Consider the following 57,671-nt stretch of genomic DNA (forward strand, 5'->3'; position numbering starts at 1 on the left):
TACCCGATCCAGCTTTTTCCTGATGGAAAATGGCTTGCCTTTATCCGGTGCTGCAACTCATTTTTGGCCATTCTTTTTCTCTCCTTGCTTACGAGTTTATCTATATCAACCTCGTGTGGATGAATCGGTCCATTCCAATCCAATCTCCGATTTTATCGTGTAAGAAAAGGCTACAGGATTCCCCATAGCCTTGCTGCACAGCAGATCCTTACCCCCACAGCTCCACGCGTCTGCGGACTTCCTCCGTTAATGCATCTTCATATGCTTTGATATCCGCACTCTCCTTGAGAGTGGCCTGATACTCTTCCCAGGCCTGGTCAAACTCGGCTGGTGACGTCATGATCACTTTAGGCAGCCATTTTCGTTTTACGTCGTCCATTTTCTGTCTAGCAATCGTCTCAGGTTTGTTGGGTTCAAAGTTATAGGTATAGATCGGGAACCATGGTTCGTTGTCCTCCGCAGGCTCCAGGAAATCCGTAAACTTCGTATATCCGTAAGCCTTCAACACTTTTTTGTCGATGTCATTCAGTGTGGCCAGATATTCCTCCGGTTGCTCCTTAGGGTCGAGTGCGTTTTTTCCGTCAGCAGTCATGCCTTCATGATGCGGAAAATATACCAGGGGACTTCCCGTGTTCGCCAGCACCCAGTCTGGATCTTTGGAATTGGAACGCTGCTCTTCATTCCGGGAGAATACGCCTTTTTCATCGACCTGGTAATCCACGCCTTCCTGTCCCCATGTTCTCAATACTTCCATCTCAGGGTCCAGCAAATCATTAATATACTGAAGCGCTCCCTCTACATCCTTGCAACTCGTTGTAATGGCCAAGCCGCCATTCACGTTTAGGATTGGCTTGTGCTGATAGCGTCCCTTTACATCCTCGGAAAGCGTGATGGACAATGGCACATAGGTTTTGTCGTACAATTTTTGCTTCACGAGCGATGCCTCGGCGTCAAGGAACTGCCACCCCTGGTCCACCATGCCCAGCACACGTCCGGTTGAAAGTTTGGAAATATATTGATCAAAGTTTGCCGTAAATGTCTCGTTATCGACCAAACCTTTATGGTACACTTCATTGATCTTTTTGAAATACGCCTTCGCTTCAGGAATCGTATTGTAGTTTTTGGCCGTCAGCGTTTCTTTGTCTATGATAGCTGCCCCTTCATTGGGGTAACCAGCCAGGAAGAGCGGAGGGTTTTCCAGTGCAAAATATCGCCAGTCATACGAGATAATTTCAAATCCAATCGTCGGCTGACCGTCAACTGTCGGATGAGCTGCTTTATACCGTTCAATCAAGTCAAAGTATTGATCAAGTGTTTTGATTGTCGGATAATTATCCCATTCCAGCACAGCCTTCTGAATCCAGAATGCTTCTCCGTCATGAGTTACCTTCATGGACTCGCCTTGTACATTGCCAAACTGAGGGATGAAGTAGATATGTCCATCCGTTGTGTTTTTCATTTTTTTCCAATCTTCGCCTAGATAATTTTTGATGTTCGGATATTTATCGATGTAATCCTCAAGCGGGACCAGCGCCCCTGCCGATACCAATTGCTGAGTACCATCACTTCCATCGATAAAGTCGGGATATTCGCCGCCTGCAATCAGCACGCCAATCCGTTCCTTGGCCGTTTGGCCGGTGAGCCAATCCATGGTCACGCGGACACCCGTTTTTTCTTCAATCGCTTTCAGCACCCGATTATCGTCTGGTGCAATTTTCCCCGGCACGGCAAAAAATGCGGAAAATTGCTTCAAATCCTTGCCATCCGCTGTCTTCTCACCAGACGAGGATGATCCTGGCGTACATCCGGCAAGTGCAACAACCAGTATTAAAGCCAGCAAAACGCAATGCCTGATTTTTTTTCTAACATCCTTTTTCATCATGACCCCTCCATCGATTATTTGGACAGAAGCTTTGTGGAAAGCGCTTTCCAAAGGCTATGTTAAAATTACCATGTTCCCCTGTCCCCCTCAACGGGAGAAATTATAGGCGAAATCCCAATAATTCCAGTTCAATGGCAATAAAAATCCTGCCCCTCCATCAAGGAGTGCAGGATGTAGAATCGGCAGCGTACGCTGCCTGGGCTCTTTTGCGATATTGCGCAGGCGTCTCATCCATGAGTTTCTCGAACCGGTTAATAAAGTAATCGGAATCGCGATATCCGACAGCTGTTGCAATTTCATATACCCTTTGATCGGTTCTGCGCAGCAGCCGGGCGGCTTCCTCCACACGCAATTGATTCAAATAATCATTGAAGGACAGAGCATAATGCTTTTTGAAAATCTGACCCAAATACGCACTGTTCATGTAAAATTGCTCTCCCAGCAATTTCAGGCTGATGTTCTCCCTGTAATGTTCATGAATGAATGCCTCGATTCTGGCCAATACACCCATTGCGTTCCATTTCTGCTGCTCCTTCAGCTTCTCTGCGCACAGTCGCGAGAACTCCCATAAATTTTCAATGTTAGCCTCCATAGACAGCATCGCGTAATTCATCTGGAGGAACGCTGACTGCATCAACCCGGAATCCGGGGGACCCGTCTCACCTTTTACAAGTTCCAACAGATTGTACGCCAAATAATGCAACTGAATGCGGACGATGCCCGGCTCGATTCGTTCATTGAGAAAAAATTGAAAGATCGCCTCTGCATGACTGCGAAGCTCATCCATTTGCTGTTGCTCAATCGACTTGATCAGGCCATCAAACAATTGTTTCTCTCGTTGTCCTGGCTGTTTCGTAAATATTTCAGTATTCATATGCTCGAAGTAATACATGGGGCCACTCGTGGTAAAAAAACGCAAGCTCTTCATTTTGCCGCAGGATTGGTAGGACTCATACAGTTCCTCCACCCTCTGTACTTCCTTTCCGATATAGAAGGCAACTGCCGACTCCTGACCCTGATTCAGCTCGCCATGTAATCGGCCGATATATTCCTCCAACGCGATAGCCTCCTCCTTCAGCATCAGATCCGTGAGAATGAGCAAAACCGCATTCTTTTCCCCCGTGAACGGCTTCAGCACTTGTCCCTTGAAGGGCTCGCCAACCGATGCTTCAACCCGGGAGTACCAATCCGTTTCGCATTCTGCTCTCCCTGCGGTCTCCCCTGTCGCCTCGATCAGCATGCAGCGCAGGAAGTTGGCACTCTGATAGCTGGACTGCACATTTGCAACAGATTCTTTATCGGCTGACCCAAGCAAGATGGACTGCATATGCTGAGCCAAGATGATCCGGTCCTTTTCTTGCTGGTGTCGCTTCTCTTCTGTCCGCGCATCGAATGAGATTCTGAATTCCTCAAGCACTTGAACCAGTTCCGTCTTCACGATGGGCTTGAGAATATAGTCATTCACCTGGTATTTAATCGCCTGCTTGGCATACTCGAACTCGTAGAATCCGCTTAGCAGGATCAGCTTGATCTCGCCGCCATACTGTTCGTACAAGGTTCTCGCAAGCTCCATGCCGTCCATCTCCGGCATCTTGATGTCGGCGATGACCAGGTCAGGGTGCACGGCCCGAATGCACTCCAGCGCCTGCAAACCGTTTGATGCCTGACCGCAAATCTGATATCCGCATGACTCCCAATCGATAAGTAACTGAAGTCCCTGGCGAATAAATGGCTCATCATCCACAATCAGCACGTTGATCATATCCTCGCTCCTTATCCCTGAGATGCTTGCAAAAGGGGAATATGGATGGCAACCGTTGTCCCCTTGCCCTTTTCGCTGAAGATGTCCATCTGCACGCAATCATCGAAATACATCCGCAGCCGAATATAGGCATTCATCATGCCGATGCTGCTAAGCTCGCTCATCCGATCGATGTTTGGATCACGCATCATCGCTCGAAGCAGCGCCAGCTTGTCAGGATCGATGCCGACTCCGGTGTCCCGAATGGTTATGGAGAGCTGCTCGCTTCGAATTTCGAACAAAACCTCCACGATCCCGTCACTCGACGTGCTCTCGATGCCATGGATGCAAGCATTCTCGACAAAGGTGAGCACGGTCAGCTTGGGGATCATCAGGTCTGGAATAGAAGGATCTGTGACCCTGATTGCGAATTGCAGCTTGTCACCAAAGCGATATTGCTGAATGTTCAAATAACTCTCCACGAACTTGATTTCCTCTGCAATGGTAATCAGGTCATCCCCCCAATTAATCGTCTGGCGCAGCAGCAATGCCAGCTTATGAATAATATCCGAGGTTTCAAGCTCATCCTTGATCAAGCTCCGCATACGGATCGTTTCCAGCGTATTGAACATGAAATGCGGATTCACCTGGCTTTGAAGGGCCTTCAGTTCCGCTTGCTTCCTGGAGAGTTCAAGGGCTTGCCGCTCCACCTGACCCTTAAATACAATCTCGATCAGGTTCCTGATCTTGATCACCATCATATTGTAGCTGTGGGTCAGGCTACCAATCTCGTCCTTGCCCACAGGTCCTGAAATGACCTCAAATTGCTCATGCTTCACTTGATCCAGATGCTTCGAAATCCGGTCAATCCTCGTTACCAGCGATCTGGATATCATCCAGATCAGCAGGGTCGGCATCAGCAGATTGAGGATCATCAGGACGGTCACATTGAGCCTGGAATCCATGACCTCGGACAAAAAGTCCAATTTGGCGGCGCTGACGATAATCTGCCAGTTCTCTGATACCACGGGAATCAATTCCGTGGATTGAACAGACGAAATTGGACTGTTCGCCAACAGGTGAAATGGCTGGCGCGTCTGGTTCATTTTTGAATCGTTCGAGAAAATGACCTTGTCATCCGATACCACATATACATTTCCGTTCGTTCCCTCGTTCTTGAGCGACTTGTTGATGAAGGCATAATCCAGATCGACCTTCAAAACCTTCTCCACCTGCTGCTCCCCAAAGTAATCCAGCCTCCGAATGATGCTTACTTTGCGTCCTCCCTGACTTTGTGACATCTCCGCCTGCTGCTTGTCGAAATACGAATAGATCATGATATGGTCGCTCGTATTCATCAACGCTTGGTACCACTCACTTGCTCGAACCGCATCATCCAGCTTAATGAAGTTTCCGCCATTCACAAAGGTATCGTTGCCGACATAAAACGTTACTTGATTCACCTGCTGATAACTGTAATAGTATCTGACCAGATTATTGTTGCTAAGCATGTCATAGTAAGCAAGATAATAGTCTTCGTCATCGCGGTATCTGGACTCCATAAATCGGTTCAGCGTTGCATCCGTATACAGAAAATTGGACACATACAGGCTGTTGTCGATGCTGTTCCGCAGGTTGAACCTGATCCTTTGCTGCATTTCATTGAAACGGTTGTTTTCCTTTTCCTCGATGTTGCCTTTGATGCTTTGATAAAAGACCGTATTGGTTGCCAGTACCGGAACTAGCACACAAAAAATGAACAATATGTACAGCTTCGTTTTGAGACTCCAATCATCTAAAAATTGTTTGCGCTTACAGAACTGCTTTTGGCTCATCTCTTATCATTATCTCCTCTAACAATTACATCGCATCAACGTTATTATATCGTTTTTTGAATCGGAGTTGGTACAAATGATGCCGCCTATCCGTCGTGCTCCGGAAGATCATAGCACCTGGGGTTGAACAACATCATGCATTCCTTGCCCACGTGCCAGAAAAAGTTTGGTCATGAAGGAATTGAAGCAAAAATAAACACTCGGCGCAACAATCGGCCGAGCGTTCGCTTCTCATTTACATTGGCTCCCCTGAGTAAAAACGGTCATGAGGATGCGTTAACTCATCAGTTGGTTGAATACCTTTTCCCAGCGGCTGCTGTGCCCATCCTCCATGAATAAAGGAACAAATCCCAATCGGAGATAGATTGCAATTGCAGGAAGCCTGAAGTCATCCGTCTCAAGCAGGGCCGCTTGCTTCCCCTCATCTCTCATTCGGTGCAAGGCAGCCAGTGCAATGGTATACCCAAGCCCTTTCCCGGAGTGCCCCGGCAGAGCACCCACCATATGCAGATATCCACAGTTGATATCCCTGTCCTCTTTCTCCCATGCTACAGCAGTGGCAACAGCAAGTCCCTGATAACAGAGAAACAGAATCTTCTCCGGCAAAAACGGTGGCTGAAATCCGATCTTGTCGCCGAAGGCAATCTCCCTGGCAAAAGAAATTCGGATCACATGCTCCCACTCCGTTACATCACCAGATTGAAACGATCTCAAGCTGTAACCTTCCGGTATGTTCAGCTGCGGCAGATCTGCCAAAGTATCCTTTTTCATGACCAGCTTGGAGCGTTCATCCCTCATCCTGTAAAGCCTGCCTTTACTCTAAAGTCTGGAAATGGAACCGTGTTCCCGCCCTGCTTCACGGATTGCATCGAGAGGAAAAAGACCGCGCTCCAGGTCACGGCATCATACACATCAACCAGCGGGCTGCGGTTTTCCTGAATCGCCGAGATGAATTCCTCCAGCACCAGAAAATCACCCCCGCCATGCTTCGTTCCCGCCGCTAAGTGCCCCCACTGCTTCCATTTGGGATGATCATATTCGGGCTGATAACAGGACATTTTCTCCCATACATCCGAGCCATCCTCTCCGTTTACCGGAGAGCGGTTCTGCAGCCATACGAGATCTTCCTCATAGGGATGACGCGCGGACAAGTAAGCTCCCTTGGTTCCCTGCAGCATATAATGAGTTTTATTATGCGGCCGGACGGAGACCCAGTCGATACGCAGCGTAATCAGAACGCCGTTCTCGGTCACCAGCGCGGCGACGGCTGAATCCCCTTGACTCCAGTAGCCTTCACGGGCAGCCGGATGATCCTTGCCAAACTGCTCGCTGAAATAATTCTGCAGCGCCCTCGGTTTGGAGACTTGCGCCGAGATGCTTTTAAGCCGATCTCCTCCCGGTTGATTCAGCCCGATCCACTGCGCGGCTGGCCCAATCGAATGCGTCGGATAGTTGACGCCGTTATAATTCTGGTGGAGCTGTCCTCGCCACGTAAGTGAGCCGTCCGGATGATGAATCAGATGGCGTAAATCATGAATATAGCCACCCTCAACATGGGTAATCTCCCCGAATAAACCTTGCTGCGCCATATAATTAACCGTAAGATTGGACCTGGAGAAGCAATAGTTTTCTGACATCATATATTTCAAACCTGTGCGCTCCACCGTCTCGACCAATTCCCAGGCTTCCTCAAGCGACTGCACAGCAATCACCTCACTTAACACATGTTTGCCTGCGTTCAGTGCATCAATGGAATGCCTGGCATGCATATGCATGGGGCTAATTACAAAGACGGCATCAATGGAAGCGTCCTGCAGCATTTCCGAATAGTCGCTATACGTCCTGATCCCCGGGAAAATCCCTTTCCACTGCTCCAGAACCAGTTCATTCAAATCACAAGTAGCCGTCAGATCAATACGGTCAGCCAGAGAATGCAAGGCATTCAGAAAGCTTGCCCCCCGGTTACCTCCCACTATAGCCAGCCTTACTCGCTTGCGGGTCATCGCGTCATCCCTTTCTTCGGAGAGGATAGTGACACAATCAGTTCTGTGGAATGACCATCGCCTTTGGCATCTGGATGCGGTTCATAATCATATATGCCTTTGACAAAAATGTTCGCCAGCTCCTGATACGGTGTCCCCTGCAGCAAAATAGTATTGATGCTCAACTGCTGCTCCTGAAGGTTTACGAGCAGCACCGCTGGGATATCCGGTACAGCCGCCAATTGTACAAAATGCCAATGATCACGTTGGAAGACAGACTGAACATGGTTATGTCCGTTAAAGAAAATGCCCGGTCCCTGATGTTCATTCAGTATCGACCAGATATCGAGTGCAGCATCAAGAGACATCATCGGCTCCGTGGATCTGGCCGTTGTAGCGTATACCGGATGATGGGCGAACACGAGCAGCGGCTTCTGTCCGTACCTGTTCATCTGTCCCCGCAGCCAGTTCAGCTGCTCTTCATCGATCATACCGCCCCAATGGTCGGGATTCTCACGCGCAGTGTCCAGTACCAGCAGCACCGCCTCCTCTTCTTCAATCGCCAGATAGCGATCTTGCCCCGTCATTGCCTGAAGATCGCCCTTGGAACAGGTATGCGTGTCATGATTACCCAGCGCATATAAAAATTCACCTTGCAATAGCTCACTTTTAACCTTACTCATAATAAAATCGAACTCCGAGGGTTCACCGGCATGTGTCAAGTCACCAATAGACAGATGGTAGTCAGCGGAGAATGCCAAAAACTCCGACAGATAACCGGTATAGAAAGCCTCCCTGGCCTCAATCATCGGATCATCCGCCTCTATCAGCTCGCTAGAATAGTGCAAATCGCCCATTACAATCAGTCTCATTATCATAATCTCCCTTATCCTTTGATGCCCGAATGCATAAAGCTGCTGATAAACTGCCGTTGGAACAACATAAAGCCAATCAGCATCGGCGCCGTTACAATCAGGGTTGCTGCGCTGACATCCGTCCACTGTGCACCTGCTTCGGTTGATTTGGCAAACATCGCTAGCCCTACAGTGAGCAGACGATTTTCCGGGGAATTCGTCACAATAAGGGGCCAAAGAAAATCATTCCAATGAAAGCTGATGGAAACGATCGCAAAAGAAAGATAGACGGGCTTCGACAGCGGTATATAAATACGCAGCAAAATGCCGAGCGAAGAACAGCCCTCTACACGCGCAGCCTCATCCAGTTCGTAAGGAAGCTGTTTAAAGGCCTGCCTTAAGAGGAACACGCCAAACGCAGAAGCAAAATAAGGCAGCATAATACCGATCTTTGTATCCAGCAGTCCCAACTCGTTAATGATTTGGTAGTTAGAGAAAATGAGTACATCCGATGGGACCATAATCTGGACGAGAAAGAGCATAAAGACAATATGGCGCCCAACAAAAGCAACGCGGGCAAACGCATATGCGGCCAGGGTTAATGTAACAATCTGAACTGCAAATATTCCTGAGGTTACAAGTAGCGTATTCCACATGTATTGTCCGAATGGTGCCCCCTGCCACACCCGACTGAAATTATCCAGCGTAAAATTCCAGGACCAACCTGCACCAATGGATGCATCCTTTGGAAGAAAGGCATTGCGCAGCATCCACAATAGCGGAATCAGCCAAGCGGCAGCAAACAACAGCATAATTGCATGCCACAACGCTTGTCCGGCCATCCGGCGGCGCCTTGCGGATCGAAACTTCCCGTTCAGCGACTGCTTGGCCTTTTCTGGCCGCAATGTAGCGGACAAGGACAGCTCGGCAGCATTTTTCATGATTCCTATCCCCTTTCACCTTCCACCTTCTACTGGTAATGAATTTGGCGTTCCCATCCCGCAAACTGGAAGCAGGATATTACAAGAAGCAGAACGATCATCACCACGGTCATAGCCGCCGCCATCCCCTGGTCATTGAAACTAAAAGTTGTCTCATAGATATAATATAGAAGCAGGCTGCTGGCATGATCCGGCCCTCCCTTGGTCATCATCCACAGATGATCCACCCATTTGAAGGCATTCGTAATCGCGACGACGGTGACAAACAGCGTTGTGGGCATCGTCAATGGTATGGTGATCCGCAGCTGCTGCGTCCACACGCCGATCCCGTCTACCGAGGCCGACTCGTAAAGATCTTTCGGAATTTGCTGCAAGCCAGCCAGATAAAAGATCATGAAATATCCGGCTTCCTTCCAGACAGTCATCACAATCAGCGAGCCAAGCACCGTATCCGGATTGCCAAGCAGATTAACCTCGCTTCCTGTGAACCAGGAAGCAAACCGGGCAAACAAACCAAACTGAGGCATATAAAGAAACAGCCAAATGCTCGCAGCGGCGATCATTGGAATCATATTCGGGTAGAAAAAAGCAATACGGACCAGACCTTTGCCCCGGATCGCTTTATCTGCGAACAACGCCATTACAAAGGCCAGCGCCATCGAGACGGGAACCGTACCGACGGCAAACCAGATGTTATTTCGGAACACTTCAATAAAAACAGGATCATGCAGCAATGCCTTATAGTTGTCCATTCCTACGAATACGGGCGTGCGTACGGCCAAATTCTGCTCAAACAGACTGAGCCATGCCGATTTAAGCATCGGATAATAGGTGAACATGCCAAGAAACAGAAGGGATGGTAACACAAGTCCCCACCCAAACCCGTTCCGCCTAAGCTTTTCGTTCCAGCGGGTATTCATGCCCGATTCTCCTCCTTGTACTATCTGCGCCTTACATCCCTGCAACTCCGTGAAAAGAAATATCGGCGGGAAGCACTGTCTTGGCTTCCCGCCAGGATCATAACTGAGGAAGGTTCTAATTCAGCAGTTTTATTTGTTAAAAGGAGCGAGCACACGATCCGCTTCTTCTTGTGCGGCCTTCAGTGCACCGGCGGCATCGATTTTGCCAGCCAGCGCGGATTGAATCTGGTTGGTCAGTGCGGAGGACACCTTGCCGTGATTATGCGTGGATAACTCCCTGAATGCATACTGCAGCTGGTCGCGGGCCACGAGTGCCTGCGGAAATTCATCGGTGTACGCCTTCATGGCTTCCGTATCGTAGGCGGATTTGCGAACCCCGACATAACCGGATGAAGAACTGAACAGTGCGGCCTGTTCCGGAGCAGTCATATACTTGGCGAATTCCCAAGCCGCCGCCTGTTTCTCCGGTGTGGTATCTTTGAAAATGTACAGGTTTCCCCCGCCCGTAGGCGATCCGTATTGCTTATTGGCTGGTGCGAAGGCTACACCAAAGTCGAATTTGGCGTTGGTTTTTACGTTCGTCAAGTTGCCGCTGGTGTGCATCATCATAGCCGTTTTGCCTTCAATAAAATCGGTTGGCGTAGCCGCCCAATCAATAACCCCTTCCGGCATTACCTTGTACTTACGGGACAAATCAAGCCAGAATTGCAGAGCTTCGACGTTCTCCGGCGTATTAAAATTGGCCTTTCTGCCGTCGTCCCCCATAATGCTTTGCTTGGGATCGCTCGCATTTTGGCGGGCTAGCATCTGGAACATCCAGTAGGAATCATCATTCCCCGGAATCTCCATCCCTGTATGTCCATCACGATTCAGCTTCCCGGCATATTCCACCAGCTCATCCCAGTTTGTTGGCGGCTTGTTCGGGTCCAGACCAGCAGCTTTGAACATCTCTTTGTTGTAATACAAAATAATTGTGCTTCGCTGGAACGGTACACTGTACGTATGTCCATCCGCTTGGGTATCCTCCACAAATGCCGGATAGAAATCATCCTTGTTATAGTCCGCATCCTTGGCGATAAAATCATCCAGAGGAATTATGGCGTCGGTGTCCATCATGCTGTACAGCTCAGTCGACATCATAACAGCCACATCCGGCGGCTGCTTGGCCTGTACACCTGCCTGAATTTTGATCGTATTATCTCCGTAGTTTCCGGTATAGACCGGTTTAACCTTAATATCCGGGAATTTCTCCATAAAAGATGCACTCATCCCGTCAATAACCTTTGTAAGCGGCCCGCCTACGTTCACCGGGTAATAGAATGAAATTTCAACCGGCTCCTTGGGAGTCTGATCCAAAGCGGTGTTTGGATTAGCTGTTGAAGCCGTTGTACCTGTACCCGCCTTGGTATCAGCTGCATTCCCCCCTCCCTGACTGCACCCGACCAGCATTAACGTTAACCCCAGCGCAATCAGCGCCATTTTCCCCTGCTTCAGCATTTGTTTTCTCCCCTCATATGTGCCGAGCGTTCCAATTGGCTCTGTTTAAAATGCATAATGTCTGAAATTCATGCTTACACGGTTGGAGTCTACATCAAGGATATGCAGGACAGCACCTTCGGCTGTTGGAAGTACAGTGATGCCTTGTGCTTCATTACTACTTCCGAGGTTCCGGTCAAAGGCCAGCGTGACAGCTCCGGTATCCGGATCAATCCGGTAGACGGATTTCTTGGAATTATTATCGGAGGAAGCATAAAGCGCACCATTATACATCTCTGCGCCTTGAATGCGATCAATCGTTTGACTAAGCGGTACGGTTTTGATTAAGGACATGTCACTGAGTCGAAACACATTCAGCACCGGGGCATTGTTCCACTGGGCCGTATAGACCTGACCGCGATCGGCATCTACGGCTACCCATGGCACACCACCGGGATGAAGGTTCAGCGGAAGCGCATAGGAGGTTCCGGTATATTGAAGTGTGGAGGCATTATAGACGGCAATGTAGGGATGCTCGTATTTCTTGCTGTCTTCAATAGGAGCATAAATCAACCCGTTGTAATAGGAAATGTCACCAATGTGGTCACCGCCCTGCACTGCTATCTCAGCCGGGATCGCTACCGCATTTCGTTTCTGAACCGTCTTACCGTCCAGTGCCGTCTTTAATAAACCAAGCTGGGAGTTAAAAATCCATGAGTTTCCATCTGTTGTGACGCCTTGTCCACGCTCAAAGGCATCCGTCAGCCAAAAGGTTTGCTTGGACACCTCATGCCAGGATTCAGCCGCCTGTGCAGCATATACCGCATTTTCCGCAGCTTCGGCCGATACGGGCACCGCCCATGCTCCTGATGTAAGAGAACCTGCAATTAACACTCCCGCACAGACCCAGCCTGACACTCTTCTCAGTTTCATGATATTAACGCCTCCTGAATTGTGGGTCTGCTCCAAATAATGGATCGTCCATTATAGAAGCAGTGACCTCCATTTTAGCCAGCGGGATTCACTTCCCGATCGGCTTAAACTAATTGTAGCTTTCAGGATAAGGACGTCTGTTGGACAAAATGCGGTTTTTATTGAACAAAACAATCATTTTAGAATGATCCGGTTCGAAGAAACCTCGTTCATATACTGTTTGGGCGTCGTTCCAGCAATCCGCTTGAACATTCTTGTGAAGTGACCCTGATCAGAGAAACCGGCACGGTCGGCAATTTCCTTCAGCCCGTACTCTCCCTTGCTGATCAGCAGCTTGGAATGTTCAATCCGCAGGCGAATCAGATAATGATGCGGTGTATGCCCCGTCTGCTGTTTGAACAGCCGAATATAATGGGACAGGCTCAGGGCAGCCTTGTCTGCCAGCTCCTGAATGGAGAGCTCCGCCTCCAAATTTTCCTTCATATATTCTATGGACTGATAAATTTCCTGATTGGCCGTCATTCTGGAGGGAGTGCTGTTCGTGCATACCTGAGAATAATGGTTCAGGAGATGCAGGATGAGCATATTGGAGAGTGAATCACTATATATCTTTCCTTGTCTGCCGCCATTCTGCAGCTCTTCAAGCAACCAGAGTCCTAATTGCAGCAGCTTGGGGTCCTTGACATAATACTTCATTTCCAACTGAATATACCCTTCCTTTAGCAGTCCCGATTCACGTGCGATGTGCTCCAGATAGGAAGGCGGGATTTCGATCTGCAGGAAATACAGGGAGGCCTTTCCCCAGGAACAGAGAACGGGTTCTCCGGCAGGCAGGATATGAATGGTGTAATAGTTCTCATAGTAAGCCGAACAATGTATGGCAATCTGATGCTTCGTTCCGGTAAGCCACCCGGCAGCATGCTGAGGACTCGGCCACCGGGACACCTGCAGATGATCCCATCCAAGGGTATGGCTCGTGAGTACAGGCTGGTTGTCAGCAGGGTATGCTCTTTCGGTTGTTCTCATCCTTATCACCCCTTTTCATCACGTTAGCAATCTACTATGCGGGATGTATAAACTGTGGGTAAAAGAGTTTCTCTTTTTCGAAGGTGGAGCCAGCTGACTGCTTTGTTGTTTGATCTAAAGCTTCAGCAAAAATAAAAAAACACGCCAACCGTGGCGCGTTTGAAGTGACTATGCTAAAGGCAGATGAACCAGCACCGTCGTACCCTCACCCTCCTGGCTTTGAATTTCAACCGTTCCGTGATGGATCATTACAATTTTTTTGACGATCGCAAGGCCCAGACCGTTACCGCTGATGCTGCGATTTCGCGACAGATCTGTTTTATAAAACCGATCAAACACATAATCCAGCTGCTCTGGCGCTATTCCAATGCCCGTATCCGTTATCGTGATGAGAATTTTGTTCTCTACCTGATGCGTCCGTATATGAATATGCCCACCTGCTGGCGTAAACTTGATGCTGTTCCCCAGCAGATTCATCCAAACCTGATTGAGCTGATCCCGATCTGCTGTAACTTGAATCGGTTCTGCCAACTCCAGATGAACCTGAATATTTTTGGTGGACCACTGCGGCTCGCAAGTAACGATAATTTGCCGGATTTGCTCATCAAGATTATAGGTAGCCGCCTCGAACGGATGATGATCGGAGTCCAGAGATGCAAGCTCCAGCAGATTATCGCTAAGTCTGGATAGCCGCCCACTCTCCGTTATAATGATATCCAGATAATAATTACGATCAGCCTCAGCTACTAGACTACTATTTTTCATCGCCATGGCAAATCCGGAAATAGAGGTCAGCGGGGTTTGAATCTCATGAGATACATTGGAAACAAAATCCTGTCTCATCTGTTCCAACTGTTTGAGCTCACTCGCCATCTCATTAAAACTGTGTGTCAAAGCTCCCATTTCGTCCACACGTTTCGTTTGGATTTCCACGTCAAAATCACCCTTTGCCAGCTGCTTGGTTGCACGAGTCAATACCTGAATCGGTCTCACCAAGTACCTTGCAGCAATAAAAATACATAGGCTTCCGATAAACAGTGCGAGTAATAATATCAGAAAGACCATCCGATTAATGATATTTTCGTTCTGCGGTGAAAATTGCATAAACACAGCTTGCGGCTCCCCTTGGAATGGGAAAGGAAGACCGATAAAGGTCTGATCCACTTCAGCCGGAGAACGATAGACCTGGCCCTGTAATACCATTTGAACCACCTCGGGTGCAATTTGAACGGTATCTGTATTGTCCAGATCATAGTAGGTTACGTTGCCGGAAACGTCATATAAGTGAATGAGATAGGTGGATATCTTCACCATACTTTTAATGAATGCCTCCCGGTCCTCCGGGTGTGTTTGTTCATAGAGACGTATCATTTCCTCACCTGCTGCAATCATGTCATTCTGACCGAGATGGTTTACTTCTTTTTTGAATAGAAAGATCCCTATGAGGAAAGACGACAGCAGGCTGAAAATAATGACAACCAGAAATGTGAAAATGATGCGAACGTATAAGGTCTTGATCATGTGATCACTAACCGGTAGCCCAGACTGCGGGCCGTTTCAATCTGAAAATGGTGTGCATCACCAGCGAATTTTTCCCTTAATCGCTTAATGTGAACGTCAACCGTCCGGTCATCCCCTTCATAGTCGCTCCCCCAGATTTTCGTAATTAACTGTTCCCGGGTAAAAATCTGCCCAGGCTGATTCGCCAGCATGAACAGCAATTCGAACTCCTTTAAAGGCAGATTGAGCGTCTCCTCCCCTCGAATCACTTGAAAGCTGCGGCGGTTCAATGTAATGCCCCCCAATTGAATCGTTTGGGAAGAGACAATCAGATACCGTTTCAGCAATGCTTTCACTCTCATCACAAGCTCCAGCGGGTCAAAGGGCTTCGTCAGATAATCATCTGTTCCAAGCTGGAATCCCTTTACTTTCTGAGCCGATTCCCCTTTGACCGTAACCATCAAGAGCGGCATATTCAGATTCATGCGCCGAATCTCCCGGCATAGCTCCCATCCATCCAATTTTGGCATCATAATATCGAGAATAACCAGATCAATTGGGGATTTCTCAACAATATCCAATGCTTCTGCACCGTCTTTAGCCACCACGATCTCAAATCCCTCATTCCGCAAAAACAAGGTTATCAGCTCACGAATATGCACATCGTCGTCCACGACAAGGATTTGGGTCATATGAAATGCATGCCTCCAATAGATTTCTTATCCTCTTCCACCTGGGTGAAGGGTTCATCCAAAATGCCAGCCCAACAGATTCCAATGATAGAAAAATAAACATAAGGTTACTGCTGCTAGAGTTACGAACGTATAGTACACACGCTTAGGTAACGTCCAATATTTGTTTTTCCATGCCAGAACGTTCATCGTTACGATTGCCACACTCCATCCCACAAGAATCAGAGGCATGAACAGATAAAGACGTAGAGATAGTGGAATATGACTGAGTCGATCGATCAGATCGATGTTCATCACCAAAAGTGTGGCTCCCAAGGTCACCAATGACCACACGGACGTAACTACCGTCAGCTGGACTGCCCATTTCTGCGCCCTTGGCATCGCTTTGATTTGGCGTCTGCGATAAACAGCTCCCAGTAGTACGGTAATGAACAGAACGGCAGTTATACCGAGCAGCGGAAGCCAAAACTTCGATTGATTGATTAACGGGGTTGGCTCCAGTGGCATGGGGTTGAGCATATCCAGAAACAGATACGTGACCTTGCCCTCTGTATCCGTACGGAATCCCATCTGATGCTTCCCGCCGACTTCTTGGAATAGATTCACTCCAATCGGAGTGTATACTTGCTGATCTGCACCACTTCCAATTGACAACCGATTATCTGAAACTTCAATATTGATCTGAGTCAGAAAACTGAAAAACGTATCGATCTTCGTGTGATTACGACGTGTAAATTGATAGGAACCTGCATATTTCTCCAAAGGCTCCCCCAGTTCAATAGAGGTTGCAGCAGGCTGCTTCGTCATATGGGCAGGATAGTAACGATCAAAGAAGGCTTGCGCCAATCCTCCTGCTGCCGTTCCACCGTCACCTCCACTATAGGAAACAAATATGCCGACTTGTTGGTCTGGTACAAGATAGAGCGCTGTATTAAACAGCTCGTCGGCACCTCCATGAGAGATCACACGCAGTCCATTCATATTCAGCTCATAAAAGCCCAAGTCCATGGCGGGTAAACGTTCGTCAAACTGGAATGCCGGGGAATGCATGAGCCTGGCGGTTTCCGGCTTGAGAATTTGCTTATCCTCATATCGCCCGTCCTGTAGATGGGCAATCATGAAATGAGCCATATCATTCGCCGAGACACTGCCTGATCCTGCTGGTCGGAAGCCACCTTCAAACGTAGGGGGCTTGGTTACATACTCGCCATTGGCTCGGGCATATCCAAGTACGGCATAAGGCTTCAACGATGCCGGAACAGGCTCCTCCACCGTAGCATACTTCATGCTCAGCGGATCAAATATATTGTTCTGTATATAATCATTATAAGCAATGCCGCTAACTTCTTCGACGATAAGTCCCGCGAGTGAGGCCCCATAGTTGGAATAGGCCAGCATCGCGCCTGGCGGCATGACCCTCGCTGGCATATGGTTTGCCATTGTTTCTTCAATGGAGACGGGGAGCTTCTCTAGATCAGTGGTAATCTGATATCCGACACCACCTTCTTCAAAGCCTGCCGTATGGGTCAAGAGATGACGTAGCGTAATTGGTTCCGCATAGGTTGGTGGTATTTTCACCGTTTTCAGATAGGTGTTCACGTCAGTGTCCAGATCAAGCTTTCCCGCCTCAACCAGCTGCATCACAGCGGTCCATGTAAACAGCTTTGTGGTCGACGCAATCCGAAACAGGCTGGTCTCGGGATCAACGGGTTTATTTTCTTTGATGTTCGAATGTCCGTACCCTTTGGAGAGCAGAACCTTTCCATCCTTCACAATTGAAATGACTGCGCCCGGAATCTGTAAAGAACCCATTTGCACATCCATAATCCCATCAATGAAAGCTGCTAGCTGGTCTTTGTCATCCAGATTAACAGCGACTCTCTTCTCTTGTGTACCAGAACCCAATCCGGAGGAATAAGCCTCTGCTGATAAGGGAGCTTTAATCCCTAACCAAGTTGCCCCTAGCGTAGTACCCAACAATACCAGTAACATCATTTTGCAAACCATTTTCCTTATCGATGATGACATAACCAACCTCCACCACTCCGCATATTTTGTTTGATCGCTGTTCCTCGGCTTTCTTTCGAGAGCATATCAGGAACGTATGAACGGAGCGTGAATATTTTTTTCATATTTTGCCAAATAGAATTGGGTTTAGTAACATAGGGGAAGGTTGTTTAGAAAGGGAGAAGGGGTATGCCTGACTTTTTACTAGTCTTATTTTTGTTTAATTTATCTTTATTTCTACTGCACGAAATGGACGCCATTAGACGATCTGAGTGGAAATTGTTTATCGTGCTGAAAGATATGGAAGATGAAAAAGCCTATAAATACTTCACATGTGTTCACCTACCACTCTACACCGTCATACTCGCACTGCTTTTCAGCTCATATCAAACGATTACGTTCTGGGTGCTCGATATATTTTTCATCATTCATGCGGTACTACACCTATTTTTCGAAAAACACCCTCGTAATGAATTTAAGAATTCATTTTCCAGATCATTCATTTACCCCATGGGGATTATTGGGGCCATCCATTTGTTAGCTTTATTATTGTAATTTCAGAAAAGTCCAATCATTCGGGAGGTCTGCTTATGCAAGAGCAACATGCTGCACGAGTCGAATTATTCGTCACCAACACTCAGATCATCAAGAAATCATTCAAGTGGCAAAATGTGATGATGCACCGTCTGGCAGCCCTACTCTATGCAGCGGAAAATAAACAAGCCGATGGGGAGGCCATCCGTAATAGTCATGAATTGATTAAGCAAAATACCAATCTCTTCTCGGCCTTCAGGGGAAATTCGGCGATCAGCGTTGCCACCTTGCTCTCGCTTACAACAGATCAGGAAAAGAAACTGGATGACACCCTCCTTATCTATGATCTGATGAAAAAAATGAAATTTCGTACGTCCGATTTTCTGGTTATTGCCGCCTATCAGATTGCAGCTCACGCGGCGCCTGACCAATTCGAGCATATGGTCGAACGAGCCAAAGCATTTTATGATCACATGAAAGCCCAACACCGCTTTCTTACCGGACAGGACGACTATATTTTCGCTGCCATGCTGGCCCTTTCCGATCTCGACGTGGAATCCGGTGTGACTCGTATGGAGCAGCTCTATGCAGAATTAAAACCTGAGTTCTCACCAGGCAATAGTGTGCAGGCATTAACACAGGTGCTGGTCCTAGGCGATGATAATCCGGAGGCGGGCACTCATGTGATAGCGTTAAATGAGGCATTCCGCAGACGGGGAATACGATTAGACAAAATGTACACCCTGCCGGCTCTGGGGATCCTCTCTCTACTGCCCGCTGACAGAGATACGCTGGTAGAACAAGTTGAGGAAACGTATGAGTGGTTGCGTACACAGAAGGGCTTTGGTGCCTGGTCAATCAACAAACAGGAGTTGCTGCTGCTCTCGTCCTCGCTGGTGGCCGTGCAATATGTGGAGGATCTTCGAAACGGCGTCCTGACCACGACGGTCTCCACTAGCATCACCAACATTATCATTGCCCAGCAGGCCGCCATGGCCGCTGCTGCAACATCGGCTGCCGTCGTAGCTTCGACTTCATCGAACTAAGTAAAGGTTATGAAATGCATCTTATAAAATAAAACAGGCCCTCTGGAAACATCCAGAAGGCCCTCTTTATTGGAGTACATCATTGCTGTAAGTCATCAATACTGAACAATTCCTGTGTCACGAAACTCTTCCACAAAACTATCCAGCCAATCCGAACCATAATCCAGCGCACCCATATCACTCTCAATAAAAGCAACATCCAGACCCATCACCCAGAATCGGCGAGCAACAATAAAGAGATCAACGGTCTGTTCATCTTGGGTAGAGAAGCTTCTAACGGAACGATATCCTGCCATGAGCGCATTCCATAACGCTTCTTTTTGCTCACCAGACTGTCTCTTTCGAGCCTTCACCTGCGCCAGATCGTAGGCACGCCAACCATTAGCCGCCCACTCAAAGTCATAATGGATGAACTGATTCCCCTGTTGAAAAGCGTTATTGTTCCCATGCATATCGCCATGGCACAGCCCATTGTCCAAACCTAGTTTGGATGCCACGCTGATTCGTTCTTTTAACTCTTTAGCAAACGTATGTAGGAATGATGATGCTTCATTTTTTTCACCGATGTAGTTGATGATTCGTTCCAGAGGCTCGTCAATGAGAAACTTCGTATCCAACTCATATCGCGGCTGCTCCAATACGACTTGGTCCATCGCTTTATGCAGCTCAGCCGCAGACTGACCAAAAGCGTAACAAGACTGTTCATCTTCAAGGTTGTTCTCCATACCCTCAATATACCGAAACATTACAGCAACCCGCTTGCCTTCCGCGGCCTCCAACACCGTATATCCAGTATGATCTTTCTTCTCGATGTATTCTCCAATATCGGTATGTACAGATGAACCTAGAATGCCCTTTAATTGAGATAACAGGGAGAGTTCGTACTGAACATCAGCCTCCGTAATTTCAGTACGGTAGACTCGCAGAATATACATGCCAGTAGATGTAGTTACCCGGTAAGTATCATTTAACCCTCTCAGCCAAAATAAACATTCTTCCCACGATCCGATGTCGTATTGATCACTCAATACAAGCTCCAGATATTTAGGATTGAGCACTGAACGTAAAGCAGTCGGTTGATTGAACATATGTATGCTCCTTCTGTTTGATATAATTATCACTATAGCCGCAATAGTTGCAGATAAATGATCCCTTCATCTATTAATCTATAACATAGTATATTTTTAATTTATTTTCCAGAATATATATTTAAGGGGGGGCGAATGTTTAGCAGAATTTATTTCGCCTCTTTTATGCGCACTAATCACTTTCGAGCCTTGATCTTAAGTATACTTCATCGGAACCCATGAAGGTTTATTTACCAAACATGAAGCTCGACAAACGGCTTACCGACCAGGGCATTGACCATAATACCTTTGTTTATTCTAAAATGAATCACGTTGTTCTTTACCCTGTTCAGGCTTTTGTGGAGAGATGATCTCTCCGACAAAGGCCTTTTTGTGTACCTGCCTAACTCTTGAATAACTGGATGATCTATCAAATTTATCCTTGTTCGGCAAATGTGCGTCCTTTACAATAACTTTAGAAATTCCCGTATATCGATTTCTTTGTTAAACAATATCCATATATGGTATAGCACTTCCTTAATTACGATATAAGCTCTTCCTTGAGTTTATATAAAAAAATGATACAGGAGGCTATCGAATGTTCAGATTCATTGTACCGTCTTCCAAGCTAGTATTGATTTGCTGTCTGCTGGTGCTTACAACGGTAAGCATGCTGTTCAACAGTCCAAAGGCGTTGTCCCATGGTTACGTAGAAGGGCCAGCGAGCCGAGCTGCACTGTGTGCTTCGGGAGTCAATCAAGATTGCGGCAGTATCGTCTATGAACCCCAAAGCCTTGAAGCGCCTAAGGGCTTCCCTGCTGCAGGACCTACGGATGGCCATATTGCAAGCGCTAATGGCGTCTTCCCTAAGCTCGATGAGCAATCCGCTACACGTTGGTCAAAAGTGAATATGTCTAGTGGCAGTAATACGTTTACTTGGAAGCTGACAGCGAACCATTCAACGGCAAGCTGGAAATATTATATTACGAAAACGAACTGGAATCCGAATGCACCTCTATCCCGTGATTCGTTTGACCTGACACCGTTCTGTTCAGTTCCCTATAATGGAAGCCAACCACCATTTAGCTACACCAACTCATGCAACGTTCCCGAACGCAGCGGTTATCATGTCATTCTAGCAGTCTGGGAGGTTGCGGATACTCCCAACGCCTTCTATAACGTCATCGACGTAAACTTCTCCGGGACGAACCCGGTTGATCATGTGGCACCGACACCTCCAACTTCACTTGTAGCAACTGCAACTGCTGCGACCAGTACATCCTTATCGTGGAAGGCTTCGTCAGATAATGTAGGCGTAACGGGATATAAAATTTACAACGGGACTACCTTAATAGGCAATGTATCCGGCACAACTACAAGCTATACCGTAACAGGGCTTACAGCAAGCACGGCTTATACCTTTACGGTCAAAGCAGTCGACGCAGCAGGCAATGAATCTGCAGCCAGTAATAGTGTAAGCGTTACCACAACTGCACCTCCTGCAAACGACACTACCGCACCCACATCTCCAGGCGGGCTGCATGTGATGGGAACACCAACCGCCTCCAGCATTCAACTGATGTGGACGGCATCCACGGATAATGTAGGAGTGACAGGGTACAAAATTTATAACGGCTCTACTTTGGTTACAACGACATCCGGGACGGCAACGTCTTATACGGTAACCAATCTTGAAGCGAACACAACCTACAACTTCTCGGTTTATGCTGTTGATGCAGCAGGCAACCAATCTGCGGCTAGCACAGTCAGCGGTAAAACAGCCGCAGCTGCTACTGCACCTGCATGGGCAGCCAATACGCAATACACAGTGGGCACAATCGTGAGCTACAATAACCTGACGTACAAATGCCTCCTTACACACACGTCTCAAGTGGATTGGATCCCTTCGGCAACACCAACCCTCTGGCAGCTGCAATAAGGGGATTGACTGGAGGATTAGTTATAAAGAACATCATTTAGATTCTGATTACTACCATAGCCGGTCCATATTTAAGGGATCGGCTGTGAATTACAGCATGCCAAATAAGACGCTTCAGGAATTAATCCCGAACTTCTTATTGCTTGCTTTTTACGTTGCTATACCGATTTTATCAAGCCAATGTGGGTAATCTTGGTGTCATACGGATCTAATTCCAAAGTTTGTTTTCCATACTCGGTATCAATCGTCGTCGTTTGAACCTGATCACTATTATTAATGACGACCAATATTTTACTCTCCGGATAATAAGTACACTCTGTAAATAAGTTATCCGTGATGTACTTCGAATCATGGGACTCCTGCCCCGCAAAACGAATCAGATTCAGCAGCAGCCTTGTGTTCTCCCAACTGAATTCGAATGAAGGCAGATAGATTCCTTTTCCTTTACCAAAATCATGTGCAGACAATGTGATCATACCATTCGCTTCATCCACCACAGCAGCTGTTCCATCGGTTAGATATACGTTATGTTTCGGCGTTATTCTTGCCTCTTCCGGCAACAAACCATGCTCATCGCGAGTCTCATATGTCCATTTTCCATGAACCACCCTGGCGCCAGTATCCTCATCCACCCCAAGAACATGTGCCATCCTGAAAAAGCTGTCGTACCCTTCTACCGCCGATGGCTGGTTGATGCCAATAAAGGTACCGCCTTCATACACCCATTCGGTTAGCAGGTCCACACACTTGAGGTCATTCCAATGTTCTCCGCCGCTCCAGGCTGAACCGGCAGAGCCGGCATTGATCACGACATCTATATGCTGCAGTACGCCCTGACGGATATCTTCAAAATCAATGAACTGCACTTCAACCGGTAAGCCCGACAAGGCTTCATTAACATGAATCAAGTCATGTATAACCGTTTCATGGAAATGGCCGGACAACGTCCACGATCTTAGTTTGCCCCAGCTATGCAGAACCGCTACCCTCGTCTTAATCTGATAGGGCTTGCCTGCATGATGCAGCTCTTTTATTTCCCTGAACTCGTCCGCAATCTTCTCGATATAATCGCAAAAGTCCGGGTAAGGCTCAACCAGATGCAGATATCCACCCAATCCAATCCGGTCAATCGGCTCTCTGAGCAAAGCGCGTCTAATATTGATCCAATACTTTTTGGCATCCAGCGTGGGGTCTCCGCCCTCCTTAAAGGTAGGAAGTCCGCCTAAACCCACCGGAAACAAGTAGGGATGCAGACGAATCTCATGGGTATCCACGTTAACACCTGAACACATCCTTGCCTCATAACCGGAGAACACACATTTAATCATCCCATCGAATCCAAACTCCTGAAAGCGGTCATTGTAAGGCTCCATGCCAACCCAGCTGTCATCATAGAAGACATACGCCAGCTTGCCGTGGTTATGCACGATATCAATTAACTTCTTCCCAAATTCGATCACAAAATCATTGATAAATGCCATCCAGTCCAGCTTGCGCTGATCCGCAGGCATATGAGTGACCCGATATTTGCCGCCATTCACAAAATCCTCAGCCGAGAGTGAATACCCATATTTTTGAGCAAACAGATCCAACGCTCTCGAACTTACCGTGAAATCGTATGAGCCCCAATCCGAGAAGAGATGGCGATTACGCTCGTTGCTGCCCCAGATCCAGGCGAAATTATAAAACAATGAGGTAAAACGAACCACCGTTGTTTCCTGATGCTGCTGACACCAGTCCTCCATCCAATCCAGCAGATATGTCTGCGTTTCTGAATAGATCGGATCAATTTGCATCAAATGCTCTTTGTCCCAGTGGTTCGTGGTGTGATTGTACATCGAAATCTCTTCCCAGATCCGATAGGCCATGAAGCTTACCGTGTATTTATGCCAAGGAACGATGCCAGTAATGACCACATGGCCGGATTCCCTCTCATAATTCCACTGTCCTCTTGGCACTTCCTCCCCGGTTGTCCGGTCAAAGACCTGCCAATACTTAAACGCTTCTTTGGAATCATTCACCTTGAATTGCTCAGCAAAAAAATCCTCCATCAGATAGAACGATACATAATCTTGTACAGCTACCTTCGGATTCGTAATAAGAAAACATTGCTGGAGCTTATCTCGATTTTGGGATGCCCACTCATTATGATCCCGGATAATACAGATAGTCGAATAAATGCCATATCCCGCATTAATAATCTCATCGGATAATTGTGTGCCATCACTGTCACGAATGACATCGGCACCCCACCGTTCGGCAAGTTCCAAAGTCAGTGCCTCATAACCGGATTCGCCGGGTAGTGTAAAGGAGCCTTTGATTGGTTTGGACAACTTGGTTCCCTCCCTATTTCAACATGTCGGACAGGAAAGCGAGCGCCAGGCCCTGACCCCAGCCCTGAATCCAGTCTTTTGGAATATTGCGATATCCTTCCCGATCCTTCATCACCGCTGTACCACCCGATACACCTAGTACACGCCCGTCTTCGCTAATGTTGTTTAGGATACCTTCCAATGCCTTTTGAACGTATTTGGTATGCAGCGGATTACCGTTATTGATCATGGCTGCTGCAATACCAGCGGAAGCCGACACTTCTTCATACGACTGCTCGTCATCCAGAACTGTCCGCCACAAGCCATTCTCTGTCTGCACGAGCTTCAGAGCTGCCAGTTGATCCCGCAGTGAGCACTCCACGTCCATGCACTGTGGATATAGATACCAGTCCTTCAACTGTGGTTTTACTTGCGACATGGTGTAAGCGCCCCAAGCGTTCGCTCTTCCCCAATATAATCCGGACATGTGGTCCTTGTTAACGTTATTGTAGCCGTGGTACCAGAGGCCGCTGCTCGGATCTTGCAGGTATTTGATATGCCAGTAATATTGATTCAGAGCATCCTGGATCATGTCCTGATCCTTTAATTTGCTTCCTACACGGAGCAGGAAAAATGCCGCCATAAACAAGGTATCCGCCCATGCCTGCTCGGGAAAATCATTGGCAATGGATACTGTATGCTGAAGCACGTTATCTCCGAATCGAAGCGCATGATTTTGTAGATAATCCACCTTGCTCATTACAATATCCCAGTATTTTTGGTTCCCTGTTTCTTCATATAAAGTAATCAGCATATGGCCCATGGCACATGTATTTACGGTCCAGTCCGGCAAGCCCAGCTCGATATATTCATCCGCCCATTGGACAAGCCTGTCCAAATACTCTTGATTTCCTGTCGTTTGATAAGCTCTGGATACACCATAATATGCCACACCGCAAGGCCAATCCCACGTCAAATCCATCGCCAGTGTTTTTTTCGTAACGTTATCCATAACGTTTAAAATTTCTTCCCTGTCATATTTCACTTGAAGCATCGGTGGTTCCCCTCTCGTAGCGCACACGCCCCCAAATGTGCTTGAGAGCTGCCCGTCCATAGTTTGAAAACGCTTTACTTATTCCATTGTACGCAGTAAAATAGTGTCAATCTAAGCATATTCGCAACAAAACTGCGCAATTTCAATCATTTATGAATGGGAGTTATCGAATGTGCCCAGAAAAAAGCAGCCCATTATTGAATACCGCCACTATAGCTTGCCGATCCATTTTCCAATTCTGCTGTTAAGCGGTGAACGTTGGAAAATCTCCGATATCAAAAGTGAACATCTTCATTTCCACAACCATCTGGAGATTGGTATTTGCCATTCGGATAGCGGCATGATGGAGATCAAAGGTGAATCGGTACCTTTTAAAGCCGGTGACGTGACCTTTATCCCCAGATATCTTCCTCATACAACGTATAGTTCACCCAATGAAGCCAGCTTATGGTCTTATCTCTTTTTCTCGCCCGAGGACCTCTTTCAACAATCGTTTAAGAGCAGTGCCTACAGTAATTTCGAGCCCAATTTGAGGACCATTAAGGGATTGAACTGCATTCTAAACAGGAAGGAACATCCGAAGATTTATACCCTTGCGACATCCGTTGTAGAGGAATTAAAGCAGAAAAATCCTTTATATCAGGAAAGTGCCTATGGCTTATTGCTATCCCTTTATATCGAACTCCTGCGAACCCATTCCCGGCATGAACCCTTGGCAGACCAAGAAACGCAGCATAATCTAAAAGGTGATCTTGTTATTTCTCCGGTTCTGGAGTATATCACCAAAAACTATATGTCGCCCATCACCATCGATTTTCTCGCTGATTTGTGCCACCTAAGCACCACTCATTTTCGAAGAAAATTCCATGACATCATGGGAACCGCACCCCTGGATTTCCTAAACAGCACCCGAATTGAAGAAGCCTGCAAACAATTAAAAAGCACGGACGCTTCCATTCTTTCAATCTCCGAACAAGTCGGTTTTCAGTCCATTTCCAGCTTCAATCGCTGCTTCTCCAAACTTATGGGGAAATCGCCGAAAGAATGGCGCAAAGGCGCACAGTCCGAAGTGCAATCTGCCAAAGCCTCCATTTTGGAGTTTACGGGGTGGGTGTAGGGAAGGGATATCTGCGATAGAGTTTATAGGCAAATTAAAGACGCTTCGGGAGCGAGTCTCGAGCGTCTTCTTACGTTCCTTGGATTATTATTCATTAATTCAACACGAATAAAGGGATTGATAAACGAGTCTACAGTACCTCTGTCGTAAGCGTGAACCCTTCAATCACGACATCTTCGTCCACTTCAATCATGATACACCGTCTGCCTTGAAAATTCACTTGTTTCACATATCTCAAGTCTTGGGGGCTAACCGAAATCGTAGCAACTTTGGTTTCAATCTTAATGGACTTGGACGTAAACTTCGGCATAACACTGGTTGCTTTCATTTCATAATTCTTGTTGTCGACGATGGTTTCAAAAGCACGTTCCACTTTCTCCGACGTCAGGTCCTCTACACCGCTTGCAGTCAGCACACGTTCCAGATCTTTATAATCGAGCTTCGGAGGTTCTTCCTCATGTGACTCTTCGTTAATTTCGATGACCCGGTTGATCTCCTCGTAAACATGTGCAATGGTGGCGGAGTCGAGCTGTTCACCGGCCACTTCCTTCACGATATCTTCGAAGATCGCCCGTTCTTCCAGTGCTGTAACTGATCGTTCTCCATTCAATACATTTTCAACAAAATGAGGGTCCGGGAAATTGGATTTCCCTGTGCAATATAGAACACGATTCACATCGGAATAGTTGTCCGTCACGCTGGGGTACAGGAAACCCTGCTCCGGTGTGCTTAATTTGACAACCGGATCTACAATCACATTGTACTTAAATTCTCTCTCCACGTAGTCAAACAAGAGCGTTTTCCGCTGCTTCTCCGTCGAATTCACACTGCACAGAATGAATGGATGTGCGAACACTTCGTTTTTCTCGCTCTCTTCCGTAGCTTCGTTTCTAGCCTTAGTCGGCAGATAATACTGTCCACGAACGAACGTGACCACCATATCCCGTTCATACTTGGCATCCGCCAACATTCTTTCCACCAGCAGGAGCATCAGGTCCTGCCATTCCTCCGGATCTCCTGTTACCAGTGCTTGGTGCAGCATCACCTGAGCTGGCTCTTCTGCTTGCTCCTGGAACTTCAACTCAAACAATTTCTGATCTAGCTCACCTGTCAGCAATTTTTTGAAATTGCCCATGTACAGTTCCTGTTTCTCTCTGTCCACCAGCTCAAACGGATGGCGCTCCCAATGATAGATCTCGTTCGTTTCTTTCGTAATATACACGTTGAGAATATCGTAAATATTCAGTAAATCATGATCCATCTTAAACTGTTTACGTATATGCGCGACTTCTTTTTTATTCATGATTCGTTAGACAACTCCTCAAGTAAATTGGCCTTACAAGTATAAACGATATAAAAAACCTTCGCTATATAAGTTCAACTAAAGAATATTTCCACGGGTACTCCGCCGATGACAGAACAACCTTCCGATCACTGTTATCCCCAGATTTTTTTGATTTTTTTAATGGTAAAATCCGGGGATAAAGGCGAACGCTTCGCTTCTTCAGGTTATTTCTGTCCTCTCCGTTATCGTGAAAATGTTAATTGAACTTATATAAAAGGACCTTTATCGTTATATGTCATCTGCGGTAACTAAAAAGAAAGACGCATCAGGAATGTTTCCTGTGCGTCTGTTCTCGTTTTACTGCTTATCTTTTCATTTAACTGCTGATTGGCAACATATCTCCATTCAATAGGGGTTCACGGCTGGGAGACACTTTCTTCCCTTCACGCAAAAACAGTAACCCCATGAACAAGGACACAACGCCAATAATAATTAGCAATGCCCCCAACTCCTGACTGTAGGCTGCAAGTGCTCCGTCCCGAAAAGCCATCCCGCGAATCAGGCGGTTAAGCCAGTTCATCGGTAAAGCCCATGCGAAAATTTGGAATGGTACTGGAAATGCCAGCGGCGTTAGTTGAATTCCCGTAGCCAGAAAGGAGGGATACAATACAAAGCTGGTTCGTAGGCTGACTTTGGATATGTCTTTGGCTGTGTATCCAATCAACATACCCATGAGTGACAAGGCGAAGGAATAAATAACCAGTGGGATAATAAAAAGATAAGGCTCCGCTTCAAATCGCATTCCTCCCACCTGCTTTAACAATCCATAGGATAAGAGCAGCGAAAGTGAACTTAACACTGCGTAAGGTACAGACCGAATCCATAGCTGGAAAGGTGACTTTCCGTTTGCAAACAGTTTTCCTTCCTGACGAAGCCGAGGTGCAATCGAGCCCGCTGCGCTTGTCGTAATCATCAATACTACGATATTCACAAATCCTAGCACCATAAAACCGACATAACTGGAGGTTGGATTAAACAGCATACGCTGCTGAAGGGATAACGGTGACACGATTCCTTTAGCTGTTTCGGCATCCATCCCTTTCTGGATCAGACGTGTTATGGAAAGGGTCATATTTTCTGTCTGGATGATCTCCTGAATTGCGGTCCGGATTCCGGTTAGCCCCGAGGGCATGGTGTTATCCATCAATATGCCGATATTCGTCGATTTCCCTTGTTGTTGACGCATTACCAAATGATTGGGGAGCATAATGACCGCAACAGCCTGCTCATTGGCAAGCAATGTTTCCGGACTCATTCGGCTCGCATACACACTTTTGACGCTCATATATGGTGAGGCATTTATTTTGGAGATCAACTGCCGTGAATATTCGCTATGATCCTCATCAATGACCACAACTGGTGATTTACTGAGTTGATTCTGCGAAAACATTAAACCAAAAAATAGGGCTGCAATCATTGGCCCAATAAAAATTAGCCGTATATACTTACTTCCTACGACGTACTTCCACTCGTCAATCAGTGATTTCATCAAGTTTCACCTCTGCCGTCATCCCGGGAAGCAGATCAGCATTCGAATCCATCGATATTCGGACCAGAAACATACTTAGATCAGCTTGCCCTTTTTCCCGTGACATGCGCAAGCTCGCGAATTGTGGGGCAGATGAGATGGAAGTAACAACCCCACTCAACTGTGCTGGCTGATCCAAATACGGAAAATGAACATCAATGCTTTGATTCACTTCAAGCTTTTGAACTTCACTTTCCTGGATGTAGAGGTCCGTATAGTAATTATTCTTTTGCAGAACCGCCAGCGGCACTCCTGCTTGCACTTGATCTCCCTGCTTTACAGTAACTCGGTCAACCAAACCATCATACGGCGCGAGTACATCCACTTCTCCTTCCCCAGCTGATTTCACTTTGAAAAGCACCTCTCCCTCTTTCACGGAGTCACCTGCAGAAGCACCTGCCTCTACAATTGCCCCAGGACTATTCTGATAAAATAAAGTCGTTTGTTCTGCCTCAAGTATGCCTTGTTTCCTGCTCTCAGCCTGACTTACAGCATCCTTCCCTTTAACAGCCAGAAGTGAACCTCCAACAATGAGCACCATCGCAATTCCGATATACAAACCTGCTTTTATCTTCATTCTTTTATCTCTCCCGTTCCCAATCCTCGTGTATGGTTAAATTTGCTGACTATTTTTGCTTTTTCATTTTGGTGACCGCGTTCTCGGCTGCCTCCATGATCACTTCTCCCAAAGTGGGATGAGGGTGAATCGTCATGGCCAGATCCTCTACGGTTGCGCCCATTTCAATTGCAAGTGCGAGCTCCGATATCAGTGTGGATGCCTCCACGCCAACGATTTGCGCACCAATGACAATTCCTGAAGTCGGGTCAACCACTATTTTCACAAAACCTTCGGTTTCCCTTAACGCCAATGCTCTTCCGTTGATCCCAAAAGAAGATTTTCCGATAACCACCGGAATGGCCTGTGCTTTGGCTTCCGTCTCACTTACTCCAACACTGGATAGCTCTGGATTAGAAAAGACAACAAGCGGAATCACCTTGTAATCCACTTTGGAGGTGAGACCCGCAATGGCCTCTGCTGCTACTTTCGCTTCGTAAGATGCTTTGTGAGCGAGTGCCGGACCTGCTGTTATATCTCCAATGGCATAAATGTGAGGGATAACCGTTCTGCACTGTTCATCCGTCTCAACCAGTCCTTTGTTCGTTACGGGCAAACCTATGCGTTCCAGTCCTAACTGGCCGTCTGTATTGGGTTTCCTGCCGATTGTGACCAATACATATTCTGCTGTAACTTGTTGCTGCTCCTGATTTTTTGAATAATGCAGTGTAATGGAATCCGCATTGTGCTCCACCTTTTCGGCAATCGCTCCGGTTACGATGTGGATGCCGTCCGCCTTTAATTGTTTGACTACCGGGGCTGCAAGTTCCGCCTCGAATCCGGGCAATACCTGTGCTCCACCCTCCAAAATCGTTACCTTTGTTCCGAATTTCGCATACATCTGTCCAAGCTCCACCCCAATATAACCTCCGCCGATCACAACCAGACTACTCGGAACCTCCTGCAGAGACAGTGCCTCTGTGGAAGACAAGATGCGACCTCCAACCGGAAATGCGGGCAGCTCAATCGGACGAGATCCCGTTGCCAGTATGAGGTTTTTAAAAGAAATGCTTTGCTCCTGTCCAGTTTGATGGATCATCGCTGTGTGCTCATCCACCAGACTGGCCTCTCCTTCGAGAATGGTCACATTCGCAGTCTTTAACAAATAGCGGACGCCACCTGCCTGTTTATTCACAACCCCCTGCTTGAAATGCTGAGCAATCTTAAATGTCGCTGCCGCGTCAGCTTGATTGAACCGTCTGAACAAATCATGCCGATGTGATTCCGCAATCAATGCTTTGGATGGTATGCAACCCACATGCGTGCAGACCCCGCCGAGCTGGTGACGTTCGACGATTGCCGTCTTCATTCCCAGTTGCGAAGAACGAAGCGCCGCCACATATCCTCCCGGACCTGATCCAATAACTAACGTATCTACAGACTCAAGTTTACTCATATCCTGATACCTCCCGTTTTGAAGTCAATTTAAAATATGATGATCATAATATATTATAACCATCATATTTTAAGGCCGTCAACAACCGTAATTAACCCTTTTGTAAAGCAACAGATATTCAGTCGCCAAATTGACAAGCTTTATTATGATGACTATAATATTTTAAAAAGCAGAATCATAAAATTATGGAGTGAATGATAATGCCCTATCCCAAAGGCCATAAAATAAAAGTACGAGGTAAAATTGTTGAGAGTGCGGCTCGGGCTTTTCGCACCAATGGTATTCAGGACGTCAGTGTACCGTTCATTATGAAGGGAGCCGGATTGACTCATGGAGGGTTCTACTCACACTTTGACAACAAGGAACAGTTGGTCGCCGAAGCCTGTGAATATGCCATCAGTGATACCATCGCACTTCTTCAGAAAGTCGCTGATCAGGAAGAGCAGAATCCCAAAATCAATACAGTCATCGATTATTATCTCAGTCCCTATCACCGCGACAAAACAGAAATGAGCTGCATTTTTCCTGCACTTTCTGGCGAAATCTCCCGCTCCTCCAAAGAGGTTCGGCAGGTGTTCACTCATGAACTGGAGCGGATGATTGCTTTTATCTCCAATCTGGCAGATATGGATGTGTCCAAAGGTCGTGCACTGTTCAGTACCATGGTTGGCTCGCTTGTTCTTGCGCGGTCTGTTAGTGATCCTGAACTAAGCGACAGCTTCCTCGCGGCGGGCAGGCTGCAAGCCAAAGAAATGCTTAGAAGTATGCAGGGGTAAACATAAAAACACGCCTATAAATGGCGTGTTTTCTCTTATTTGTTTTCAACTAAATAATTCTTCATACTAGCCACCGTAACGCTATTTTCACATTCACTGTATTGGGTAATGATCACGCCAAGACTTTTATGAAAACGAATTATTGTCATCTATTAGCTCCAAGAAAAATATGGTATACTCACAGAGCAATGGAAAGGCTTATATGGGCTGTCGGCTAATCTCCCGGGAGGGAGGTGATGCCTTGTGACAGTATTTGAAACAATTATGCTAATGCTTACCTTCGGTTTGCTGCTTGTAGCGCTGCTGTCCAATAAAGACAAATAGACCGCCCTCTGGCTAAGGGATGCGGTCTATTTAGTCGGTACCCTGCTTGTTAAGCCCACCGCCCTTAAAAGCGGCTATTGCATCGGAGAGTCGTGTTAGCGCACGGCTCTCTTTGCATTATAAGCTGTTTCTGTCCTTATTATAACATGGTGATTGTGGATTTCAATCCAAAGCATAGCCATGTTATTCACATGTTCACTATGCCAAAACTGACGATAAGGCGAAAGCATCAGCATCTTACATATTTACGCTTGAACCCCGTTCGCCCTTTATCCACTGCCTTTTGAATATTTTCGGAAGCTTGCAGGAACTTGCTCTTAGGTTTGTCCTTGTCGACTTCAACAGGTCCCACGGCCTTAGCTGTCTCCACTGCCTGATCGTGCAGCGGTTGATAGGATGTCGCGATGGTGTACAGGAAGTTGTTCATCGAATATTTCGTTCGTTCCGGAGATTCGTGAATCGTCTTTTTCACCCGTTCGAGCATCTCCATCATTTTATTTTCGGAGAATTCGCTATCCGGTCGGCTACCAAGCAACCAACAGTAGCAGCTCCATCCTGCTGACATTTTCAGCTCATCTCCGCTCGCGATCCACTTATCCGAAACTTCTTGAGCAATATCCGTCTCTGCCAACGTGACGGCAACGATAAAATCAGAGATCATGTAAAAATAAGCAGCGTCGATCCAACGGTCAAAATCAGCTTCCGTCATCGCTTGGGGATCGGCAATTACGCCAGCAAAGTACATTGCATCATAATTCCCCGTAGCGTAAAGCTGCTCAGCCAAAGGTTGATCCTTTTTAATTTTCTTCGCCATGGGTTTCATCGCTCCGGTTGCCACCCCAAAAAGCGGTTCATGTGCGCCATTGGACATATATATTTTCTTTGTTCGTTCTTTGCCCAGTGCCTCCAGCTCTTGCATTACTTCATCCAGATTCAATTCCCAACACCCCTTAACCCTATTAAATTTTTATGCCTAATCAAACAGACGCTTATGTTTGTCGAAAAACTGGTGGAAAAATCGCACATTGTCCAGTTCGAACCATTCTGCCGTTTGCAAAATCGTTCCGTCGAGATTGTAAATTTTAGCATGAAGCGTCCCCAAAACAAAGGGCGAGTGCGTCGAAATAATAAATTGACTATCAAAATAACGCGCCAACTCATTGATTTGCTCTGCCAGCCTGATTTGGTTAGCAGGAGAAAGCGACGTTTCTGGTTCATCCAATAAATATAATTGGCCCGGAAGCAGGTACTCTTCGAAAAACTGCATGGAGGTTTCCCCATTAGAGTATTTTTCCTGAGAAAACTGAATGTTATCCAGTTTTTTCTTAAAAGCATAGGAATGCTCTAACTCTTCTGTCTCGGCTTTGCTCATTCCTTGCTGAATCTGTTCATACAACAGTCCTTCGCGGAGCGCATTTGCTTGCTGAATTTTCTTAATTTCATACAAAATGTCCTCTGACTTGATGTATAGGCTCCCTTCCGGCAGTTGCCGGATGACACGCTCCTGTTCATCACGCCCAAGCTCATAATGGCTCATATCCAGAAAACGCTGCACATAGGCGTTATGTCCATAAGTTGTCATTCGTTCAGAACCCGAGATTCCCAACTTGTTGGCGATTACGTTCAGCAAGGTGGATTTGCCAGAACCGTTGCTGCCATAGAGCACCGTAACTCGATCAAAAAAAAGGGCTTCCCCTGACATATGCTTGAATACATGATCAGGATATATATTGGGATTGCTGGAAATTTCCGAAGACAGTTTGAAATTGCTTAAATAAATCATCTGCTCACTCCTTATCCCTCATTCTGTTAGAGGACGGATGACCGTACACATCCTGGGCCAACAAATGGATAGCTCAGAAAGAATTCGCACAAGACACCTAAAAGAATATAACTTCTTCGCAGGCGGACATTTCTCCTTTCTTATGCTTATTCCGACAACATTCTAAATATCTGCCACTTGTCTGATCGGGAAAGCTGCTTCCACCAGTAGAGCATCATATGTCCATGTCCAAGCAACGTCTAGCTATGGCTGGAAAGGGTGTTCATCGTTTAAATTCAGTTTAGTTCTACTAACGATACTGAGAAGAGGAAGGATGCGAAATATGAGCAGCAACCAAATGTTAGGATTTGCCCCCGCCCTGGGCTGGAATTCGTGGAATACCTTTACGTGGGATATTAACGAACAATTAATTCGGGATGTCGCTGATGTGTTCGTATCGGAAGGTTATCTGGCCGCCGGCTACGAGTACATCGTAATCGATGATTGCTGGAGCCTGAAAGAACGGGACGCAAGCGGCAATCTCGTAGCAGATCCCGAGAAATTCCCAAGCGGAATGAGAGCGCTCGCCGACTATATTCATGGCAAAGGACTGAAGTTCGGTATGTATTCATGCGTTGGCACGCATACTTGTGCCGGGTATCCAGGCAGCTTTGAGCATGAATTCCAGGATGCCGCCCTTTTTGCCGAATGGGGAGTTGATTATTTGAAGTATGATTACTGCTTCAAGCCGCGCCATATCTCAGGCGAGCTGCTGTACAAGCGGATGAGCCTCGCGCTCAAAAACTGCGGACGCGATATCCTCTTCTCCGCCTGCAACTGGGGAGCCGACGATGTATACGATTGGATTCGGGAATCGGGGGCTCATATGTACCGCTCTACCGGGGATATCCGCGACAACTGGGATTCAGTAAAAGAACTTGCCTTGTCCCAATTGGGGAAGCAAAGTTACACCGGCTCTTTCTGCCATAACGACATGGACATGCTGATTGTGGGTATGTACGGTGGAAGCAACAATGATTATATTGGCAGTATCGGCGGATGCAACGACATTGAGTATAAAACTCACTTCTCGCTTTGGTCCATGATGGGTTCACCATTGATGATTGGATGTGACGTGCGTAAGGCTAACCAAGTCACGAAGGATATTCTGCTGAACCCCGACCTGATCGCCATCAATCAGGATATGGAGGCACGCGGAGCTTACCGTATTAAACCGGAGCCACAATGGTTTCACACAGACGATGTATTTATGCTCGTGAAAGTGCTGACAGACGGCGATCTGGCCATCGGTTTCTTCAATCTGAGTGATAGCCAGCGGGAATTGTCTTTGCAATTTTGGGATATGGGTCTGCCTTACGCTGCCGGTTATGCCTTGTCAATGTACGACTGCTGGGAGCATAAGGAACTGGGCGTGTTCCGCGAACGCTTCGCTCCCGTTGTTGCAGCACATGATTGCCTCATTGTCCGGGCCAAGCTGGTGAAGTAGATGGTCAGCAACCGCCTGTGCCAGTCCTGTCAGGTTCCTCTTGCGGCGGACGATGTGGCTATCTACCTGAAGCTGGTATCCCGCTCTGCCCAGCAATTTTCGTGCATCGACTGCCTTGGCAAGAAGCTGAATTGCGGGCGAGAGCCTATTGAGAGGCTGATTCGTTATTTTCGGGAATCCGGCAACTGCGCTCTGTTCCGCTGAAGCTCTGTTGGTTCCGCATGCAGCATCAAGTACGCTGATGGCGTAAGTGATGTTGCTTTCTTGAATACTTTGGAGAAATATAACGGATCATTGTAGCCTACCGAGTAAGCCACCGATTGAATGGGCAAGCCCGACGTCTTCAGCAGTTCACAGGCACGCCGGATTCGGCACGATGTAATATACTCCAACACAGACTTGCCGGTAGCTCCCTTAAACCGTCGAAACAAATAGCTGCGCTCCAGATTGACTGCCTTTACGATTTCCGTGACGGTCAAGGCTGGCTTCCAATAATTCTGCTCAATGTACTTTCTGGCCAGCCAGACATAATCCTTGGTGTCCACCTGCGGCTCCTTCGGATAATATTCCATGTAATAGGAGAGCAGCAGACGTAAACGAGCATCCGCCCGCAGCATTTCGCAGTGCGATACGCCCGCGTTCCACGCCAGATGAAAAAAGGGCTGCAGCGTCTCCGGCGCCTTCGTCAGCACGGGTTGTACCTCTGAAAGCTGTGTCAGTTCCAGCAAACGCCCGGCGTCAGCTCCGCTGAACTCCACCCAGACATACTCCCACGGATCGTACGCGTCCGGGTAATAGTAGATCTCTTTTTGCGGGAAAATGATGAAGCTTTCCCCCGCACCCAGCCGAAAAACGTCGCCGCCCGTCTCAAGCGTCCCTTGGCCGCGAATAATATAGTGCAGCGCATACACGTCACGTACTCCTGGCCCCCATTGGTGAAGGTTAGCTGGCTTGTGACCGCCGCTGATAAAATACAAATGACTTGCTCTGCTGCTCTCTTGCCAAATCGGATTCAACCTTGATTCCCCCATTTCTGAAGACGCCCTGTTCTGGCGTTCGGTGTACCTATTTACTATCGTTTGGTACTGGAAACATCGCTGCAAGTTGCTTATTATGGAAATAGAGGGCAATGCGCCCCACATAATTGTAAGCGCATCCACACGTCTTTGATCGGCATGATTGATATACGCTAAATCCAGAGAGGAGAATGTTGTGTTGCTTAGAATGGTAACGGTAGAACACGGACAAGTGCAAGGACTGCCCGCAGCGGACCCGCGTATTACCAGCTTTAAGGGAATCCCTTTTGCCGCACCTCCTGTAGGTGAGAATCGCTGGCGCGCTCCACAGCCGCAGACCAACTGGAATGGCACTCTGAAAGCTTTTGACTTTGCCCCCACCTCCATGCAAGCCAAAACGGTCATAGACGATAACAACATCTATACCCGCGAATGGGCCGTTGATCCGGATCTGCCTATGGACGAGGATTGTCTGTATCTGAACGTCTGGACACCCGCCAAACGAACAGATGAGAAACTGCCTGTCTTTGTCTGGTATTTTGGGGGAGGCCTTCAGGTCGGGAACACTGCCGAAATGGAATTTGATGGCGAGCGAATTGCCCGCAGAGGCATTGTCGTCGTCACAATTAACTATCGCCTGAATGCCTTCGGCTTCCTGTGTCACCCCGAGATCAGTGCCGAATCTCCACATGCACCGGCCAACTTCGGACATCTCGATCAGCAAGCAGGTACCCAGTGGGTCAAACGCAACATTGCCGCCTTTGGCGGTGATCCTGACCAGATCACGATTGGTGGGCAGTCGGCAGGCGGAGGCAGTGTGCTCAGCCAGATGACCTCTCCACAAAATAAAGGCTTGTTCCAGCGAGCCGTCATCATGAGCGGCATCGCTACCGAGCTGTACCCGAAGGTCCGCGTGCCTGCGGTCCGCACCACACTGCGGGATGCAGAGCAGGAAGGCGTTGAATTTTTCCGCTTCCTTGGCGTATCCTCTCTGGCTGAGGCCAGACAACTGGATGCCGAATATCTGCGTGACAAAGCCCTGGAATACAAAGGCTTTTGGGGAACCGTCATCGACGATCAATTCTGCGCAGGTGATCCATTTACCCGCTTTATTCAGCAGGAACGCGAGCCGATCCCCGTGATGCTGGGGCATACCTCTTCCGAATTTTGGACCCGTCCCGCTGCAGACAATCTGGATGAACTGAAGCAGATGGCTGTAGAGCTTTTCGGCGAGGATGCTCCTGTCTTTTTGCAGCTATGCGAGGCCGATACCGGTCAATTCGAGCATGCCCTGCAACAAGCTTCTGTCCGCATGATCCAGCATGCCATCTTGCTCGCCATCCGTGCGAATAGCGGTCATCCATCTGAAACGCCGCTCTACTATTACAACTTCGACGCCGAGATTCCCGGCTGGGACCAGCCTGGTACCTTCCACTCTGTCGATCTGTGGTTTTTCTTCGAAACACTCGCCAAATGCTGGCGCCCTTTCGTGGGTAAACATTATGATCTGGCCCGCCAGATGTGCAATTATTTGTCCAATTTTATTGCTACCGGTGACCCGAACGGCCCAGATACCACCGGAAATCTGATGCCTCATTGGATTCCTTGCACCACTGCTCAGCCGTATCTCATGGAATTCGGGGATCAGTCTCAATTACAGAAGGCAGATCCTGAACCGATGCTCGCGTTTCTAATGGATCAATATTTCAAGAAGCAGAATGTACATGCTGTTTAAGAAATGAGCCTGTCCTTTCATAATATATGTATGGGCCATGCTGACGCATGGCTCTCTTTTTACAGTGTGATGGTTGAGCCATTTTTTCATTCGCCTGTTTGCGCGTCTTCCCCACCATTGAGTATTGATGATGTGATTGCATAGTCTTTTCTTAGCATACCGTAAATTTCCAAGTCGACAATTCCTTTACCTGACCATAAGGTAGCTTGTCTAAGCGTTCCCTCATGGATGAAACCGTTTTTTAATAACACCTTTTTCGAATGTTCATTTGCAGGCATCACTTCTGCCTGAATCCTATTAACGTTAACCTTCATAAACAAAAATTCGAGCAACATCCCTACCGCTTGGGTCGCAATTCCCTTCCCCCATTGAGATTCTGCTAAAAAGTAACCAATCGTCACCATATTCACTTTCAGGTTGAAATCGACGGCTTCAATAATGCCAAGCAACCGATCGGGTTCATTACTGGCAAATATCCCCCACTTCACCCTTGATCTCTTATGATAATCTCTCTCGAAATGCCCAATCATCTTCTTCACAGTCTCTTTATTGTGTTTGGGTATGATACCGCAGTATTCAAACACATTGACATTATCATAGATTTCATAAACTTCGTTAACATGCTGATCTTCAATCTTTTTCAACACCAGTTCATCTGATTTTAGGATCGGAAGTTGATCATAAACTGCATCCAAATTCATTCTGTCACATCCCTATATCTTCTTGATCGGAATACATAAATCGATTTTGCATTTCCCTTGCTCATCCTTCGCCGGATCATTCATGCAGTACTCAAGGCTTGGTCTGTCATCGGCATCATACTCACTATTCGGCAACCATAAGCCAAATACATTTTCATAGGCGAGAACGAATTGATCAATGGTGTCGTAGAATGGATATACAGCGTACATTCCACCAGATAGCGTTCTAAATTCTACTTGCCCCTGATGTTGAAACTTCTCAAATCCAGGGGGCAATGTTACACAAGCATCGTATCGGCAAGCCCATTCTTCGACGAAATTTCCATCATCCAAAGACACCCCAATATAATAATGATCAGTCGGAGTAATTCCTTGCTCGCTTGCCCAGCGCCCCAACTTCTCCCATGCCACATGAGTATGCAAATAACTCCCCACATGTCTGACATACGCCACTTCATAATCTGGAAGTTCCTTGATGGTTATCATTTTCCCCCAAGCCCTCCTTAAAAGATGATTTCTTCCATTTCCATTGTAATCATCCAACGGAGATAACTCTTCTTGCTTCTTGCTAAAATGTAAGGGATAATTGCTATGTTTTCTGATGTTATTTCGAACTTCACTTGGGGTCTTACCATAGTGCTTCTTAAAGAGAGCATTGAAGGCGGATACCGATTCAAAGCCGCAATAATTAGATATCTCTAATATGGTTCTATTGTTTTCACCCAAAAGATATACAGACTTCTGTAAACGCTCTCGATTTACAAATGCTATTGGAGACACACCTTCCAACGATGTGAATATTCTTGTGAAATGATATTTTGAAAAACCTGAAACGTCAGCCAACATATCGAGGTTGAGCTTTTGATGACTATTTTGCCTAATATATTGGATCACTCTATCCATTCTATCTTTATATTCACTATTCATGTGTTGAACCCCTCAATTAGTCTATGTATTATGAACTACCAAAATTATACACTCAGTATATCCGAACAGGATACCTTACAGGTACTTCGATTGTATAAAATTTCTATAGAGTACTACTGCTTTATTCGTATACGTATCCATGCCCAAAACAAAAAAGCTCAAGTCGCCATACCACTTGAGCTTAAAACATAGGTGATATTATTTAGGTTTAGTGGGCTTAATAATTTAGACCTTTAACGATCCGCGAAATCCTCTTGCACCATAGTAAGATTCTGCTCCATTGTGGTAGACAAACACCGTATCATAGCGACGATCGCAAAAAATGGCCCCGCCCCGTTTTCTAATATTAGCAGGTGTTGTCACCCAACTCGACGATTTCAAATCATAGTTTTCCAGCTTCTGCAGCTCCCGGTACTGCTCTTCTGTTAAAAGCTCAATGCCCATGTCCTCTGCCATTCCAACCGCACTATTCTGTGGTTTATGCTCTTTCCTTGACTCCAGCGCTTCACGGTCATAACAGACACTTCTCCGTCCCTTGGGACTTTCCGCTGAACAATCCACAAAAGTATATTCGTCTGCCTTGCTGTCATAATGCACAACATCCGGTTCGCCGCCAGTCCTCTCCATTTCATGGAGTGACCACAGTTTTTCAGGTTGAGCCTCAAATTTGGCTTCCAGGCTGGCCCATTCCATACCTGGATGACGGTTCATGTTTTTTTCAAAACGGGCTTTCAAGGTGGTGAGCAGTCCCTCGCGTTGTTCTGGCGATAACTCCCTCTCATCCATTGGGCTTGTTGTCATCTATATTTCTCCCTTCAATAGGTTGTTGCATGCATGGTGGAATGTTACAAAGTCAGATGTCACAGAAGCGCTATCCGCTTCATCCTGTCAGAGTATCCCTTCGAGTCCAGCTTCATGAACACTCGTTCCTTGTCCAACGTTGGTTGGTTCATTTTCATAACGTCTTAAGGTGAGTCTGCTCTGTTTGGATGACGGGCAGCACGATTTGCAGTGAAAAGGTACCTTCTTCCTGCGATATCCTCAGCGTGCCGCTATGCTGCTCTATGATTTTCTGACAACTCATCAGCCCGATCTCGTTGCTGTCTTTCTTTTTATCTACAGGTTTAATCTTATTCACTATTTCAATCAAGACCGTTTGTTGCTGCAAAGCTACCTTGATAAGAACAGGATATGAGGTATCCGCGTATTTCTTAATATTGGAAAATATATTGTCAAATACACGCCGTATAGCCACCAGATTGATCTCCAGCAAAAATTTAGGATGATCAGCATCCGGCTGAACCTGGACATCGACATGATCCAAGACCACCAACTGCTCATCAATGAGTTGATCTATAAGCGCTCTGCCCTCATACATTTCAAATTCCACTTCCTCTTCTTCCGCAGCAGAGGATACCGTGAAATACTCAAACAGTTTGTCCGACAGCGCTTTGATCTGATATGCTTTCTCTCGGCTGTTATGGATATACTGCAACAGATCATCCTGTGTCTTAAACTTGTTAAGCTCTATGATGTCCATATATCCCAGCAGAATCGTAAGCGGAGTACGCAAGTCATGAGATATCGCTGTGATCAACTCGCGGTTGGCCATTCTCACTCTCTCCTCGCTGCTGAGTCGCTCCACAAATGATTTTCTCATCTCATCAATACTTAAGGCAAGCGAAGACAGTTCATCCTTCCCCGACACCGTGATGCTGTAATCCAGATTTCCACCTTCCAGTATTTTGATCTCACGTTCTAGCAAACCAATATACGACGTCTTTTTGTTAATCATCAGCAGGAAGGAAATAATGAATACAATGAGCGCGAAGAATACACCAAGAATCAGAATGAGGTTGTAGTATTGATATTCATAGAAACCAACCAGATAGATTTGGGCATCCCGATCAGCGAAATGAATGGTGGTAACCGGTATTTTCGATGGCACGAATTGAGTTAACAGCTCTTCATTAATGGCAGGATCAATCTCCGTGTTGGAGGAATATATCAATTGGTCTTTTGCAAAAATATACAGATTTAAGTAGCGCTCATGACTTATCCAAGCAGACAATTGCTCATGATCACGGGTTGACACGTTCTGGTTACTCACGAAGGTTTCGAATCGATTCAGTGCATCTCGCTGCCGATTCTCTACAAAAGTGGATTTGCTTAAATAACTATCCAATGCAGTCTCGCCAACAACTTGTAACACAATGAACGCACAGATGGAGAACATCAAAGAAATAACTATGGCGAGAACCAGTTTGAGCTTCAGTTTTTTTCCGATGAGCAATCTATTCAATTTTGTACCCCTTCCCCCAAACGGTCTTCACATATTTAGGGTTCTGCGGATCATCTTCCAGCTTACTTCTCAAATTACGAATATGAACCATCACCGTGTTATTACACGTATAAAAGTAGGGTTGTTTCCATACACTCTCATAGATATTTTCCGCGGAAAATACCTTTCGTCGTTTCTTAGCCAGCAACAGTAGAATCTGATATTCAATATCCGTCAACGAGATTTCCTTCTCGCCAATAAATACGTTTTTTGCATCCTGATGGACCTTAAGATCCTTAATGATAATTTGGTCCGCTTCTTCTGTCTTCTCCTTGCCCCGATAAACATAATACCTCCGCAGTAAAGCCTTCACCCTCGAAACGAGTTCTGTATAGGAGAAGGGTTTGGACAAAAAGTCATCACTGCCTGAGGAAAAGGCCAATTGTTTATCCGAATCCTGCGTTTTCGCCGTGAGAAACAGGATCGGTGCGCTTGTTTTTTCACGAATCTCCAGACACGCCTTCAGCCCCGATTTATTGGGCATCATCATATCCAAAATAATGAGATCCGTCTCTTCGTTCACTTTATCAATCGCATCTTGACCATCTATCGCTTCAATCACTTCATAATTCTCGCTCTCCAACAAAATCCTTACAATTTCACGAATTTCACTGTTATCATCAGCAATTAGGATTTTCTTGCTCATCTGATCCCTCCGTCTAATTTCAGTATAATATGCGCTATTAGCGACTACCAGCAAATCCAATCGACTTAAGAATTCTTCAGAAGTTATGTAGGTATCTCTTAATAATTTCGATTTATACTTTAAATATGTAGAGGTCATTACACAAAGGGGTCGTCAGCTATGCCACAACCTTCAAAAAAAGTAATGATTAACGTATTGTTGGGTCTGTTAATCATAATGTCCATTGGTCTACTGGTCTATTATTCTCCTGCCATTATTAAAACCATGTCGTCCCTGGACAACTTCAGAGCGTATATTCATTCAACAGGTCATTGGGGCCCGGTTATGTTTATTTTATTCCAGATTCTTCAGATCGTGGTTGCACCTATTCCAGGAGAAGTTGTACAAGTCGCAGGCGGATATATTTACGGTACAGCCATTGGTTCATTGTATACCACTGTAGGTTTGATATTAGGCTCAGCGATCGCCTTTTATTTCACGCGTTTTATCGGTCGCGCTTATATTTCACGGCTGCTGCAAAAGAAAAATAATAAGTGGATGTCCTTCATTCATGATGAGAAGAAGTTTTCTGCTTTTTTATTTATCTTTTTCGTGATTCCCGGCTTGCCCAAAGACATGCTTGTATTTGTCGCCGCTCTTACATCGATTCGTTCGGTTAGATTCTTCACGATCCTTATCGTCGGTCGTCTGCCGTGGATCATCGCATCTGCCGCTGTAGGGTCCACAATTCATATGCAACAATACACGCTTGCCATTATTATTTCTGTTATCGCAGTGATCGGGTTCGTAATCGGCTATATGTATAGGGAGAAATTGGTGAGATTATTCTCCCGGTCAGACAGAACCAAAGCCAAACCTAAATCCAAACCCAAAGCTATCCCCTCCTATAGTAAAGAATAGTGAGCCTGGTAGAATAAAAAGAGATTCAACATGAACGAAGCCAATCTATGGATATGAAACCGGAGGTATATCTCATGCAAACCCTTGAAACCAATCGATTAATCCTGCGAAATTTCACCGCAGCGGACGCAGCAGGACTGTTGGAATACACAGCAAATCCAAGAGTGAACTGCTTTATGGATCATCGGATTTCAACGTTGGAAGACGCGGCGGCTGAGGTTGCAAAAAGAAGCAGTGACGATTCCTACATCGCGGTCTGCCTGAAAGACAGTAACGAGCTGATCGGTGAGCTGTTTGGTATGAGGGAAGATCGGGATTCCAATACGGATAAGGATTCGAATTCCGATACGTATAGTATTGGTTGGAATTTTAATGGAAGATTTGAAGGGAAAGGGTACGCGAGTGAAAGCGCCAGTGCTTTCATCGAGCATCTCTTTATGGAACAGGGAATAAGAAGACTGTACGCTTATGTCGAGGATGACAACTTCCGTTCCCAGAAGCTTTGTGAGAAGCTGGGCATGCGCCGGGAAGGTCTTTTTTGGAGTTCATTTCATTTGTCAAAAATGAGGACGGCACACCGAAATACGAGAATACGTATCAATATGCTTTGTTAAAAAAGGAATGGCTGGCACAGCGTGAACAGCAGAAATAATGAATCAAGCCTCATCATTAGTTCAAAAAAATTATAGCAATGAGAACATATCCATACGTACGTTCCAACACCAAACAAATACGGCGGCTTCTCCCTGAACGGATTCCAGAGGAAAAGTCGCCGTTTTATTATCGTACAGAACACTCTTGAATGGGCAATGCGTTTATACAGTCACAACATATTCAACCTGAATCCTAGACGGTGGTGCCCCAGTATTGCTTGGCAATTTTCTGACCTTGAACGATTTTGGCCCATTGCTCAGCTTCGCTTAGTTCGTTACCGCCATCGCAGGATGCAAAGCCGCATTGGTGCGAAAGCAACAGGCGATCCTTATCGATAATTTTGGAGGCTTCGTCAAGCAAACGGATTACGCGCTCTTCATCATCCAGTGTATTGGTCTTCGATGACAACAGCCCTAATACGATTTCCGTTTCCGGTCTGTCCTTGAACACCTCCAAGGCTTCGATAGAACCCGCACGATCATCATCCCACTCCAGGAAGAAACGATCATATTTCAATTGCTTCAGGAACAGGTTAGCGATTTTCGCGTAAGATCCGCCTCCCATGTTGCGGGAATCATAGTTGCCACGGCAGTTGTGTGTCCACATTTTCAAGCCCAGGCTATGACCAAAGTCAATCACCGTGTTATTAATATAAATGAATTCGGTGGCGAGACCCTGTACTTCCTCTTGCTTAATATGCTCCCCCGTAAACGGAGAGTTCGGGTTGTCGTCTGCAAACAGCTCCCACAAGCAATCATCGAATTGCAGGATTTTACCGCCTACCGCAGCGAATTCCTCCACAAACTCCTTATACGCCTTCACAAGACCCGCTTTGAGCTCCTGAATGTTCTGATAAACAGCGTCCTTACCGCCGATATTATCCGACCAGGAGAGTTCTCCAAAAATATGGGATGGCGACGGAACGCAAAGTTTCGTTTGCTGGTCACCCGCCGTGTCTTGCAGCTGTTTGAACAGTTGAATGAAATGATGATTTTTACCGCTCAATTCGCCAGTTATGCGCAGGCCAATATCTTTACGTGTTTCATATTTTGAAGAGCCATCCACATCACGGAAAAAATAGCCATGGTCTGCGATATAACGCTCAACTCCACCAAAGCCCCACACAAAATCCAGATGCCACATCGATTTGGAGAACTCGCCATCTGTAATGATCGACAGGTCATGCTCGATTTCCTTTTTCACCACTTGTTTGATGGCCTCAGTCTCGCATTTCTCATAACCTTCAAAACTTTCATAGAATGGATACTGGATATCATCACGATGTTCAATTTGCGTTTTATATGTCAGCAGCTCTTCAGGACGCAACAAACTTCCTACGATCTGGAACTTATCAGTCATGTCAAAACCCCCTCGTTGTATACCATTATCATATCATGCAGAACGAGGCTGACTGAGATACTTAAATACCATAACTAGTTATAGTTAAAAGCTATAGCAGAAAAAAATCGAATAAAAAAAGTAGACTTTCCTACATGCACAGGTTGAAGTCTACTGATCATCAATTCTCTTATTAAGCTAATGTTCATTAGGACACCCTTGATACAGGGTGCCTGTCATTGAAATTAATTAATTTTCACAACGTTCTACGCCGCAACTCATAAAAATACTGCACAGCTGGATGCTTTAACTTGATCTGCTCAGACATATTTAGAATTCGCTTCTTGCCAACTCGTCTGTCTATCAAAGCCAGAATATTCAACAAGATATCGTTGCTCTCCAGTTTATCCTCTATCGAAGTAGATAAAAACGTAGTCGCTGCAACGGTAAAATTGGATTTACTTAATGATGACTGTGCTGACAGGAGCTCTTTTGCATGTCCTGTGCTTTTTCTGCTTCTTGCTATGACTTGAAGACGATCCTCTGGAACGGTCCCTTTGGTTTCTTTTCTGACGGCTTCAATCTCTTCATGGCTCACAGGAATCATGATCTCCGAATCGCTCTTGATCTCCTGCTCCGTCTGATACCATCGGATTGGGGTTGTTGTATCACTCATGTTGAGTACATTCTTTTTATCTACAGTAATATAACAATTGCCAGATTTATCAGGTAAATAGCGGTAGCTGGTCGCCCGGTATTCGACGGTTCCAACTAACGTGGGACTAAGAAAACTCTCCAGTTGCTGCTTCAATTTACTCCAGGACATATGACCTCCTGTATTCTATTCATTTTCCTCTGCCCCATCATGATCCTTGCTACCAAATTCATCGAGCAATTCCCTTACTCTAGTCGTTGTTTTGGCGTTCATCAAGCTATTTCTAAGCTCACTTGCCCCGCGGAATCCACGGACGTAGATTTTGAAAAAGCGGGCCAGTGGGCTGAACGAACGCGGTTCAATCTCTGAATATTGATCATGCAGGTCCAGGTGCAGCCGCAGCAAATGAAGGAACTCCTCTGTGGTATGCTCCCTTGGCTCTTTTTCAAAAGCAAACGGATTTTGGAAAATGCCTCGTCCAATCATAACGCCATCCACACCATATTGCTCCACGAGTCTCAGGCCTGTTTCACGGTCAGGAATGTCTCCATTAATGGTTAACAGCGTATTCGGTGCAATCTCATCCCGAAGTTTCTTGATCTCCGGGATCAGCTCCCAGTGTGCATCGACCTTGCTCATTTCCTCTCTTGTACGCAGATGAATGGACAGATTCACAATGTTTTGCTGCAAAATATGAGTCAACCAGTCGCGCCATTCGTCCACCTCGGTGAACCCGAGGCGAGTTTTGACACTGACGGGCAAGCCACCGGCTTTGGCCGCCTGAATGATCTCTGCTGCAAGCGCAGGACGGCAGATCAGACCGCTTCCTTTTCCATTCTCAGCGACATTCGCAACAGGACAGCCCATATTAATATCGATGCCTTTAAAGCCTTCCTTCGCCATTCCGATGCTCATCTCGCGGAAGAACTCCGGCTTGTCTCCCCAAATATGTGCCACAATCGGCTGTTCATCTTCTGTAAACGTCAACCGCCCGCGCACACTTTTGTTCCCCTCCGGGTGACAGTAACTCTCTGTATTCGCAAACTCCGTAAAAAACACATCCGGTCTGCCCGCTTCGCTTACGACATGACGAAACACAACATCCGTCACATCTTCCATCGGTGCCAGTATAAAAAATGGCCGTGGTAAATCAAGCCAAAAATTTTCTTTCATATTAGAAACTCCTCTATATATAGCAGGACAATCTTTGTCCTCATTAATAATAAAAAATCGTAAGCCATACATCTGCAATCGTATCATTTACATTAGCAGATTCGTTGCAATTTACATTTTGATGCCCTTGCTTCTTCTTCACTTATACCTTTTCTCCATTGATCACTCCACCAATTTTACCACGTCTTTAGTTGATTTTCAGCACGGGTTTATTCATGATTATTTGAAGCATAACTTTACCTTCTCGTTTTGGCCCCCCAGTATAGAAATCAGACCGCCTCCATCGTTTTAAAGGATCGCTTCGTTTGCTCTTGCCGAACCGGACAAGCTCCTCTACAATAAAAGCTCGGCAGGCTTTTGTACCTGCAAATCGTGACATGGAGGAGGCCTGAAACAAACATGGAAATTTCACTCGATATTATCAAAGACAAAGTCGAATGCCTGCAGGCTTATGACTTCCGGGAACTGGAACGAGCGATCGAAGAACGAATCGGAATGAACAAAGCGCTGATGCTGCGGGTGAAGCAGGTTCAGCATCAAGTGACGTTCGACCCTCTTCGCAACAAGATGTTATTTAGTGCAGTTGTGCATTTTTCTGCAGATTGATGAAAGAGGTTTTTTACTTTGTTAGCGCAACATGCGGTTGTACTCATCCACATATGGCATACACAAGAAAGGACGCAAAATCGTTTGCGTCCACTTTTCATACCAAATTCAGTTATCTCATACTCATAGATTTCAAATGAACCTATTGAAACAGATCCGGTAAAATATCATAAATATACTGGTTCACCCAAGACCAAGCATGCGTGCCGCCGTCAGCTACGATAAAGTAGAAATTTCCTTTTGTCAGATCCGATGAATAGACGAAGGTATTTGTTAGTTGCTTCATGGCATCAATCTGAGGTTTCAAGTTAGGGTAAGCGGTATCCGCACTGCCTGTAGCACTGAATACATAGAAATCCTTCGATCCGTATCCGGCATCTTTTGCAGCCTTGGCCAGGTATTCTGCCGTTTCCACCGGTTTACTGCCTCCACCTGTTTGGCCCACGACCCAGCTGTCACCACTTAATGGCATAAAGTACTTGAAGTAATCAAGCCCATGAACAAAAGTATACCAGGTCGTTACGGAACCCATGGAGAACCCGCCGAAGGCCCGGTGTGCTCTGGCTGCTTTTAAGTCGTCCCGACTTGCCGATTCGGTGTAGGTGTTAAATTCGGTTTCCACTAAGGGAAGCACAATATTAATCAGTTCCTCGTGGAATGTAGCCGTGTCATTGGTGCCGCCATAGAAGGAAGGGGTTACCACAATAAGAGGCTCGATATCCCCTTTTGCAATCATGTTATCTATGATGATCTTCAACTCTTTACTCTGGCCAGGACCGCCGAAGATCGTATCCACATTCTCTCCGCCGCCGTGCATCAGATACAAAACATTATATTTCTTCGTTTTATCCGAGGAGTCATATCCGTAAGGAAGATAAACATTCACTCTCTTGTCGTCCATTCCGTTCACTAAATTAGGTGCTTTGTACGTTACACTCTGGATCGTCCCCGGTTTTTCGCTCTGGACGCGATATTCATTGGGAACCGCTTCGAAATATTTCTCGTTTGCCGCTTCATCTGTCATTTCCAATTTTCCGATTGCATTTTGCAAAGCAGTATACTGTTGATCCATTTGTTCTTGAGTGATCTTATGATTGTCCAGAACGTGCTCGGAGACAACTTTCATCATGGCATCTTGTACGACATTTGCATTTTTATACAGATTAAAATCCATCTCGATCGTATGCTTGACCAAATTCAAAAGATCATAAGGATTCACACCGCTGATATCCCCCTTGCTCTTGCCGGTAAGCAAAACCTCTCCAAACTTCCCTGTATCATTCCAGGCGGTGCCTGTTGAGTCGAAAACATTAATGGTCCCGATTCGCTCCGATCCCTTCGCATCATTCACTTGCAGCTCGATGCCCATCACTTTTCCGTTTTCCGGTTTTGATTGGAGTGCGATCCTTGTTTCAACGACATATCCACCCTGCACCTTTTTCGCAGATGAATAGATCTGCTCGGGTTTGCCGTTATCAATAGACTGGAAGTTCTCATAATTTACCCGATAATGCAAATCGTCCACACCATACTCTTGTGTCTTGTTATTGTTCTCATCAAGGAATACTTCCACGGAATCCTGCATATACGGTGTTACAGATTGTGCAGATAAGTCTTTGTCCTTAACTTCTGCAAGAATATAGAGTGCATGATCATCCCATAAAGCCTTAAATTCTACCGAAGTGTCGAGGTTGTCTGACACATGTTTAGGTGTAACCGCTTTAGCTTTGCTCCACACTTTATCCATATTACCGTCAATAACTGGCGATCCGAATTGGGCCACCATTCTTCCGTTAGCATCGAACCCGTTTTGGTCGTAAGAGACCTTTCCCGGTTCTGGGGATGGTATTTTGGATGCGTTATTCACAACAATCTTGGTCTGGTGCATAGGCGCTGCTGAAACAGGAGACCGGAAACCGAAAGCACTTGTACATACCAAAGGTATAACAACCATGGTAACCAAAATAGGTTTTAACCACATTCTTGTTCTAGTCATCTGAATATCTCCTCCCCAGTCATCTATCTCATCAAACGTTGTACCGATCGGCCAATGGATGAAAAATTCTTAACGGGTTCTGTCTGTGGCAATAATGTCTCAACAGAGACTACACCAGTGCCCAACCTGCTATTCATAGCGAGGCCAAATGGATATAGCCAGGCCGGCGTAAGTCGACTTAATAGAAGAACTACCCCCGTTAGATCATATACGGGGGAGTCTTTTTTAATCAGCTTATTCAATTAAACTTTAAATTTACATTTACATTTACATGTTCCAGATCCGGTAGAGAACCATAGCTGCTTCTGCACGGGTCAATGTGTCGGCTGGTGCAATTTTGCCATCTTTGCCGTTGACGATTCCGCTTCCTATGAGGGAAGTTACACTATCCACCGCATAAGTGGAAATACTTGCAGCATCCGAATAAGGAGCCAGATTCCCGCTGCCGGCAGTTTGCTTACCTGCTGCTTTCAGGGCTTTCGCCGTAAGAACCATCATGTCTTGACGGGAAATGCTGTTACCTGGTTTGAATGTGTTGTCTTCGAATCCAGAGGCAATTCCAAGTTCTTTGGCAATAGCCACGGCCTCTGCATAGTGAGCGGTTGGCTGTACATCGCTGAAGGCTGCCGTGTTCGTGCCCGGACCCTTCAATTCAAGTGCTCGGACAAGCAAGGTGATAAAGTCGGCTCTCGTGATAGAAGCTGCAGGCGCGAAGCTGTCATCAGAGATTCCTTTAATAATATCGCGTGCAGCCATCGCTTCAACTGCTTGTTTTGCCCACAGGATATGCTGTACATCGGCAAAAGACTTGGTTACGTAGGCTACAGCATAGGTGCTGAAATGAGTTGTTTTGAACACCATCGAGCCAGATTTAGCATCATAGTGTCCGCTTGGTACGGCTGCTGCCTGTCCTTGATTATCAATGTAAAGAATCACGATCTGATGTGCATTGCCAAGCTCCTGTGCAGCAGGCGTGTACGGAACAGATACCGTTACTGGCGCTGCGGGATTGTTCCAGGCAAGGAGACGGTCACCAGCTTTTACGCTTAGATCAATCACCGGACGGCTGCCCACAACAGCGCGAACATCTGCGCTCAGAAGATCTGCCGAGACTTTGTTAATCTCAATAGAGACTTGATCGGCTTGCTCCGTAATATTAGAAAGCATATTGGACGGAATATGAAGTGTTACATTCTCCGTCCTAAGAACAAACTCAACATTATTGTTGCTTTGCAGGCTGGAAGTCGGCATCTGCACCACATAGGATTGGGCATTGGCCTGCTTCGGCACTTCGATGGTAACCTGCTTCTTGCCATTCGCACCTAGAGAAGCTTTTTCAATCGCTTTATTCAGGCTGTCGCTTGAAATGGTTGCTGTGGCTGTTCCATTTTCGACTTTAATTACCGGCACAATCGCCGAATCGCTGCCTGGAAGCTGTGGTTGAGGCTGCGGCTGCGGTTGCGGAGTAGTCCCGGAGTTCGATCCGCCACTGCTGCCACTATTATTCCCCCCGCTGTTGTTGCCTCCACCGTTGTTGCCGCCACCGTCGTTACCTCCTGAAGAAGGCTTGCCCGTGAGCGTCAATTCACCGAATACGGACGTATCCTGGTAACCTTGACCGGATGCATCGTTCCATGCATTCACGCTGATTCTGTTGCCATCTTTGGCATCATTGATCTGCGCATCAAAGCCAATTTTGGCATTGTTCGTTGGCTTAACCTTTTTGAATGGAATTTTCATCTCGACCGTGTAGTTGGTACCGGAAACAGAGACTTTGGATTCGAAACCTGCAGCGATTTCCGCAGGATTAAAGGAAGCTAGGTTCTCGAAGTTCACTCTGTATTGTCCATCATCATCCTGGAAGCTGGACGTTTTTCCGTTATTTTCATCGACGAATATTTCGACGGAATCCTGCTCCCATACATTTGGATTGGACTTGTTCAGCTGATCGTCTCTGACTTGAACGAGCACATAGAGATTGTCGTCATCCCACAGTACTTTTGCCGTTCCTGTCGCACCGGACCACGCCATTTGCTTCGTATCCAGTTTCAATTCAGGAGCTTTGCTCCATACACTGTCTACGGAGCCATCAATAGCTGGTGTCCCATAGTGCGCGCTTGATTTCTTATATTCAAGCTCTTCAGGTGGATTTTCCGCCAGGTACTTCTCCGGATCAACAACCCCGTAGAACGCCTCTTTGGCTTGAAAATTTTTGTCAAACAAGGTTGGATTCTGCTCGGCTCTCCAGCTGGTGCTGTCATTTAATCCCCAGAAGGTGACACGCGGAATATGCTCGCTGTTCTTCTTATACAGATCCATCAATTGGGCATACAGATAGGCCTGCTGCTTCGCTTCTTTTTCAGTGATTGTAGAATTGGTGCCTGCCATAATGTCCAACTCGGTGACACTGACTTCTACTCCCAAGGAAATGAAACGCTCGAGCGACATCTTGACATTATCCAATCTCGTGCCCAAATTGTAGTGGGCTTGCATGCCGATGCCGTCAATCAGTTTCTCGCCAGGGTGATCTTTGGCGTACTTCTCATTGATCTCTTTCACCATGCTGTAGATGGCTGTAGATTTATTCTGGTTGTCATCGTTGTAGTCATTGTAATAAAGCTTGATATCCCAGCCGTTTTCATCAATGACTTCTTTGGCTGCAAGGAATGCCTCCTCAAGAAAATCAGGGCCGATGGCCTGTAACCAGCCTGAATTACGCAACGCATTTTTCCAGTCTTCCGGATTAGCCGGGTTATCGTTCATGGCTTCATTGACAACGTCCCAGGAAATAACTTGGTCACCAAAATGCTCAACGACCGTTTTAATATGTGTTCTCAGGTTCGTCAGAGCTTCTTCACGGCTCAAAGGTTCGCCGTTTGCTGCCGTATGAAGCCATGTAGGAGACTGAGCATGCCATACGAGCACGTGACCGTGCAAATCAAGGCCTGCATCCTGTACTTTTTGGACAAGGGCATCTTCTGCAGTGAAATCAAATTGTCTGTCCGCGTTATATGCATAATCCGGCTTCATATCATTCTCAAACGTAACGACATTGTGATGCTTCGTCAGAAGCTTGAGCCGAGTCTCGTCAAAGGTAGCCGGATTCACAATGTTCCCGATCAGAAAATCATTCTTGTAAATATCCTTGAGGTTAGGAAGGTTTTCTTGAATCGGAGGTGCGGCAGTTACAGGTCCCACATATTTTAGAGCAAAGTCATCCAAGAAGAAGGTACGGTTGCCGCCGTCATTGTTTGCTGTTTCAATATAAGCATTAAGTACGCTTGGAGTAGTGGTGAGCGTATACTTACCCGTTAAGTGTACCCATTCCTGATCTGTAACGGTTGCATTTGGTGAAACGTTCGCAAAGCCGCTGTCAGCATATTGAACACTTATACGAAGTGTTGTGGGTTCTTGTCCAGGTGCCATTTTCACCCAAGCAGACAGCTCATATTCGTGATTCTTTGCCATTTTGCCATCAGCATTAACCAAGGCTGCATCATATTGTGCCTTAGTCGTCACAAGCAAGCTTTGTTTGCCGCCAGATGTATGATTATCGTCTTGGGAAAGAGCTACCGTTTCACGGCCGTTCCGTGCTTTGAATCCATCCAGGCCATTCTCAAAATCGGTAGCGATGCCTGTTTTATCTACAATCTCTGGTGCGGTTTGATCAGGGGTTACATCGGTGATGATGACTTCATCAATGTAGATATCGGAGGTTAACGTATTGTTTGATGGTTCAACATAGATGATGACCTCATTCGTTTTAGAAGGAACTTCATAGCCTTTGGTTTCAAATAGTGTCCATTCGGAAGCGGTTACAAGTTTGTTCCCTATAATCCAAGGGTACTTCTGGTCTCCCGACAATATTTCAGAATCTATCTTGGAAGCCAGATGGAACTGGCCTTCACCTGAACTGATTTTAACCTTGAGGGAAATATCATACTTATGGTCGGATTTCATTTTGCCAGTAAGTACGAGAGCAGGAACGGCCTTCTCATCGGCCCGGTTGAAGAACTTCAGAGATCTCGTGCCTTCGGAGGCTACGTCGTTAACGACCGTTGTGTCCCCATTCGATCCCCAACCCAGTTTGCTCCATCCACCGGTATTCCCGTCTTCAAAGCTTTGGTTAAGGACTACCGTGGGTTCGACAGGTGTTACTGTCTGGGTGATCGTGATATTCCCGATATAGAAAGAGACACCCTTACCTGCTTCATCAGACTTGATTCGCAGAGCCGTATTCTCCACACTGTTAACGGAGAGATCGGCGGATAGTGTAATGCCTTGTCCTGCTTTAAAGTCAGCAGAGCTAATTCCAGTGTATGCCTCAGATCCATCAACGCCCTTATTGCTTACAATTTCCAGAACGGCTTTCCCGTCTGCAGATGGGTTAGCATCAGTATCGACATATACGGAAGCGGTTACAGAATACTCTTTGCCAACTGACAAACCAAGGTCATCAAAAGCGAGGTCCACGCCATCCCAGTTATTAGATCGATTGCTAACATGTAGAGCCGCTCCATCATCATTGCCTTCAAACGGCTTACCTGTTACAGCGTCCAGCTGGGCACCGCCTGATGGAGTTGCCTTGCCTTGACCATTCTGGAATGTTTCCTGATACACAATTTGTGAATTAGTTGCCACTAGATCTGCAGCGCTAACTGCCGGAGCTATCAAGCCGCCCGGAAGAAGCAGAGCCGCTGTGAGTAACCCGGAAACGACCTGCTTAAACGATTTCCTCATGCGAAGCATTCCCCCCACACCAAATTTTAAAAAAAACACATAAAGCGCTTACATAATTATTGTGATCAGCCTCCTTTCACCCAGATAATACCACTTCATGGAAGAGAAATCTTACTCCAAATTAAAGGGGAATCCTAGTTTTTTTCATATATATGCAAAGTCTGATACAGGTACGGACATGCTCTTCGTTCCGCTGATCAGGCCGAGGCAGATAGAATCGTGAATCTATATAAGTTGAAACGTTGTTCATTACTAGAAACGAAATTGTTTTTGTTATGTTCAAATATCATGATAAATCTCTATCAAATACATAAAAACCACATTTAATTAACACCACTTGGCCTATTGAAAAGGTGTCAGGTATACGGCGTTTCCGTGAATTCGATGCTTGTTAAACCAGTTGAAGTAAAGGATAATACCCATTAATATACAAATAGTTACTTTTGAGGACTAAGGGGGAAAGACCTTGCAGGAATTTATATTTAAGAAGGATTATAGAAACAATGAAGCACTTCGAACAAGTTTTTTCGAACTTGCTGCTAACACTTTTGATATAAAATTTGAAAATTGGTATCAACAAGGGTGTTGGGGAGAACGATACATACCTTTTTCATTTGTAGTTGGAGACCAGGTTATTGCCAACGCTTCTGTTAACATCCTTGAGCTCATCATTCACGGGGAGAAGAAAAAAGCGATTCAAATCGGCACGGTGATGACACATCCCGATTATCGAGGAAGAGGATTATCTGCGAGTTTAATGAACATGGTTTTAGAGGAATACGAGAACAAGGTCGATTACATGTACCTTTTTGCCAATGAATCTGTGCTTGATTTTTACCCCAAGTTTGGGTTTAAGCCTGTGGAAGAACATCTATTTCCAATGGATTTTACGGCAAAAAAATCATCGGAGCCTGCCAACTTTCAGAAACTCGATGTTACTAACGCGGAGGATTTGCGCCTTATCCATAAATTTGCATCCGAAAGACTACCTGTTTCGCAGCATTTTGCAACTGATCATGTCCAGGGCATATTCATGTTTTACTGCCTGAATGTTTTTAGTGATGATATTTATTACTTGGAAAATGAAAACGTCATCGTTATTTATCAGAAAGAAGACAATCATATTGAGCTCTTCGACGTTGTTAGCTTAAACGAAATGAATATGAAAGATATCTTGGATAAGATTGCAGATGAAGATACGGAGAAAGTAACCTTTCATTTCACGCCAGATGCAACAGAACATATCGTTCTAAAAAGTACAATCACCAATGAAGGTTTATTTGTAAGAACCCATGGTGAACATCTCTACCCTGTGCACGTTAAACATCCGATTACTTCGATCGCTTAATGATTTATTCCCAATAATGCCTACCACCAGCCATACTTAAAAAGATCAAGAAGGAGCAGGATTCCCCTGCTCCTTCGCTATGTGAAACTTCTTTCTCTCATCAAACGTAAATTCACAAGGTATAATGAAATCAGATGACCGTTCAGCATGATCTTATGACCATCATAATGAAGGAGGGGATATTCGTGGCGTTTATCCCGTTAAACTGTCCCAATTGCAACGGAAGAATTGAATACAAAGAGGGTGAGATTTTAAAGTGTCCCTATTGTGAAACAGAGCTTTTATTGAAGCAAAATCACGTCTACTATGTGGACCAGACCATTAATCACTACCATGGAACGCCCCCTAAAGCACAGCGGAAGCAGACTGTCTCCGTAAAGCTAATGCTGATACTGATGTTAGTCCTAACTGGCGCCATCGGTACTTATTTTTATTATAGCAACAGCTCCACCTATCCAAAAACAGAAGCCAATCTGCCTGTGCGAAAGATGCCCGAAAGTGAGGTTCTGCTCTCCTTTTTGCGAGATATCTTCGATAAAGGGTCTGCCTTGCCGACAGAGGAGGAATTGGCTCGTCTTCGCTATTTAACCGTAGCGCATTCGGAGAATGATCAGTGGATGTTTACATATAGCCTCTCCGATCCCTTCAGCGATGAACAGGCCGAGAAGATCACTTATATTACTCAGGACAAGAAACTGAATAGCCAGCGGATTGATCAGCGCGATTTTGAAGCTTTTAAGGGACTGACGGCATTGGACCTGACGAATACCTATGAAATCTCCC

47 protein-coding genes and 1 pseudogene (2 of these 48 running past the window's edge) are annotated in these 57,671 nt (G+C 46.2%); 13 read left to right on the forward strand and 35 right to left on the reverse strand.

Features of this window, described 5'->3' with window-relative positions; genetic code table 11:
- The 15 genes from HW560_RS01005 to HW560_RS01075 all read right to left on the reverse strand — a co-directional run.
- A protein-coding gene (locus HW560_RS01005; protein WP_218152291.1) for an ABC transporter permease crosses the window boundary here: on the reverse strand, positions 1–71 show its beginning. It extends 904 nt beyond the left edge of the window; the window shows 71 of its 975 coding nt (coding positions 1–71); its start codon is at positions 69–71; the stop codon falls past the left edge of the window.
- Positions 72–208: 137 nt separating this feature from the next.
- The gene (locus HW560_RS01010) at positions 209–1,882 is read right to left on the reverse strand and encodes an extracellular solute-binding protein (RefSeq protein WP_257031574.1); all 1,674 of its coding nucleotides are present in this window, start codon (positions 1,880–1,882) and stop codon (positions 209–211) included.
- 157 nt (positions 1,883–2,039) lie between these two features.
- Positions 2,040–3,644: a response regulator transcription factor gene (locus HW560_RS01015; RefSeq protein WP_179261569.1), complete on the reverse strand. Its 1,605-nt coding sequence runs from the start codon at positions 3,642–3,644 to the stop codon at positions 2,040–2,042.
- An 11-nt stretch (positions 3,645–3,655) separates the two neighbouring features.
- Positions 3,656–5,458, reverse strand: coding sequence for a sensor histidine kinase (locus tag HW560_RS01020; RefSeq protein ID WP_090904807.1), 1,803 nt, complete (start codon positions 5,456–5,458; stop codon positions 3,656–3,658).
- 276 nt (positions 5,459–5,734) lie between these two features.
- Complete coding sequence (locus HW560_RS01025; RefSeq protein ID WP_090904808.1) at positions 5,735–6,256, reverse strand: GNAT family N-acetyltransferase; 522 nt, start codon at positions 6,254–6,256, stop codon at positions 5,735–5,737.
- A complete protein-coding gene (locus HW560_RS01030) occupies positions 6,253–7,461 on the reverse strand; it encodes a Gfo/Idh/MocA family protein (protein WP_090904809.1) in 1,209 nt (402 codons plus the stop codon). The genes HW560_RS01025 and HW560_RS01030 overlap by 4 nt, the downstream gene beginning before the upstream one ends.
- Positions 7,458–8,312: a metallophosphoesterase family protein gene (locus HW560_RS01035; RefSeq protein ID WP_179261571.1), complete on the reverse strand. Its 855-nt coding sequence runs from the start codon at positions 8,310–8,312 to the stop codon at positions 7,458–7,460. Before HW560_RS01035 ends, HW560_RS01030 begins: the two co-directional genes overlap by 4 nt.
- Positions 8,313–8,326: 14 nt before the next feature.
- Positions 8,327–9,136 (reverse strand): carbohydrate ABC transporter permease, encoded by an 810-nt coding sequence (locus HW560_RS01040; RefSeq protein WP_256222522.1) that lies wholly within the window; start codon positions 9,134–9,136, stop codon positions 8,327–8,329.
- Between the two features lie 128 nt (positions 9,137–9,264).
- The gene (locus HW560_RS01045) at positions 9,265–10,155 is read right to left on the reverse strand and encodes a carbohydrate ABC transporter permease (protein ID WP_179261573.1); all 891 of its coding nucleotides are present in this window, start codon (positions 10,153–10,155) and stop codon (positions 9,265–9,267) included.
- Positions 10,156–10,284: 129 nt separating this feature from the next.
- Positions 10,285–11,652 carry an ABC transporter substrate-binding protein gene (locus HW560_RS01050; RefSeq protein WP_090904813.1) on the reverse strand — a complete coding sequence of 456 codons (1,368 nt, stop codon included), beginning with the start codon at positions 11,650–11,652 and terminating at the stop codon, positions 10,285–10,287.
- A gap of 45 nt (positions 11,653–11,697) precedes the next feature.
- Positions 11,698–12,564, reverse strand: coding sequence for a DUF6923 family protein (locus tag HW560_RS01055; RefSeq protein ID WP_090904814.1), 867 nt, complete (start codon positions 12,562–12,564; stop codon positions 11,698–11,700).
- 174 nt (positions 12,565–12,738) lie between these two features.
- The gene (locus tag HW560_RS01060; protein ID WP_090904815.1) at positions 12,739–13,590 is read right to left on the reverse strand and encodes a helix-turn-helix domain-containing protein; all 852 of its coding nucleotides are present in this window, start codon (positions 13,588–13,590) and stop codon (positions 12,739–12,741) included.
- A gap of 168 nt (positions 13,591–13,758) precedes the next feature.
- Positions 13,759–15,111, reverse strand: a complete 1,353-nt coding sequence (locus tag HW560_RS01065) for a HAMP domain-containing sensor histidine kinase (RefSeq protein WP_179261575.1) — start codon at positions 15,109–15,111, stop codon at positions 13,759–13,761.
- The gene (locus tag HW560_RS01070; RefSeq protein WP_179261577.1) at positions 15,108–15,782 is read right to left on the reverse strand and encodes a response regulator transcription factor; all 675 of its coding nucleotides are present in this window, start codon (positions 15,780–15,782) and stop codon (positions 15,108–15,110) included. Before HW560_RS01070 ends, HW560_RS01065 begins: the two co-directional genes overlap by 4 nt.
- A 54-nt stretch (positions 15,783–15,836) precedes the next feature.
- On the reverse strand, positions 15,837–17,810 hold the full coding sequence (locus tag HW560_RS01075) for a serine hydrolase domain-containing protein (protein WP_090904818.1): 1,974 nt from the start codon (positions 17,808–17,810) through the stop codon (positions 15,837–15,839).
- 168 nt (positions 17,811–17,978) lie between these two features.
- Here HW560_RS01075 and HW560_RS34175 point away from each other — a divergent pair, with 168 nt between their 5' ends.
- Both HW560_RS34175 and HW560_RS01080 read left to right on the forward strand, forming a co-directional pair.
- A complete protein-coding gene (locus HW560_RS34175; RefSeq protein WP_090904819.1) occupies positions 17,979–18,344 on the forward strand; it encodes a DUF6713 family protein in 366 nt (121 codons plus the stop codon).
- A 35-nt stretch (positions 18,345–18,379) separates the two neighbouring features.
- Positions 18,380–19,369, forward strand: a complete 990-nt coding sequence (locus HW560_RS01080; RefSeq protein WP_179261579.1) for a DUF4003 family protein — start codon at positions 18,380–18,382, stop codon at positions 19,367–19,369.
- A gap of 95 nt (positions 19,370–19,464) precedes the next feature.
- Here HW560_RS01080 and HW560_RS01085 read toward each other — a convergent pair whose 3' ends face one another.
- Positions 19,465–20,457 carry a phosphotransferase gene (locus HW560_RS01085; protein ID WP_179261581.1) on the reverse strand — a complete coding sequence of 331 codons (993 nt, stop codon included), beginning with the start codon at positions 20,455–20,457 and terminating at the stop codon, positions 19,465–19,467.
- Between the two features lie 577 nt (positions 20,458–21,034).
- Here HW560_RS01085 and HW560_RS01090 point away from each other — a divergent pair.
- Positions 21,035–22,375 (forward strand): lytic polysaccharide monooxygenase, encoded by a 1,341-nt coding sequence (locus HW560_RS01090; RefSeq protein WP_179261583.1) that lies wholly within the window; start codon positions 21,035–21,037, stop codon positions 22,373–22,375.
- A 158-nt stretch (positions 22,376–22,533) separates the two neighbouring features.
- On the opposite strand, the gene gnpA is transcribed toward HW560_RS01090, so the two are convergent.
- Entirely contained in the window at positions 22,534–24,708 is a 2,175-nt protein-coding gene (gnpA, locus tag HW560_RS01095; RefSeq protein ID WP_179261585.1) for a 1,3-beta-galactosyl-N-acetylhexosamine phosphorylase, read from the reverse strand.
- A gap of 13 nt (positions 24,709–24,721) precedes the next feature.
- Entirely contained in the window at positions 24,722–25,741 is a 1,020-nt protein-coding gene (locus HW560_RS01100) for a glycoside hydrolase family 88/105 protein (protein ID WP_110001711.1), read from the reverse strand.
- Between the two features lie 172 nt (positions 25,742–25,913).
- Between HW560_RS01100 and HW560_RS01105 the strand changes: the two genes are divergently transcribed.
- Positions 25,914–26,858, forward strand: a complete 945-nt coding sequence (locus HW560_RS01105) for an AraC family transcriptional regulator (RefSeq protein WP_090904825.1) — start codon at positions 25,914–25,916, stop codon at positions 26,856–26,858.
- Between the two features lie 130 nt (positions 26,859–26,988).
- Here HW560_RS01105 and HW560_RS01110 read toward each other — a convergent pair whose 3' ends face one another.
- From HW560_RS01110 to lpdA, 4 genes are all read right to left on the reverse strand, one after another.
- Positions 26,989–28,161, reverse strand: a complete 1,173-nt coding sequence (locus HW560_RS01110; RefSeq protein ID WP_090904826.1) for a DUF4317 domain-containing protein — start codon at positions 28,159–28,161, stop codon at positions 26,989–26,991.
- A 358-nt stretch (positions 28,162–28,519) separates the two neighbouring features.
- Positions 28,520–29,692 (reverse strand): ABC transporter permease, encoded by a 1,173-nt coding sequence (locus HW560_RS01115; protein WP_179261587.1) that lies wholly within the window; start codon positions 29,690–29,692, stop codon positions 28,520–28,522.
- Positions 29,676–30,308 carry a biotin/lipoyl-containing protein gene (locus HW560_RS01120; RefSeq protein WP_090904828.1) on the reverse strand — a complete coding sequence of 211 codons (633 nt, stop codon included), beginning with the start codon at positions 30,306–30,308 and terminating at the stop codon, positions 29,676–29,678. The genes HW560_RS01115 and HW560_RS01120 overlap by 17 nt, the downstream gene beginning before the upstream one ends.
- Positions 30,309–30,357: 49 nt before the next feature.
- Entirely contained in the window at positions 30,358–31,743 is a 1,386-nt protein-coding gene (gene lpdA, locus HW560_RS01125; protein WP_179261590.1) for a dihydrolipoyl dehydrogenase, read from the reverse strand.
- Positions 31,744–31,943: 200 nt separating this feature from the next.
- Between lpdA and HW560_RS01130 the strand changes: the two genes are divergently transcribed.
- Both HW560_RS01130 and HW560_RS34345 read left to right on the forward strand, forming a co-directional pair.
- On the forward strand, positions 31,944–32,519 hold the full coding sequence (locus HW560_RS01130) for a TetR/AcrR family transcriptional regulator (protein ID WP_179261592.1): 576 nt from the start codon (positions 31,944–31,946) through the stop codon (positions 32,517–32,519).
- Between the two features lie 243 nt (positions 32,520–32,762).
- Positions 32,763–32,843, forward strand: a complete 81-nt coding sequence (locus HW560_RS34345; protein WP_371129208.1) for a putative holin-like toxin — start codon at positions 32,763–32,765, stop codon at positions 32,841–32,843.
- 229 nt (positions 32,844–33,072) lie between these two features.
- On the opposite strand, the gene HW560_RS01135 is transcribed toward HW560_RS34345, so the two are convergent.
- Both HW560_RS01135 and HW560_RS01140 read right to left on the reverse strand, forming a co-directional pair.
- A complete protein-coding gene (locus HW560_RS01135) occupies positions 33,073–33,780 on the reverse strand; it encodes a DNA alkylation repair protein (protein WP_090904831.1) in 708 nt (235 codons plus the stop codon).
- A gap of 36 nt (positions 33,781–33,816) precedes the next feature.
- On the reverse strand, positions 33,817–34,626 hold the full coding sequence (locus HW560_RS01140; RefSeq protein WP_179261594.1) for an AAA family ATPase: 810 nt from the start codon (positions 34,624–34,626) through the stop codon (positions 33,817–33,819).
- A gap of 322 nt (positions 34,627–34,948) precedes the next feature.
- Between HW560_RS01140 and HW560_RS01145 the strand changes: the two genes are divergently transcribed.
- Positions 34,949–36,112 carry a glycoside hydrolase family 27 protein gene (locus HW560_RS01145; protein ID WP_179261597.1) on the forward strand — a complete coding sequence of 388 codons (1,164 nt, stop codon included), beginning with the start codon at positions 34,949–34,951 and terminating at the stop codon, positions 36,110–36,112.
- Between the two features lie 164 nt (positions 36,113–36,276).
- Here the strand turns inward: HW560_RS01145 and HW560_RS01150 are convergent, their stop codons facing one another.
- Positions 36,277–37,128: an AraC family transcriptional regulator gene (locus HW560_RS01150; RefSeq protein ID WP_179261600.1), complete on the reverse strand. Its 852-nt coding sequence runs from the start codon at positions 37,126–37,128 to the stop codon at positions 36,277–36,279.
- Between the two features lie 208 nt (positions 37,129–37,336).
- Between HW560_RS01150 and HW560_RS01155 the strand changes: the two genes are divergently transcribed.
- Entirely contained in the window at positions 37,337–38,863 is a 1,527-nt protein-coding gene (locus HW560_RS01155) for a carboxylesterase/lipase family protein (RefSeq protein WP_256222523.1), read from the forward strand.
- Positions 38,864–38,949: 86 nt separating this feature from the next.
- On the opposite strand, the gene HW560_RS01160 is transcribed toward HW560_RS01155, so the two are convergent.
- From HW560_RS01160 to HW560_RS01180, 5 genes are all read right to left on the reverse strand, one after another.
- Positions 38,950–39,564: a GNAT family N-acetyltransferase gene (locus HW560_RS01160; protein ID WP_090904837.1), complete on the reverse strand. Its 615-nt coding sequence runs from the start codon at positions 39,562–39,564 to the stop codon at positions 38,950–38,952.
- 12 nt (positions 39,565–39,576) lie between these two features.
- A complete protein-coding gene (locus tag HW560_RS01165; RefSeq protein WP_090904838.1) occupies positions 39,577–40,491 on the reverse strand; it encodes an AraC family transcriptional regulator in 915 nt (304 codons plus the stop codon).
- Between the two features lie 225 nt (positions 40,492–40,716).
- A complete protein-coding gene (locus HW560_RS01170) occupies positions 40,717–41,277 on the reverse strand; it encodes a DUF4256 domain-containing protein (RefSeq protein ID WP_179265713.1) in 561 nt (186 codons plus the stop codon).
- A gap of 169 nt (positions 41,278–41,446) precedes the next feature.
- On the reverse strand, positions 41,447–42,793 hold the full coding sequence (locus HW560_RS01175) for a sensor histidine kinase (RefSeq protein ID WP_179261602.1): 1,347 nt from the start codon (positions 42,791–42,793) through the stop codon (positions 41,447–41,449).
- Complete coding sequence (locus HW560_RS01180) at positions 42,786–43,478, reverse strand: response regulator transcription factor (RefSeq protein WP_090904840.1); 693 nt, start codon at positions 43,476–43,478, stop codon at positions 42,786–42,788. The genes HW560_RS01175 and HW560_RS01180 overlap by 8 nt, the downstream gene beginning before the upstream one ends.
- Before the next feature lie 159 nt (positions 43,479–43,637).
- On the opposite strand from HW560_RS01180, the gene HW560_RS01185 reads away from it, so the two are divergent.
- Positions 43,638–44,378, forward strand: a complete 741-nt coding sequence (locus HW560_RS01185) for a TVP38/TMEM64 family protein (protein ID WP_179261604.1) — start codon at positions 43,638–43,640, stop codon at positions 44,376–44,378.
- 74 nt (positions 44,379–44,452) lie between these two features.
- A pseudogene (locus HW560_RS01190) lies at positions 44,453–45,030 on the forward strand (GNAT family N-acetyltransferase).
- Between the two features lie 194 nt (positions 45,031–45,224).
- Here the strand turns inward: HW560_RS01190 and HW560_RS01195 are convergent.
- The 3 genes from HW560_RS01195 to HW560_RS01205 all read right to left on the reverse strand — a co-directional run bounded on the left by HW560_RS01195 (position 45,225) and on the right by HW560_RS01205 (position 48,198).
- Positions 45,225–46,391, reverse strand: a complete 1,167-nt coding sequence (locus HW560_RS01195; protein ID WP_179261606.1) for a uroporphyrinogen decarboxylase/cobalamine-independent methonine synthase family protein — start codon at positions 46,389–46,391, stop codon at positions 45,225–45,227.
- A gap of 235 nt (positions 46,392–46,626) precedes the next feature.
- Positions 46,627–47,196: an SF0329 family protein gene (locus HW560_RS01200; protein WP_179261608.1), complete on the reverse strand. Its 570-nt coding sequence runs from the start codon at positions 47,194–47,196 to the stop codon at positions 46,627–46,629.
- A 15-nt stretch (positions 47,197–47,211) separates the two neighbouring features.
- The gene (locus HW560_RS01205; protein WP_179261610.1) at positions 47,212–48,198 is read right to left on the reverse strand and encodes a tRNA dihydrouridine synthase; all 987 of its coding nucleotides are present in this window, start codon (positions 48,196–48,198) and stop codon (positions 47,212–47,214) included.
- A 399-nt stretch (positions 48,199–48,597) separates the two neighbouring features.
- Here HW560_RS01205 and HW560_RS01210 point away from each other — a divergent pair, with 399 nt between their 5' ends.
- Entirely contained in the window at positions 48,598–48,804 is a 207-nt protein-coding gene (locus tag HW560_RS01210; protein WP_179261612.1) for a DUF2536 family protein, read from the forward strand.
- A gap of 142 nt (positions 48,805–48,946) precedes the next feature.
- On the opposite strand, the gene HW560_RS01215 is transcribed toward HW560_RS01210, so the two are convergent.
- Together HW560_RS01215 and HW560_RS01220 are read right to left on the reverse strand one after the other, a co-directional pair.
- The gene (locus HW560_RS01215; RefSeq protein WP_218834985.1) at positions 48,947–50,800 is read right to left on the reverse strand and encodes a sugar-binding protein; all 1,854 of its coding nucleotides are present in this window, start codon (positions 50,798–50,800) and stop codon (positions 48,947–48,949) included.
- Between the two features lie 267 nt (positions 50,801–51,067).
- The gene (locus HW560_RS01220; RefSeq protein WP_179261614.1) at positions 51,068–55,540 is read right to left on the reverse strand and encodes an endo-1,4-beta-xylanase; all 4,473 of its coding nucleotides are present in this window, start codon (positions 55,538–55,540) and stop codon (positions 51,068–51,070) included.
- A 466-nt stretch (positions 55,541–56,006) separates the two neighbouring features.
- Between HW560_RS01220 and HW560_RS01225 the strand changes: the two genes are divergently transcribed.
- A complete protein-coding gene (locus tag HW560_RS01225; RefSeq protein WP_179261616.1) occupies positions 56,007–56,888 on the forward strand; it encodes a GNAT family N-acetyltransferase in 882 nt (293 codons plus the stop codon).
- Between the two features lie 185 nt (positions 56,889–57,073).
- Positions 57,074–57,671 carry the 5' portion of a leucine-rich repeat domain-containing protein gene (locus tag HW560_RS01230; protein WP_179261618.1) on the forward strand. The gene runs 1,268 nt beyond the window's last position, so only the first 598 of its 1,866 coding nucleotides appear in the window; the start codon lies at positions 57,074–57,076; its stop codon lies beyond the right edge, outside the window.

This window comes from Paenibacillus sp. E222 (assembly GCF_013401555.1).
Classification (GTDB): Bacteria; Bacillota; Bacilli; order Paenibacillales; family Paenibacillaceae; genus Paenibacillus.

Excerpts from the sequence above, each read along its gene's own strand:
- HW560_RS01200 (WP_179261608.1), bottom strand. The coding sequence starts at position 47,196 with ATGTCCTGGAGTAAATTGAAGCAGCAACTGGAGAGTTTTCTTAGTCCC.
- HW560_RS01085 (WP_179261581.1), bottom strand. The coding sequence starts at position 20,457 with ATGTTCAATCAACCGACTGCTTTACGTTCAGTGCTCAATCCTAAATAT.
- HW560_RS01170 (WP_179265713.1), bottom strand. The coding sequence starts at position 41,277 with ATGGATGAGAGGGAGTTATCGCCAGAACAACGCGAGGGACTGCTCACC.
- HW560_RS01045 (WP_179261573.1), bottom strand. The coding sequence starts at position 10,155 with ATGAATACCCGCTGGAACGAAAAGCTTAGGCGGAACGGGTTTGGGTGG.
- HW560_RS01080 (WP_179261579.1), top strand. The coding sequence starts at position 18,380 with ATGCAAGAGCAACATGCTGCACGAGTCGAATTATTCGTCACCAACACT.
- HW560_RS01010 (WP_257031574.1), bottom strand. The coding sequence starts at position 1,882 with ATGATGAAAAAGGATGTTAGAAAAAAAATCAGGCATTGCGTTTTGCTG.
- HW560_RS01215 (WP_218834985.1), bottom strand. The coding sequence starts at position 50,800 with ATGACTAGAACAAGAATGTGGTTAAAACCTATTTTGGTTACCATGGTT.
- HW560_RS01140 (WP_179261594.1), bottom strand. The coding sequence starts at position 34,626 with ATGATTTATTTAAGCAATTTCAAACTGTCTTCGGAAATTTCCAGCAAT.
- HW560_RS01130 (WP_179261592.1), top strand. The coding sequence starts at position 31,944 with ATGCCCTATCCCAAAGGCCATAAAATAAAAGTACGAGGTAAAATTGTT.
- HW560_RS01020 (WP_090904807.1), bottom strand. The coding sequence starts at position 5,458 with ATGAGCCAAAAGCAGTTCTGTAAGCGCAAACAATTTTTAGATGATTGG.
- HW560_RS01070 (WP_179261577.1), bottom strand. The coding sequence starts at position 15,782 with ATGACCCAAATCCTTGTCGTGGACGACGATGTGCATATTCGTGAGCTG.
- HW560_RS01035 (WP_179261571.1), bottom strand. The coding sequence starts at position 8,312 with ATGAGACTGATTGTAATGGGCGATTTGCACTATTCTAGCGAGCTGATA.
- HW560_RS01100 (WP_110001711.1), bottom strand. The coding sequence starts at position 25,741 with ATGCTTCAAGTGAAATATGACAGGGAAGAAATTTTAAACGTTATGGAT.
- lpdA (WP_179261590.1), bottom strand. The coding sequence starts at position 31,743 with ATGAGTAAACTTGAGTCTGTAGATACGTTAGTTATTGGATCAGGTCCG.
- HW560_RS01055 (WP_090904814.1), bottom strand. The coding sequence starts at position 12,564 with ATGAAACTGAGAAGAGTGTCAGGCTGGGTCTGTGCGGGAGTGTTAATT.
- HW560_RS01210 (WP_179261612.1), top strand. The coding sequence starts at position 48,598 with ATGGAAATTTCACTCGATATTATCAAAGACAAAGTCGAATGCCTGCAG.
- HW560_RS01050 (WP_090904813.1), bottom strand. The coding sequence starts at position 11,652 with ATGCTGAAGCAGGGGAAAATGGCGCTGATTGCGCTGGGGTTAACGTTA.
- HW560_RS01110 (WP_090904826.1), bottom strand. The coding sequence starts at position 28,161 with ATGAATAAAAAAGAAGTCGCGCATATACGTAAACAGTTTAAGATGGAT.
- HW560_RS01115 (WP_179261587.1), bottom strand. The coding sequence starts at position 29,692 with ATGAAATCACTGATTGACGAGTGGAAGTACGTCGTAGGAAGTAAGTAT.
- HW560_RS34175 (WP_090904819.1), top strand. The coding sequence starts at position 17,979 with ATGCCTGACTTTTTACTAGTCTTATTTTTGTTTAATTTATCTTTATTT.
- HW560_RS01120 (WP_090904828.1), bottom strand. The coding sequence starts at position 30,308 with ATGAAGATAAAAGCAGGTTTGTATATCGGAATTGCGATGGTGCTCATT.
- HW560_RS01030 (WP_090904809.1), bottom strand. The coding sequence starts at position 7,461 with ATGACCCGCAAGCGAGTAAGGCTGGCTATAGTGGGAGGTAACCGGGGG.
- HW560_RS01165 (WP_090904838.1), bottom strand. The coding sequence starts at position 40,491 with ATGAATAGTGAATATAAAGATAGAATGGATAGAGTGATCCAATATATT.
- HW560_RS01040 (WP_256222522.1), bottom strand. The coding sequence starts at position 9,136 with ATGGCCGGACAAGCGTTGTGGCATGCAATTATGCTGTTGTTTGCTGCC.
- HW560_RS01015 (WP_179261569.1), bottom strand. The coding sequence starts at position 3,644 with ATGATCAACGTGCTGATTGTGGATGATGAGCCATTTATTCGCCAGGGA.
- HW560_RS01155 (WP_256222523.1), top strand. The coding sequence starts at position 37,337 with ATGGTAACGGTAGAACACGGACAAGTGCAAGGACTGCCCGCAGCGGAC.
- HW560_RS01205 (WP_179261610.1), bottom strand. The coding sequence starts at position 48,198 with ATGAAAGAAAATTTTTGGCTTGATTTACCACGGCCATTTTTTATACTG.
- HW560_RS01075 (WP_090904818.1), bottom strand. The coding sequence starts at position 17,810 with ATGTCATCATCGATAAGGAAAATGGTTTGCAAAATGATGTTACTGGTA.
- HW560_RS01185 (WP_179261604.1), top strand. The coding sequence starts at position 43,638 with ATGCCACAACCTTCAAAAAAAGTAATGATTAACGTATTGTTGGGTCTG.
- HW560_RS01060 (WP_090904815.1), bottom strand. The coding sequence starts at position 13,590 with ATGAGAACAACCGAAAGAGCATACCCTGCTGACAACCAGCCTGTACTC.
- HW560_RS01065 (WP_179261575.1), bottom strand. The coding sequence starts at position 15,111 with ATGATCAAGACCTTATACGTTCGCATCATTTTCACATTTCTGGTTGTC.
- HW560_RS01025 (WP_090904808.1), bottom strand. The coding sequence starts at position 6,256 with ATGAGGGATGAACGCTCCAAGCTGGTCATGAAAAAGGATACTTTGGCA.
- HW560_RS01180 (WP_090904840.1), bottom strand. The coding sequence starts at position 43,478 with ATGAGCAAGAAAATCCTAATTGCTGATGATAACAGTGAAATTCGTGAA.
- HW560_RS01090 (WP_179261583.1), top strand. The coding sequence starts at position 21,035 with ATGTTCAGATTCATTGTACCGTCTTCCAAGCTAGTATTGATTTGCTGT.
- HW560_RS01145 (WP_179261597.1), top strand. The coding sequence starts at position 34,949 with ATGAGCAGCAACCAAATGTTAGGATTTGCCCCCGCCCTGGGCTGGAAT.
- HW560_RS01220 (WP_179261614.1), bottom strand. The coding sequence starts at position 55,540 with ATGAGGAAATCGTTTAAGCAGGTCGTTTCCGGGTTACTCACAGCGGCT.
- HW560_RS01160 (WP_090904837.1), bottom strand. The coding sequence starts at position 39,564 with ATGAATTTGGATGCAGTTTATGATCAACTTCCGATCCTAAAATCAGAT.
- HW560_RS01195 (WP_179261606.1), bottom strand. The coding sequence starts at position 46,391 with ATGACTGATAAGTTCCAGATCGTAGGAAGTTTGTTGCGTCCTGAAGAG.